The 57020-nt window shown below is 60.2% G+C and carries 53 protein-coding genes and 1 pseudogene (1 of these 54 running past the window's edge); 25 read left to right on the forward strand and 29 right to left on the reverse strand.

Going from position 1 to position 57020, the window contains the following annotated elements; genetic code table 11:
• Nucleotide 1: 1 nt before the first annotated feature.
• The 7 genes from purU to GA0061101_RS26345 form a co-directional block, all read right to left on the reverse strand.
• On the reverse strand, nucleotides 2-886 hold the full coding sequence (gene purU, locus GA0061101_RS26315; RefSeq protein ID WP_092575736.1) for a formyltetrahydrofolate deformylase: 885 nt from the start codon (nucleotides 884-886) through the stop codon (nucleotides 2-4).
• A 98-nt stretch (nucleotides 887-984) separates the two neighbouring features.
• The gene (gene glnT, locus GA0061101_RS26320) at nucleotides 985-2292 is read right to left on the reverse strand and encodes a type III glutamate--ammonia ligase (protein WP_037197547.1); all 1308 of its coding nucleotides are present in this window, start codon (nucleotides 2290-2292) and stop codon (nucleotides 985-987) included.
• A gap of 78 nt (nucleotides 2293-2370) precedes the next feature.
• A complete protein-coding gene (locus GA0061101_RS26325; RefSeq protein WP_037197545.1) occupies nucleotides 2371-3699 on the reverse strand; it encodes an FMN-binding glutamate synthase family protein in 1329 nt (442 codons plus the stop codon).
• Between the two features lie 15 nt (nucleotides 3700-3714).
• A complete protein-coding gene (locus tag GA0061101_RS26330) occupies nucleotides 3715-4401 on the reverse strand; it encodes a GltB/FmdC/FwdC-like GXGXG domain-containing protein (protein ID WP_037197544.1) in 687 nt (228 codons plus the stop codon).
• A 32-nt stretch (nucleotides 4402-4433) separates the two neighbouring features.
• Nucleotides 4434-5342, reverse strand: a complete 909-nt coding sequence (locus GA0061101_RS26335; RefSeq protein ID WP_037197576.1) for a class II glutamine amidotransferase — start codon at nucleotides 5340-5342, stop codon at nucleotides 4434-4436.
• A gap of 91 nt (nucleotides 5343-5433) precedes the next feature.
• Nucleotides 5434-6117 carry a helix-turn-helix domain-containing protein gene (locus GA0061101_RS26340; protein WP_037197542.1) on the reverse strand — a complete coding sequence of 228 codons (684 nt, stop codon included), beginning with the start codon at nucleotides 6115-6117 and terminating at the stop codon, nucleotides 5434-5436.
• 76 nt (nucleotides 6118-6193) lie between these two features.
• Nucleotides 6194-7153: a GlxA family transcriptional regulator gene (locus GA0061101_RS26345; protein ID WP_037197540.1), complete on the reverse strand. Its 960-nt coding sequence runs from the start codon at nucleotides 7151-7153 to the stop codon at nucleotides 6194-6196.
• 88 nt (nucleotides 7154-7241) lie between these two features.
• Here GA0061101_RS26345 and GA0061101_RS26350 point away from each other — a divergent pair, with 88 nt between their 5' ends.
• From GA0061101_RS26350 to GA0061101_RS26365, 4 genes are read left to right on the forward strand one after another with little or no spacing between them, the layout of a single operon-like run.
• Nucleotides 7242-8492 carry a sarcosine oxidase subunit beta family protein gene (locus GA0061101_RS26350; protein WP_037197538.1) on the forward strand — a complete coding sequence of 417 codons (1251 nt, stop codon included), beginning with the start codon at nucleotides 7242-7244 and terminating at the stop codon, nucleotides 8490-8492.
• A 12-nt stretch (nucleotides 8493-8504) separates the two neighbouring features.
• The gene (locus tag GA0061101_RS26355; protein ID WP_037197536.1) at nucleotides 8505-8783 is read left to right on the forward strand and encodes a sarcosine oxidase subunit delta; all 279 of its coding nucleotides are present in this window, start codon (nucleotides 8505-8507) and stop codon (nucleotides 8781-8783) included.
• On the forward strand, nucleotides 8780-11713 hold the full coding sequence (locus GA0061101_RS26360; protein ID WP_037197534.1) for a sarcosine oxidase subunit alpha family protein: 2934 nt from the start codon (nucleotides 8780-8782) through the stop codon (nucleotides 11711-11713). Before GA0061101_RS26355 ends, GA0061101_RS26360 begins: the two co-directional genes overlap by 4 nt.
• Complete coding sequence (locus GA0061101_RS26365) at nucleotides 11706-12251, forward strand: sarcosine oxidase subunit gamma family protein (protein WP_037197532.1); 546 nt, start codon at nucleotides 11706-11708, stop codon at nucleotides 12249-12251. The genes GA0061101_RS26360 and GA0061101_RS26365 overlap by 8 nt, the downstream gene beginning before the upstream one ends.
• A 43-nt stretch (nucleotides 12252-12294) precedes the next feature.
• Here the strand turns inward: GA0061101_RS26365 and GA0061101_RS26370 are convergent, their stop codons facing one another.
• The gene (locus GA0061101_RS26370; protein WP_037197530.1) at nucleotides 12295-12876 is read right to left on the reverse strand and encodes a nucleoside 2-deoxyribosyltransferase; all 582 of its coding nucleotides are present in this window, start codon (nucleotides 12874-12876) and stop codon (nucleotides 12295-12297) included.
• A gap of 224 nt (nucleotides 12877-13100) precedes the next feature.
• Here GA0061101_RS26370 and GA0061101_RS26375 point away from each other — a divergent pair, with 224 nt between their 5' ends.
• From GA0061101_RS26375 to pepT, 3 genes are all read left to right on the forward strand, one after another.
• Nucleotides 13101-14348 carry an adenylate/guanylate cyclase domain-containing protein gene (locus GA0061101_RS26375; protein WP_037197529.1) on the forward strand — a complete coding sequence of 416 codons (1248 nt, stop codon included), beginning with the start codon at nucleotides 13101-13103 and terminating at the stop codon, nucleotides 14346-14348.
• Between the two features lie 252 nt (nucleotides 14349-14600).
• Nucleotides 14601-15125, forward strand: a complete 525-nt coding sequence (locus tag GA0061101_RS26380; RefSeq protein ID WP_037197528.1) for a DUF992 domain-containing protein — start codon at nucleotides 14601-14603, stop codon at nucleotides 15123-15125.
• A gap of 282 nt (nucleotides 15126-15407) precedes the next feature.
• A complete protein-coding gene (gene pepT / locus GA0061101_RS26385; protein WP_037197527.1) occupies nucleotides 15408-16640 on the forward strand; it encodes a peptidase T in 1233 nt (410 codons plus the stop codon).
• Between the two features lie 95 nt (nucleotides 16641-16735).
• On the opposite strand, the gene GA0061101_RS26390 is transcribed toward pepT, so the two are convergent.
• A complete protein-coding gene (locus GA0061101_RS26390) occupies nucleotides 16736-17353 on the reverse strand; it encodes a hypothetical protein (protein WP_037197524.1) in 618 nt (205 codons plus the stop codon).
• 313 nt (nucleotides 17354-17666) lie between these two features.
• Here GA0061101_RS26390 and GA0061101_RS26395 point away from each other — a divergent pair, with 313 nt between their 5' ends.
• Together GA0061101_RS26395 and GA0061101_RS41145 are read left to right on the forward strand one after the other, a co-directional pair.
• Nucleotides 17667-18566 carry a hypothetical protein gene (locus GA0061101_RS26395; protein ID WP_037197523.1) on the forward strand — a complete coding sequence of 300 codons (900 nt, stop codon included), beginning with the start codon at nucleotides 17667-17669 and terminating at the stop codon, nucleotides 18564-18566.
• 99 nt (nucleotides 18567-18665) lie between these two features.
• Nucleotides 18666-18758 (forward strand): annotated as a pseudogene (locus tag GA0061101_RS41145) (spore coat protein U domain-containing protein); the annotation flags it as partial.
• 38 nt (nucleotides 18759-18796) lie between these two features.
• On the opposite strand, the gene GA0061101_RS26405 reads toward GA0061101_RS41145, so the two are convergent.
• From GA0061101_RS26405 to GA0061101_RS26415, 3 genes are all read right to left on the reverse strand, one after another.
• Nucleotides 18797-20596: a GGDEF domain-containing protein gene (locus tag GA0061101_RS26405; protein WP_141694122.1), complete on the reverse strand. Its 1800-nt coding sequence runs from the start codon at nucleotides 20594-20596 to the stop codon at nucleotides 18797-18799.
• A 364-nt stretch (nucleotides 20597-20960) separates the two neighbouring features.
• Nucleotides 20961-21260 carry a putative quinol monooxygenase gene (locus tag GA0061101_RS26410; RefSeq protein ID WP_037197522.1) on the reverse strand — a complete coding sequence of 100 codons (300 nt, stop codon included), beginning with the start codon at nucleotides 21258-21260 and terminating at the stop codon, nucleotides 20961-20963.
• 143 nt (nucleotides 21261-21403) lie between these two features.
• The gene (locus tag GA0061101_RS26415; RefSeq protein ID WP_037197521.1) at nucleotides 21404-21709 is read right to left on the reverse strand and encodes a hypothetical protein; all 306 of its coding nucleotides are present in this window, start codon (nucleotides 21707-21709) and stop codon (nucleotides 21404-21406) included.
• A gap of 230 nt (nucleotides 21710-21939) precedes the next feature.
• On the opposite strand from GA0061101_RS26415, the gene GA0061101_RS40785 reads away from it, so the two are divergent.
• A complete protein-coding gene (locus tag GA0061101_RS40785; protein ID WP_280518154.1) occupies nucleotides 21940-22065 on the forward strand; it encodes a hypothetical protein in 126 nt (41 codons plus the stop codon).
• 40 nt (nucleotides 22066-22105) lie between these two features.
• Here GA0061101_RS40785 and GA0061101_RS26420 read toward each other — a convergent pair whose 3' ends face one another.
• From GA0061101_RS26420 to GA0061101_RS26440, 5 genes are all read right to left on the reverse strand, one after another.
• Nucleotides 22106-24247 carry a beta-galactosidase gene (locus tag GA0061101_RS26420; protein ID WP_037197520.1) on the reverse strand — a complete coding sequence of 714 codons (2142 nt, stop codon included), beginning with the start codon at nucleotides 24245-24247 and terminating at the stop codon, nucleotides 22106-22108.
• Between the two features lie 20 nt (nucleotides 24248-24267).
• Nucleotides 24268-25413, reverse strand: coding sequence for an ABC transporter ATP-binding protein (locus GA0061101_RS26425; protein ID WP_037197519.1), 1146 nt, complete (start codon nucleotides 25411-25413; stop codon nucleotides 24268-24270).
• A gap of 64 nt (nucleotides 25414-25477) precedes the next feature.
• A complete protein-coding gene (locus tag GA0061101_RS26430; RefSeq protein WP_037197517.1) occupies nucleotides 25478-26329 on the reverse strand; it encodes a carbohydrate ABC transporter permease in 852 nt (283 codons plus the stop codon).
• Nucleotides 26329-27213, reverse strand: coding sequence for a carbohydrate ABC transporter permease (locus GA0061101_RS26435; RefSeq protein WP_037197516.1), 885 nt, complete (start codon nucleotides 27211-27213; stop codon nucleotides 26329-26331). Before GA0061101_RS26435 ends, GA0061101_RS26430 begins: the two co-directional genes overlap by 1 nt.
• Before the next feature lie 64 nt (nucleotides 27214-27277).
• Nucleotides 27278-28549, reverse strand: a complete 1272-nt coding sequence (locus GA0061101_RS26440; RefSeq protein WP_037197514.1) for an ABC transporter substrate-binding protein — start codon at nucleotides 28547-28549, stop codon at nucleotides 27278-27280.
• Nucleotides 28550-28824: 275 nt separating this feature from the next.
• On the opposite strand from GA0061101_RS26440, the gene GA0061101_RS26445 reads away from it, so the two are divergent.
• The 3 genes from GA0061101_RS26445 (at nucleotide 28825) to GA0061101_RS26455 (ending at nucleotide 31816) form a co-directional block, all read left to right on the forward strand.
• Nucleotides 28825-30030 (forward strand): ROK family transcriptional regulator, encoded by a 1206-nt coding sequence (locus GA0061101_RS26445; protein ID WP_037197513.1) that lies wholly within the window; start codon nucleotides 28825-28827, stop codon nucleotides 30028-30030.
• Nucleotides 30031-30131: 101 nt separating this feature from the next.
• Complete coding sequence (locus tag GA0061101_RS26450; RefSeq protein WP_037197512.1) at nucleotides 30132-31091, forward strand: acetylxylan esterase; 960 nt, start codon at nucleotides 30132-30134, stop codon at nucleotides 31089-31091.
• Nucleotides 31088-31816, forward strand: a complete 729-nt coding sequence (locus GA0061101_RS26455) for an esterase family protein (protein WP_037197511.1) — start codon at nucleotides 31088-31090, stop codon at nucleotides 31814-31816. The genes GA0061101_RS26450 and GA0061101_RS26455 overlap by 4 nt, the downstream gene beginning before the upstream one ends.
• A gap of 43 nt (nucleotides 31817-31859) precedes the next feature.
• Here GA0061101_RS26455 and GA0061101_RS26460 read toward each other — a convergent pair whose 3' ends face one another.
• The gene (locus GA0061101_RS26460) at nucleotides 31860-32048 is read right to left on the reverse strand and encodes a hypothetical protein (RefSeq protein WP_037197510.1); all 189 of its coding nucleotides are present in this window, start codon (nucleotides 32046-32048) and stop codon (nucleotides 31860-31862) included.
• 357 nt (nucleotides 32049-32405) lie between these two features.
• Here GA0061101_RS26460 and GA0061101_RS26465 point away from each other — a divergent pair, with 357 nt between their 5' ends.
• Nucleotides 32406-34742 (forward strand): glucose/quinate/shikimate family membrane-bound PQQ-dependent dehydrogenase, encoded by a 2337-nt coding sequence (locus GA0061101_RS26465; protein ID WP_037197509.1) that lies wholly within the window; start codon nucleotides 32406-32408, stop codon nucleotides 34740-34742.
• Nucleotides 34743-34795: 53 nt separating this feature from the next.
• Here GA0061101_RS26465 and GA0061101_RS26470 read toward each other — a convergent pair whose 3' ends face one another.
• The gene (locus tag GA0061101_RS26470) at nucleotides 34796-36091 is read right to left on the reverse strand and encodes a DUF763 domain-containing protein (protein WP_376774280.1); all 1296 of its coding nucleotides are present in this window, start codon (nucleotides 36089-36091) and stop codon (nucleotides 34796-34798) included.
• A 157-nt stretch (nucleotides 36092-36248) separates the two neighbouring features.
• The gene (locus tag GA0061101_RS26475) at nucleotides 36249-37385 is read right to left on the reverse strand and encodes an aminotransferase class I/II-fold pyridoxal phosphate-dependent enzyme (protein ID WP_037197508.1); all 1137 of its coding nucleotides are present in this window, start codon (nucleotides 37383-37385) and stop codon (nucleotides 36249-36251) included.
• 131 nt (nucleotides 37386-37516) lie between these two features.
• On the opposite strand from GA0061101_RS26475, the gene GA0061101_RS26480 reads away from it, so the two are divergent.
• Nucleotides 37517-38191, forward strand: a complete 675-nt coding sequence (locus GA0061101_RS26480; RefSeq protein ID WP_081938739.1) for a helix-turn-helix transcriptional regulator — start codon at nucleotides 37517-37519, stop codon at nucleotides 38189-38191.
• A 40-nt stretch (nucleotides 38192-38231) separates the two neighbouring features.
• Here GA0061101_RS26480 and GA0061101_RS26485 read toward each other — a convergent pair whose 3' ends face one another.
• From GA0061101_RS26485 to GA0061101_RS26505, 5 genes are all read right to left on the reverse strand, one after another.
• Nucleotides 38232-38975: an aspartate/glutamate racemase family protein gene (locus GA0061101_RS26485; protein WP_037197506.1), complete on the reverse strand. Its 744-nt coding sequence runs from the start codon at nucleotides 38973-38975 to the stop codon at nucleotides 38232-38234.
• A 4-nt stretch (nucleotides 38976-38979) separates the two neighbouring features.
• Nucleotides 38980-39801 (reverse strand): ABC transporter permease, encoded by an 822-nt coding sequence (locus GA0061101_RS26490; RefSeq protein WP_037197504.1) that lies wholly within the window; start codon nucleotides 39799-39801, stop codon nucleotides 38980-38982.
• Nucleotide 39802: 1 nt separating this feature from the next.
• Nucleotides 39803-40714 (reverse strand): ABC transporter permease, encoded by a 912-nt coding sequence (locus GA0061101_RS26495; protein WP_037197502.1) that lies wholly within the window; start codon nucleotides 40712-40714, stop codon nucleotides 39803-39805.
• A gap of 77 nt (nucleotides 40715-40791) precedes the next feature.
• Nucleotides 40792-42090 (reverse strand): ABC transporter substrate-binding protein, encoded by a 1299-nt coding sequence (locus GA0061101_RS26500; RefSeq protein WP_092575741.1) that lies wholly within the window; start codon nucleotides 42088-42090, stop codon nucleotides 40792-40794.
• 29 nt (nucleotides 42091-42119) lie between these two features.
• On the reverse strand, nucleotides 42120-43208 hold the full coding sequence (locus tag GA0061101_RS26505; protein WP_037197499.1) for an ABC transporter ATP-binding protein: 1089 nt from the start codon (nucleotides 43206-43208) through the stop codon (nucleotides 42120-42122).
• A 268-nt stretch (nucleotides 43209-43476) separates the two neighbouring features.
• Between GA0061101_RS26505 and GA0061101_RS26510 the strand changes: the two genes are divergently transcribed.
• From GA0061101_RS26510 to GA0061101_RS26520, 3 genes are all read left to right on the forward strand, one after another.
• Entirely contained in the window at nucleotides 43477-44190 is a 714-nt protein-coding gene (locus GA0061101_RS26510) for a GntR family transcriptional regulator (protein WP_037197498.1), read from the forward strand.
• A 61-nt stretch (nucleotides 44191-44251) separates the two neighbouring features.
• On the forward strand, nucleotides 44252-45454 hold the full coding sequence (locus GA0061101_RS26515; protein WP_037197497.1) for an amidohydrolase family protein: 1203 nt from the start codon (nucleotides 44252-44254) through the stop codon (nucleotides 45452-45454).
• A 40-nt stretch (nucleotides 45455-45494) separates the two neighbouring features.
• The gene (locus tag GA0061101_RS26520; protein ID WP_037197496.1) at nucleotides 45495-46721 is read left to right on the forward strand and encodes an amidohydrolase family protein; all 1227 of its coding nucleotides are present in this window, start codon (nucleotides 45495-45497) and stop codon (nucleotides 46719-46721) included.
• Between the two features lie 23 nt (nucleotides 46722-46744).
• On the opposite strand, the gene GA0061101_RS39545 is transcribed toward GA0061101_RS26520, so the two are convergent.
• Both GA0061101_RS39545 and GA0061101_RS26525 read right to left on the reverse strand, forming a co-directional pair.
• On the reverse strand, nucleotides 46745-46885 hold the full coding sequence (locus GA0061101_RS39545) for a hypothetical protein (RefSeq protein ID WP_167669602.1): 141 nt from the start codon (nucleotides 46883-46885) through the stop codon (nucleotides 46745-46747).
• Nucleotides 46886-47299: 414 nt separating this feature from the next.
• Complete coding sequence (locus GA0061101_RS26525; protein ID WP_037197495.1) at nucleotides 47300-47554, reverse strand: hypothetical protein; 255 nt, start codon at nucleotides 47552-47554, stop codon at nucleotides 47300-47302.
• 203 nt (nucleotides 47555-47757) lie between these two features.
• On the opposite strand from GA0061101_RS26525, the gene GA0061101_RS26530 reads away from it, so the two are divergent.
• The 7 genes from GA0061101_RS26530 to GA0061101_RS26560 all read left to right on the forward strand — a co-directional run bounded on the left by GA0061101_RS26530 (nucleotide 47758) and on the right by GA0061101_RS26560 (nucleotide 55032).
• Nucleotides 47758-48453 (forward strand): FadR/GntR family transcriptional regulator, encoded by a 696-nt coding sequence (locus tag GA0061101_RS26530; RefSeq protein ID WP_092575761.1) that lies wholly within the window; start codon nucleotides 47758-47760, stop codon nucleotides 48451-48453.
• Nucleotides 48450-49616, forward strand: coding sequence for a PLP-dependent transferase (locus tag GA0061101_RS26535; protein ID WP_037197493.1), 1167 nt, complete (start codon nucleotides 48450-48452; stop codon nucleotides 49614-49616). Before GA0061101_RS26530 ends, GA0061101_RS26535 begins: the two co-directional genes overlap by 4 nt.
• A 43-nt stretch (nucleotides 49617-49659) precedes the next feature.
• The gene (locus GA0061101_RS26540) at nucleotides 49660-50919 is read left to right on the forward strand and encodes an ABC transporter substrate-binding protein (RefSeq protein ID WP_037197492.1); all 1260 of its coding nucleotides are present in this window, start codon (nucleotides 49660-49662) and stop codon (nucleotides 50917-50919) included.
• 90 nt (nucleotides 50920-51009) lie between these two features.
• A complete protein-coding gene (locus GA0061101_RS26545) occupies nucleotides 51010-51945 on the forward strand; it encodes a carbohydrate ABC transporter permease (RefSeq protein ID WP_037197490.1) in 936 nt (311 codons plus the stop codon).
• Between the two features lie 3 nt (nucleotides 51946-51948).
• Nucleotides 51949-52779 (forward strand): carbohydrate ABC transporter permease, encoded by an 831-nt coding sequence (locus GA0061101_RS26550; protein WP_034510592.1) that lies wholly within the window; start codon nucleotides 51949-51951, stop codon nucleotides 52777-52779.
• A 4-nt stretch (nucleotides 52780-52783) separates the two neighbouring features.
• Nucleotides 52784-53842: an ABC transporter ATP-binding protein gene (locus tag GA0061101_RS26555; protein WP_037197488.1), complete on the forward strand. Its 1059-nt coding sequence runs from the start codon at nucleotides 52784-52786 to the stop codon at nucleotides 53840-53842.
• A 140-nt stretch (nucleotides 53843-53982) separates the two neighbouring features.
• Complete coding sequence (locus tag GA0061101_RS26560; RefSeq protein WP_092575744.1) at nucleotides 53983-55032, forward strand: DUF2278 family protein; 1050 nt, start codon at nucleotides 53983-53985, stop codon at nucleotides 55030-55032.
• A 69-nt stretch (nucleotides 55033-55101) separates the two neighbouring features.
• Here GA0061101_RS26560 and GA0061101_RS26565 read toward each other — a convergent pair whose 3' ends face one another.
• Nucleotides 55102-56244, reverse strand: a complete 1143-nt coding sequence (locus GA0061101_RS26565; protein WP_037197485.1) for a M24 family metallopeptidase — start codon at nucleotides 56242-56244, stop codon at nucleotides 55102-55104.
• A gap of 135 nt (nucleotides 56245-56379) precedes the next feature.
• A protein-coding gene (locus GA0061101_RS26570) for a GntR family transcriptional regulator (RefSeq protein WP_037197484.1) crosses the window boundary here: on the reverse strand, nucleotides 56380-57020 show its 3' portion. Its footprint extends 64 nt past the window's final position; the window shows 641 of its 705 coding nt (coding positions 65-705); its start codon lies off the right edge, out of view — the gene reads right to left on this strand; it ends in the stop codon at nucleotides 56380-56382.

Genomic DNA, 57020 nt, shown 5'->3' on the forward strand with positions numbered 1-57020 from the left:
CTCACCCCATCCGTTCGGATGCATAGCTTCCCGGGCTTGCCGGGAAGACGATGGTGCGGTTGCCGTTGAGGAAGGTGCGGTAGTGGATATGCGCATGGATGGCGCGGGCCAGCACCTGGCTCTCGACGTCGCGGCCGATCGACACGTAATCGTCGGCCGACTGCGCATGCGTGATGCGGGCCGTGTCCTGCTCGATGATCGGACCTTCGTCGAGATCAGCCGTCACGTAATGCGCCGTCGCCCCGATCAGCTTCACGCCGCGCTCATAGGCCTGCTTGTAGGGGTTCGCTCCCTTGAAGGACGGCAGGAAGGAATGATGGATGTTGATGATGCGGCCAGACATCTTCTGGCACATCGAATCCGACAGGATCTGCATGTAGCGGGCCAGCACGATCAGTTCGGTGCCGGTCTGCTCGACCACCTCCATGATCCGTGCTTCCGCCTGCGGCTTGTTGGCCTTCGTCACCGGAATATGGTGGAAGGGGATGTCGTGGTTGACCACCACCTTCTGGTAATCGAAATGGTTGGAGACGACGCCGACGATGTCGATCGGCAGCGCGCCGATCTTCCAGCGGTAGAGCAGGTCGTTGAGACAATGGCCGAAGCGCGAGACCATCAAGAGCACCTTCATGCGCTTCTTGCCATCATGGATCTCGGCCTCCATCTCGAACTTGGCAGCGACCGGCTTGAAGCCTTCGACCAGCGCCTCCAGGCCGACCCCTTGCTCGGAGATGAAGGAGACGCGCATGAAGAACTTGCCGGTGTCGAGATCGTCGAACTGGCTGGAATCGACGATGTTGCAGCCCTGGTCGGCCAGATAATTGGCTATCGCCGCAACGATCCCGCGCGTCGACTGGCACGATACAGTCAGTACATAGTTCTTCATGGTGATCTTCCTCCGCCGTCCCGGCCAAAAATCCGCGCCCGCGCCGGAGCTTGATACTCCAGCGCATGCGCTTATTCGGGCAATCGTCCGCTCCGCGCTCAGATATCGAGCGTGCTGTCGCGCTCCCACTGCGTGAAATGCGAGCAGTAGGCGTTCCATTCCTGATGCTTGAGCTTCAGATAGGCAGCGGAAAACTCGGAGCCGATCGCCTCCTTCAGGCCCTCGTCCTCATCATAGGCCCGCAGCGCATCGAGCAGATTGAGCGGCAGGCGCGGCGCATCCTTCACCAGGTGACCCTCCGCATACATGTCGATATTGTGATGCGGGCCGGGATCGGCCTTGTTGCGCAAACCGTCGAGGCCGGCCGCGATGATGATCGCCTGGAGCAGATAGGGATTGACCGCCCCATCGGGCAGGCGCAGTTCGAAACGGCCGGGACCGGGCACACGCACCATGTGAGTGCGGTTGTTGCCGGTCCAGGTCACCGTATTCGGCGACCATGTAGCGCCCGATGTCGTGCGCGGCGCGTTGATGCGCTTGTAGGAATTGACTGTCGGATTGGTGATGGCCGCCAGCGACGAGGCATGCTTCATGATGCCGCCGAGGAAGTGCCTGCCTTCGGTCGAAAGACCGAATTCCGCTTCCCTGTCGGCGAAGACGTTGGTCTTGCCGTCATTGCTCCACACGGAAACATGGCAGTGGCAGCCATTGCCTGTGAGACCCTTGAAGGGCTTCGGCATGAAGGTGGCGCGCAGTCCGTGCTTCTCGGCGACCGACTTGACCATGAACTTGAAGAAGGAGTGCTTGTCGGCGGTCTTCAAGGCATCGTCGAACTCCCAGTTCATCTCGAACTGGCCGTTGGCGTCCTCGTGGTCGTTTTGATAGGCGCCCCAGCCGAGTTCCAGCATGTAGTCGCAGATCTCGGCGATGACGTCGTAACGGCGCATGACGGCCTGCTGGTCGTAGCAGGGCTTTTCGGCGGTGTCGTATTCATCCGAAATCTTCGAGCCATCGGCGGTGATCAGGAAGAATTCGGCTTCGACACCGGTCTTGACCCGCTTGCCTTCGGCTTCAGCCTGCTTGACGAGCTTCTTCAGCACGTTGCGCGGCGCCTGGGCGACCAACTCGCCTTCCATCATGCAATCGGCCGCGACCCAGGCAACATCCTTCTTCCATGGGAGCTGGATAACGGAGGACGCGTCCGGCACGGCGAAAAGATCGGGATGGGCAGGCGTCATATCGAGCCAGGTGGCGAAGCCGGCAAAACCAGCGCCCTCTTCCTGCATGCCGGCAATCGCCTGCGCCGGCACCAGCTTGGCACGTTGGCCGGAAAAAAGATCGGTATAGCTGATCATGAAATATTTGATGCCTTTGTCTTTCGCAAAAGCAGCAAGGTCCAGTGTCATTCTCGTTCCCCTTTGGATTTCTCAGAGACACTTCGGTTTATGCGTGAAGCCGCCGGGCTCTTCGGCCCGGTCGGAAATTCAATAGCCTCCCTTGCCCGGATACCAATTCGTGCCGGCAAGTGGAATCTGCGCCATGGCGGCCGCTTCCATCGTCAACGCACACAGATCTTCCGGTTCCAGATTATGCAGATGGTTCTTGCCGCAGGCGCGCGCGATCGTCTGCGCTTCGAGCGTCATGACCTTGAGATAATTGGCAAGACGACGGCCCGCCGCGACCGGGTCGAGCCGCGCGGCGAGCTCCGGATCCTGCGTAGTAATGCCGGCCGGATCCTTGCCTTCATGCCAGTCGTCATAGGCACCGGCAGTCGTGCCGAGCTTCTGATATTCTTCCTCCCAGCGCGGATCGTTATCGCCGAGCGCAACCAGCGCTGCCGTGCCGATGGCAACCGCATCGGCGCCAAGCGCCAGTGCTTTCGCGACGTCCGCGCCGGAGCGAATACCGCCGGAGATGATCAGTTGCACCTTGCGGTGCATGCCAAGATCCTGCAGTGCCTGGACGGCCGGGCGAATGCAGGCAAGTGTGGGCATACCGACATTTTCGATGAAGACGTCCTGGGTCGCGGCCGTGCCGCCCTGCATGCCGTCAAGGACGACGACGTCGGCGCCGGCCTTCACGGCCAAAGCCGTATCGTAATAGGGACGCGCACCACCAACCTTCACATAGATCGGCTTTTCCCAGTCGGTGATCTCGCGCAGCTCCATGAGCTTGATTTCAAGATCGTCGGGACCGGTCCAGTCCGGATGACGGCAGGCCGAGCGCTGGTCGATGCCTTTCGGCAGATTGCGCATGTGAGCGACGCGGTCCGAAATCTTCTGGCCGAGCAGCATGCCGCCGCCGCCGGGCTTTGCGCCCTGGCCAACCACCACTTCGATCGCATCGGCGCGGCGCAAATCCTTCGGATTCATGCCGTAGCGCGAAGGGAGATATTGATAGACGAGGGTTTGCGAATGGCCGCGTTCCTCATCCGTCATGCCGCCATCGCCGGTCGTGGTCGACGTGCCCGCAAGCGTGGCGCCGCGGCCGAGCGCTTCCTTGGCGTTGCCGGACAAGGCGCCGAAGCTCATGCCTGCAATGGTGATCGGGGTCTTGAGAGTGATGGGCTTCTTGGCAAAGCGGCTGCCGAGAACGACTGTCGTATCGCATTTCTCGCGATAGCCTTCGAGCGGATAGCGGGAGATCGACGCACCGAGGAAGAGAAGATCGTCGAAATGCGGCACCTTGCGCTTCGTGCCGGCGCCGCGAATGTCGTAGATGCCGGTCGCCGCCGCACGGCGGATTTCGGCCAGGGTATGGTCGTCGAAGGTTGCTGATTTGCGTGGCGGCGTAAAAGGATTGTGATAGCTCATGATGTCTCTTTCGCCTCAATACGCGTCGGCATTGTCGATGTTGAAATTATAGAGTTTGCGCGCCGATCCGTAACGCTTGAACTCTTCCGGCCTGACACCGCTGACGCCTGCCTTGTCGAGAAGCTCGGCAAGCTTCTCGAGATGCTCCTGGCGCATTTCCTTTTCGATGCAGTCCGAGCCGAGGCTCTTGACCGAGCCGCGAACGAAAAGTTTTGCCTCATAGAGGCTGTCGCCCAACGCATCGCCCGCATCGCCGAGCACGACAAGGTGGCCTGATTGACCCATGAAGGCGGACATATGGCCGATATTGCCGTGCACGACGATATCGATGCCCTTCATCGAGATGCCGCAACGCGACGCCGCGTTGCCCTTGATGACCAGGAGGCCCCCCTGGCCGGTCGCCCCTGCATATTGGCTCGCATCGCCTTCGATGACAACGGTGCCCGACATCATGTTCTCAGCGACACCCGGTCCGGCGGAGCCATGCACCGTGACGTTGCCGCCATCGTTCATGCCGGCGCAATAATAGCCGACGGAACCCTTGATATCGACGGTGACGGGAGCATCGATGCCGACGGCCACCGCGTGATGGCCTCGCGGATTGACGACTTCGAAGGCAGTATCATTGGCACCAGCTGCAAGGCTGTGAAGCATGCTGTTAAATTCGCGCAGCGAGGTAACGGATAGATCGAAAACTGGCATGAAAGAACTCTCTCGATTGCGCCAAGACTGGATTAGGCGGCCTTTTCGTGATCCCAGAAATAGACGGTGGCCGGTTCGGGTTCCCAGATGCGGGCATCCTCGATGCCAGGCAGGTTTACGAGCGCACGATATTCGGAGCCGAAAGCAACATACCGATCGGTTTCGGCCATGACTGCCGGCTTGCAGGCGATGGGATCGCGAACGACGCCGAAGCCAGACTTCGTTCCCACAACGAAAGTAAAGAAACCGTCGAGATCGCTGAGCGCGCCGGTCAGCGCCTCGCCGAGATCCTTGCCCTTGGCCATCTCGGCCGTCAGATAAGCGGCGGCGACTTCGGTGTCGTTCTGCGTCTCGAAGGTCATGCCCTCACGCACGAGTTCGCGGCGCAGGTTGTTGTGGTTCGACAGCGACCCGTTGTGGACCAGACATTGATCGGAGCCGGTCGAGAACGGATGGGCGCCCAGCGTCGTAACCGCCGATTCCGTCGCCATACGGGTATGGCCGATGCCATGCGTTCCGGACATGGAGGAGACGCCGAAACGGGAGATGACGTCCTTCGGCAGGCCGGTCTCCTTGTAGATCTCGATGGCATCGCCGCTGCTCATCACCCGGACATCGGGGCGCAGCGTCGCGAGCGCCGCCCGGCCCTCGTCGAGCTTATCCTTCGCGAGCGTGATGACAGCATGAGTGCTTTTGACCTCGACCGACACCGGCGCATCCAGCGCGCGCCTCAGATCATGCTCGAGGTCGTCGAAGTCCTTTGCCGGGCTGGCCGATTGGATCGTAATCTTCGCCTTGTTGCCGTTGGCGCCGCCGTAAATCGCGATGCCGGCGCTATCCGGCCCGCGATCGGTCATCGTGACAAGCATGGACGAAAGAAGCGAGCCGAGCTCCGGCTCGAGGCTTTTGTCTTTCAGGAAGAGACCCACAATTCCGCACATGATCAGACCCTCCATTTCGCGTCTGCAAAATGGCTATCAGGTCTGTTTTCAGATTTCAACCCAAAAGAATATTTTTTTCTTTTAAGGCAAGTTATTCGGTCTTGCCGCGCTGTGGATAGCTGATAATCGACAGGTATTTGCTTGGCAGTTTCACCAGGACTTCCGGGCCGTGCGGCGCGTCGGCGTCAAAGAACAGGCTATCGCCGGGCTGCATCGGGAAGAGTTGGTCGCCATGGCGATAGATCACCTCGCCTTCGAGCATATAGAGGAATTCCATGCCCTCGTGCTGGAAGGTCGGGAAGACATCGGAATCGGCCGTCAGCGTGATGAGATAGGGCTCGACGATGACGCCGCTGGAATTGTTGTCGATATGGCCGAGCAGATTATATTGATGGCCGGCGCGCGTGCCGCGTCGTTCAAGCTCTATGCCCTGCCCCGCCTTGACGAAGACCGCATTGCGCGGCTCCTCGTAGCGGCGAAAGAAGGCCGTCAGCGGCACGCCAAGCGCACGCGACAGCGATTGCAGTGTCGTCAGCGATGGCGAGATGTTGCCGTTTTCGATCTTCGAGAGCATGCCAAGCGAAATACCGGTGGCCGCGGCCAGGTCCGTCACCGTGATGCCGAGCTTCTTACGATAGGCGCGCACCTCGTGGCCGATCGCCATTTCGAGATTGTTGACCTTCGGCTCGCGAACCGCATGCGGATCCTGCACGAACGCTGGTCGCGTGCCATGCGGATGGTCCTCGCTCGACGTCTTGTTCGGCTTGGTCTTCATTCACGATCCTTTTCCGGTCTTGCCCTGCTGCATCAACTCTATCTTCCCAGTGAAATTTTCTCAACTACGACGAAAACTACGACCGGCGCGTTTCGCTTGGGGCCATATCGTAAAGGTTGCGATAGGCTCGGGAGAAATGAGCGCCGCTGGAAAAGCCGGTGGCAACAGCGATTTCGGAAATGGACAAGGGGCTTTGCTCGAGCAGCCGCCGGGCATGCTGGAGCCTGATACGGCGATATTGATCGAGGAATGTCGAGGCGAGATGCGCGGCAAAAAGCCGATCGAGATGGCGCGGCGTCACGCCGGCGATCCGCGCCATGGCTGCGCGATCCAACGGCATCTCGATCGTCTCCTCCATCTTCTCGAGCACGCTTAGAAGACCGGGATGGTGGACACCATAGCGCTCGGCGAGTGAACCGCGTTGCGGCGCTGTTGGTTCGCCGACTTCCGTGTGGAGATACCAGTCGCTCACACGGCGGGCGAAGTCCGGTCCCATGCGCTCGGAGATCAGCACATGCATCATATCGAGCGGCGCAACACCACCGCCGCAGGTAATGCGGTTGCCGTCGACGACGAAGCGGGCCTGGCGCGGCGACAGCGTCGGAAAAGACTCGAGCAGCGCCGGCGCATGCTCCCAATGGATGGTGAAGTCGCGGTCCGCCAAAAGCCCGGCTGCGGCGAGCAAATAGGGACCGCCGGATATGCCGCCGATACGCACTCCTTCGCGCGCCAATTGCCTTAGACAGGCCAAAACCGTTGGATAATGCCAATCTCGCGGCGATCCACCCGCGCAGACAAAGACTGTCCCAAGCCCGGAGCCACGGCCCGGAAGCGGTGCGGCCGGGACGGCCACACCGGCCGACGACAACGCAGGTGCGCCATCAGGTGAGAATGTCGACAGCCGATAGATCTCGCGTCCGGCCAGAAGATTGGCGGCGCGCAGCGGCTCGCTCGCCGAGGCATAGGACATCAGCGCGAATCCTGGGATCAGGATGAAGCCGATATGCTGGACGTTTTTCGCGTCGATCGAAGACATGTCCTATTTCTATCGAAATATGTCCCGAATTGGCAAGTCACCATTTCCCGCTCTGTCATCATGAGCGCAATTCCACTTGGATCCATCCATGCGCTATTCCGCTCTCTCCATTTTCCTCAACGGTCTTCGCGGCAATGCCGGCTGGACTCCAGCCTGGCGTCAGCCCGAACCCAAGCCGCATTATGACGTCATCATCGTCGGTGGTGGCGGCCATGGGCTGGCGACGGCCTATTACCTTGCCAAGACCTTCGGCATCACCAATGTCGCCGTGCTGGAAAAGGGCTATCTCGGCTCCGGCAACATCGGCCGCAACACGACGATCATCCGGTCCAACTACCTGCTGCCCGGCAACAACCCCTTCTACGAGCTGTCGATGAAGCTCTGGGAAGGGCTGGAGCAGGATTTCAATTTCAACGCGATGGTTTCGCAGCGCGGTGTGCTCAATCTCTTTCATTCCGACGCGCAGCGGGATGCCTATACGCGGCGCGGCAACGCCATGCGCCTGCATGGCGTCGATGCCGAATTCCTCGACCGGGAGGCCGTGCGCAAGAAGCTGCCGTTCCTCGATTTCGACAATGCCCGCTTTCCGATCATGGGCGGCCTGTTGCAACCACGCGGCGGTACGGTGCGCCACGACGCCGTCGCCTGGGGTTATGCTCGCGGCGCCGATAGCCGTGGGGTCGACATCATCACCGGCTGCGAGGTGACCGGCATCCGCAGCGAGAACGGCCGCGTCACCGGCGTCGAAACCACCAAGGGCTTCATCGGCTGCGGCAAGCTGGCGCTGGCGGCGGCCGGCAACTCCACTGTCGTCGCCGACATGGCCGGCCTGCGCCTGCCCATCGAAAGCCATGTGCTTCAGGCTTTCGTCTCCGAAGGCTTGAAGCCGTTCATCGACACGGTCGTCACCTTCGGCGCCGGGCATTTCTACGTATCGCAGTCGGACAAGGGCGGCCTCGTCTTCGGCGGCGATATCGACGGTTACAATTCCTATGCGCAGCGCGGCAATCTCGCGACTGTCGAGCATGTCGCGGAGGCCGGCGTCGCCTTGATACCGTCGCTGACGCGCGTGCGCTACCTGCGCACATGGGGCGGCGTCATGGACATGAGCATGGACGGCTCGCCGATCATCGACCGCACCCATATCGACAATCTCTATCTGAACGCCGGCTGGTGCTATGGCGGCTTCAAGGCCACACCGGCCTCCGGCTACTGCTACGCCCATCTGATCGCCCGCAACGAGCCGCATGAAACGGCGCGGGAACTGCGGCTCGACCGTTTCCGGCGCGGCTATCAGCTCGATGAAAAGGGCGTTGGCGCCCAGCCCAACTTGCATTGAGGACATGACGAGATGGCAAGCCTGATTTCCTGCCCTCACTGCGGCATTCGCCCCAAAGAGGAATTTACCATCAAGGGTGATGCGAACCTCGGTCGTCCCGCGCCGGATGCCGGTTCCGACGCCTGGTACGACTACGTCTATCTGCGTGACAATCCGAAAGGACGACACAAGGAATATTGGCACCATTCCTCCGGCTGCCGCCGCTGGTTGATCGTCGAGCGCGACACGGTCACGCACAAGGTCCACGGCGTGAGCGACGCAGCGCTCGCCAAGCTCGGAGATCCGGCATGACCAGCTTCCGCCTTTCTTCCGGCGGCCGGATCGACCGCTCCAAGAGCGTCCGTTTCAGCTTCGACGGCACGGAGCTGACGGGCTACCCCGGCGATACGCTTGCCTCCGCCCTGCTCGCCAACGGCATTCAACTCGTGGGCCGCAGCTTTAAATATCATCGGCCGCGCGGCATCCTGACGGCGGGCGCGGCCGAGCCTAACGCCCTTGTGGCAACTGGCACGGGCGGGCGCACGGAAGCCAATAGCCGTGCCACGATGGTCGAGCTCCATGATGGGCTGATTGCGCGCAGCCAGAACCGCTGGCCCTCGCTCGGCTTCGATATCGGCGCCGTCAACGGGCTGCTGTCGCCCTTCCTCAGCGCCGGCTTCTACTACAAGACATTCATGTGGCCCGCTGCCTTCTGGGAGAAGGTCTACGAACCATTGATCCGCAAGGCCGCCGGCCTCGGCAAGGCTTCCTACGAAACCGACCCTGATTCCTATGAGAAATGCTGGGCGTATTGCGACCTGCTGGTCATCGGCGCAGGTCCGACGGGGCTTGCCGCCGCATTGACGGCGGGACGTGCCGGCGCACGCGTGTTGCTAGCCGACGAAGGCTTTGCCCTTGGCGGCAGCCTGCTTGCCGATCAAGAGTCACCACTGGGTGACTTTCTGACGGAGCTCGAAAGCCTGCCGAATGTCCAATGCCTGCCGCGCACGACCGTCATCGGCTGGTACGACGACAACGTCTTCGGCGCCGTCGAGCGCGTGCAGAAGCACGTCGCAGCGCCCGATGCGCACCGGCCGGTCGAACGTTTTTGGCGCATCATCGCCAAACAGGCCATTCTTGCTACCGGCGCGGAAGAGCGGCCGCTCGTCTTCGGCGGCAACGACATTCCGGGTGTCATGATGGCAGGCGCCATGCGCAGCTATCTGAACCGTCAGGCGGTCGCGCCGGGCAACCGGACCGTTGTCTTCACCACGAACCGGTCAGGCTACCAGACGGCGGCCGATCTTGAGGCCGCCGGCGTCGAGGTTGCCGCCATCGTCGACAGTCGCCCCAAAGCCAGCGAAACTTGGAAGGGTAGAGCTCCGATAGTCTCCGACGCCCGCATCATCGATGCGCATGGCGGCAAGCAGCTGCGTCGCGTGACCGTAGCCACTGCCTCGGGCACACAACATATCGAGGCCGATGCGCTTGCCATGTCGGGCGGCTGGAGCCCGATCATTCATCTCGCCTGCCATCGCGGCGGAAGACCGGTATGGTCCCACAGGCACGCAGCCTTCCTTGCCCCGGAAAGGCAGGAAGGACTGCTCATTGCGGGCTCGGCTGCCGGTCTTGCCTCGACCGAGGCTTGCCTTGGTGATGGTGCGCGCAAGGCAGCTGAGGCGCTCGAGGCGATCGGCTTTGCCAAGGCGGAGCCGGCCTTCAAGCTTGGGGAAGACGTACAGGCAGCCGCCTCGCCGCTGTGGTCCGTCAAAGGTGCCAAGGGCAAGGCCTTCGTCGATTACCAGAACGACGTACACCTTAAAGATCTCGGCCTTGCGGTGCGCGAGGGTTATGGGCATGTCGAGCTTGCCAAACGCTATACGACCAACGGCATGGCGACCGACCAGGGCAAGCTTTCCAATATCAATGCCATCGGCATCCTTGCCGAGGCCCGCGGGGTTTCACCCGCCGAGGTCGGCACCACGACATTCCGGCCCTTCTACACGCCGGTTTCCTTCGGCGCGCTCACCGGCGCGTCGCGCGGCAAGCACTTCCAGCCCGCGCGCAAATCGCCACTGCATGGCTGGGCAAAGAAGAATGGCGCCGTCTTTGTCGAGACCGGGCTCTGGTATCGCTCCTCCTGGTTCCCCCGCGAGGGTGAAAAGACCTGGCGCGAGAGCGTCGACCGCGAGGTGCTGAATATCCGGAAGAATGCCGGCATCTGCGATGTCTCGACGCTCGGCAAGATCGAGATCTTCGGCAAGGACGCGGCGGCCTTCCTCGACCGCATCTATTGCAACGGTTTTGCCAAGCTGCCCGTCGGCAAGGCGCGCTATGGCATCATGTTGCGCGAAGACGGCATGATCTATGACGATGGCACCACCAGCCGCCTCGGCGACGAGCATTTCTTCATGACGACGACGACGGCACTTGCCGCCGGCGTGCTGACCCACCTCGAATTCTGCGCTCAGACGCTCTGGCCCGAACTGGACGTCTACTTTGCCTCCTCCACCGATCAATGGGCGCAGATGGCGGTCGCAGGCCCGAAATCCCGTGCGATCCTCGCCGAGATCGTTGATGAAGACATCTCGGATGCAGCCTTCGCTTTCATGAGTGCGCGCGCAGTCACGCTGTTCGGCGGCAAGCTCGAAGGCCGGCTTTTTCGCATCTCGTTTTCGGGCGAGCTCGCCTATGAGCTCGCTGTGCCTGCGGCTTACGGCGAGTTTGTCGCCGATGCCGTCATGCAGGCCGGGCAGCAATACGATATCTGCCCCTATGGTGCCGAGGCGCTCGGCGTCATGCGCATCGAAAAGGGTCATGTCACCCATGCCGAGATCAACGGCACGGTTACGCCGGGGGATCTCGGTTTTGCCCGCATGGTTTCGCCGACGAAGGCCGATTTCATCGGCAAGGCCATGCTCGCACGCGAGGGCCTGCAGGCGGCCGATCGGCCCCGCCTCGTCGGCGTCAAGCCGCTCAATCCGGCGACAAGCTTCCGCACCGGCGCCCATATTTTGGCGGAGGGCGCGGCCGCAACGCTGGAAAACGATCAGGGCTATGTCACGTCGAGCGCCTTTTCGCCGAGCCTCGGCCATACGATCGGCCTCGCGCTGGTCAAGAACGGGCCGGAGCGGATCGGCGAAAAGGTCTTGGTCTGGAACGGCCTTCGAAACGAATTTACCGAGGGGCAGCTCTGCAGCCCGGTCTTCATCGATCCTGAAAACGAGAAGCTCCATGCTTGACCTTCCCCAAAAAAAGCCGGTTCTTGCCGGCAAGGCCGCCTTGCAAGGTCCGGACATCCGGCTCGAAGCCCTGCCTGAGGGTCATCTGCTGCATGTGATGGGAGCAACGACGACCGAAGATCTCGAGGCACATCTTTCTGCGGCAGGCATCAAGGACAGCGCTGTGCGTCCGGCCGGATATCGACAATGGTTCATTGCCGGCAACAACGTGCTTCCCAACGCCCTTGTACGGGATTTTTCCAATGCCCTTGCCGGTAGCGCCTTCGTCTCGGACCAGAGCCATGGCCGCGTCTGCATCGGCGTCTCCGGTCTGCGTGCCGCCGAATTGCTGAGCAAGGGCACGGCTGTCGACTTTCATCCGGCCACCTTCCCGCAAGGGCGGACGGCCATGACGCTCTTCGGCCATATATCGCTGCAGGTCGCACGTACCGGTGCCGACGAGTTCGAGCTGACGGTGCTGCGCAGCTTTGCGGAGTCTCTCTACGAAGAGCTTGAGGCGCTTGCACTATCGCTGGGTGCCGCGCGCGTTTCATCCTGAACCATCGGGTATCGAAAACGCACCGGCTTATACGCCAGAGACATCAGGCGCTGGCGGCCGTTTTCAGCAATCTTTCGGCGGCCAGGTTAAGGCATTCTTCAAACGCAGTTAGATCGAGAAAGAGCCGATCCGGCGCCACCTTCCGCGTAATGACCGCACCGTTGCGCGCCGCGATGCCACCATCAAGCATCAGATTGTCGGCCATATCGAAATTTTCCAGCGCGAAGCCATCAGGCCCGCGATGGCGGCCGTCGGGACCGAGGCGGACTTCCCCGCCATAGAGGCCGCTGACCCGCTCGAAATGATTCTCGGTGCAGTTGGAAAAGGCAAATGCCGGGCAGCCGCGGGCGCACATGAAGCCCAACTCGAACGCGGTGCCGATGTCAGCCGCAACGCCGCGAAACGGCGTCAGATTGGCAATGATCAGATCGGCGCTCGACATCAGGCTCTCGTTGATGGCGCTGATGGCGAGACCGCGTTGATGCCTCGTTTCGGTTTCCGGGACGGCCAGATCGCCGGGCGAGACAGGGGTGAAGCCATAGCTGCGCGCCAAGGCAATCTTGTGGTCGAGGACTTCCCGCGCATTGGGGAGGAACACCTCAGGACCTGCCAAATATGCTCTCAATGCTTTGCCTTTCCGACAAAATGTTGCACCACGGAAGCTGCGGAACCATATGAGGCATATGACCGATTCAACGCTCTTGCGCCATAGCGAAACGCGCGGCTTGCAAAATCGCGAAATGCGCGCGAGTGCCGTTCCCGACCAACGGCAAGGCGCGTATATTCGCACTTCGAAGCGGGGCGTTGAGACAGCCGATGACAGGCGACAGAATTTGTGGGGTAAAAGAAATGCAATCTTCCATTGCGGCAATTGCCGGCTCGGAAAATGACGACCGTGGCAGCTGGCCGACGAAACAAAGCAAAATCCTCGATTGGTTGATGAATGACGTTCGTGAGCAGCGCTTCATCGACAATATTCTCGTTGAGCTGTGCGAGAAGATGCGGGCAATCGGGATTCCGGTTGCGCGATCGACGATGCATTTCAGAACGATGCATCCGCAATGGCTCGGCGCGCGGATCCTCTGGCGCACCGGTATGAAAGAAGGTGATATCGCCACGTTCAGCTACGGTGTCGAGAATACGCCGCAGTTTCTGGCAAGCCCCATCAACGAGATCTTCAACGGCGCAATCGAGGTCCGGCAAAATCTCGAGGTTTCCGACAAGGATCAGTTCGTCTACCCGCTGTATAAGGAGCTATATGCGGAAAGGTTGACCGACTATATTGCCTGGCCGATCTATCACACGCTCGGCAAGCGCCATATCGTCACTTTCGCCTCGGATGCACCGGGCGGCTTCACCGATGAGCACATCACCTTCCTGAAGGATTTGCTCCCTGCGCTGACGATGGTGACCGAGATCCGGCTGAAGAACATCATGGCACGCACGCTTTTGCGCACCTATGTCGGCCCGCATGCCAGCGAGCAGATCCTAGCCGGCGCGACGACGCGCGGCAGCGGCGCCACGGTCGGAGCGGCCATTCTGATCTGCGATCTTCGCGACTTCACGACCATTTCGGACATGTGGCCGCGAGACGACGTCATCGAACTGCTCAACGGCTATTTCGATGCTATGGTCGAGCCGATCGAAAAACACGGCGGCGAGATCCTCAAATTCATGGGCGACGGGCTGCTGGCCATCTTCCCGCTGAGCGACCCCAACGCCTGCCACAATCTCCTCCTGTCAATCCGCGAGGCGCAGGAAGCGGTGACAACCCTCAACGAGGAAAACCGCAAGCAGGGCCGCGAGGTGCTCCGCTACGGCGTCGGCGTGCATGTCGGCGACGTGATGTATGGCAATATCGGCTCGCGCACCCGCCTCGATTTCACGGTCATCGGCCCGGCCGTGAACATCGCTTCGCGCCTGGAAACGCTGACCAAGGAAGTGAAGCGGCCGGTGCTTCTGTCCAAGGCATTCGTCGAGATGGCCGGCTGCCAGCGCGATATGGAAAGCCTCGGCGCCTTCCCGCTCAAGGGCCTCGGCGAACCGGTCGATGTCTTCGCCTTCACCGCAAAAGAGAAGTTGCTGCAGGATGCATGATCGACGGAGAGCCGGGGTTCTTCCCTCTCACGCGGCCGATTTGACGCGGCGCGATTCAGTCGGTTGCAAAACGTGAAAGGTCAAAGGGCTGCCGCTGCCGATACAGTTCCCTATATTGTGAAACGGATCATGACGATAGCCGCCTTATTTTTGGGATCGTTCTGCGATTACAAACGTTAAGTAAGGGTTGATTCTATCGGCTCGACCGGAGGGTGCTTGTCACCCATAAATACTCTGACAAGGAGAAAACAGATGAGAAAAATTCTGACACTGGCGTTTTCAGCCGCATCGTTGATCGTCGCCGGCGCGGCGGTAGCGCGCGCGGCAGACCTGCCGACGAGCTATCGCGAGGAGGAACCCGATCAGCGCAATGGCGTCAAGATCGGCTATCTCGATTGCGAAATCGGCGGCGGCGTCGGTTATGTGCTCGGCTCGGCCAAGGAGGTGGATTGCACCTTCCACTCGACCGTCGGAAGTAAGCGCGTGGAGCATTACAGCGGTGCGATCAGGAAGATGGGGGTCGACCTTGGTTTCACAACTCGCAGCCGGCTCGTCTGGCTCGTCTTCGCTCCGACAGCCGGCTATCATCACGGCTCTCTGAGCGGCCTTTATCAGGGTGCCACCGTTGAAGCGACCCTCGGCGCGGGCGTCGGCACGAACATCCTTGTTGGTGGTACTTCCGGCTCGATCCATCTTCAGACGGTGAGCGTGACGGGCCAGCTCGGCCTGAACGTCGCCGCTACCGGGACTTCGGTAACGCTGACCTCGACCGAGTGAGGTTTTAGGCCGCTGCGAAGCGGCACGAGTTCTATGGCCGCCCTTCCATAATGTTAGGGCGGCCTCTTTTTGTTGATGACCTTGCCGCCAAAGAAATTGCTCGTTGGCTCGTCTGTCGACAACCATCGTCAACGCTCAATCAACAAAGCCCGTTTCTTTTCAAGGGCCTCTGCCCTTATCCTCCTGTTATCTGTCGTCACCGTTCCGCCCCGAAATGGATTAACGGCGATCCGGTATATGGCTATAGCTATTCAATGCAGAAGAACAATTGGAGCCAAGCTCATGACCGATACTGTCACCGATCGCTTCCTTCGCTACGTCGTCATCGACACGCAATCGGACCCGACTTCGAGCACCCAGCCCTCGACTGAGAAGCAGAAAAACCTCGGGCGTATCCTTGTCGAGGAATTGCTGGCGATCGGCCTCGGTGACGCGCATCTGGACGAGCACGGCTATGTCTATGCGACCATTCCGTCCAATGTCGACAAGCCGGTTCCGGTGATCTGCTTCTGCTCCCACATGGATACCGCGCCCGATTTCACCGGCACCAACGTCAAGCCTCAGATCCTGCGGAATTATAGCGGCGGCGATATTCGGCTCGCGGGCGATCCGCAACAAATCATCCGTGTCGACGACCACCCTGCCTTGCGCGATCAGGTCGGCAACGACATCATAACCTCGGATGGCACGACCCTGCTTGGCGCCGACGACAAGGCCGGCCTCGCCGAGATCGTGGCGGCAGCTCAATATCTCGTCGACAACCCTGATGTGCGCCACGGCACCATCAAGCTCCTGTTCACGACCGACGAGGAGATCGGCCGCGGCGTCGACAAGGTGGATCTCAAGAAGCTCGGGGCACAGTTTGCCTATACGGTCGATGGCGAAACCGCTGGGCATATAGAGGACGAAACCTTTTCGGCGGATGGCGTCGAAGTCACCATCCAGGGTGTTGCCATCCATCCGGGCTTTGCCAAGGGAAAGATGGAGAATGCCATCAAGATTGCCGGCGCGATCATCGACAGGCTGCCGAAGGACGTAGCGCCTGAAACGACGGCGGGCCGAGAGGGCTTCATTCACCCGACAGGCGTGACCGGCTCGATGGAGAAAGCGTCACTCGGTTTCATCATCCGTGATTTCGATGATGCCGGTCTGGCCGTGAAAGAGGCGATGCTGGAACAGATCGTCAAGGACGTGATGACAGCCTTTCCCGGCTCCTCCCACACATTCACGGTCAAGCATCAATACCGCAACATGAAGACGATTCTCGATCGGCACCCGCAGATCGTCGACAATGCCGTGGAGGCGATCCGCCGGGCCGGGATGACCCCGGTGCGCGGCAGTATTCGCGGCGGCACGGACGGTTCAAGGCTCTCGTTCATGGGGTTGCCTTGCGCCAATATCTTCGCCGGCGGCCATGCCTTTCATTCCCCGCTTGAATGGGTCAGCCGGCAGGACATGGAAAAAGGCGCAAAGACGCTTGTCGAACTGGCTAAAGTCTGGGCGGAGCGTAGCTAAGCCGGTTCAGGCAGGTAAAGTCAGCTCAGAAGAGCGCCCGTTGCCTCAGAAACAAGGCCCCAGGCGCTGGCATTTGTCGCAGACGACCGTGAGATTCACCAGCCGATGCTGGCGACATCATCGATTGCCCGCCTACCTCGGCGAAGCACGGCGCCAGGCGCGTCGGCGGCCTGGCTCAGCAGGTAGCGCGCGCCAGCCAGCGGACGAAACCCGACCCTCTCCTCCACAACAGGAGGCCGCTCATCGTTCACCAGCGGCTGTTCGGCCTGGGCGTATTCCGGCTCTCCCGCGATCAATGGGTCTCGCGTTTCGCATTGCGGCAAGCAACGGTCGAAACGCTCGACGCCGCCCGACGATGCGACCTTGGTCTTCGCAATACCGGCGTGGGATGCGACCCGCTTTGCCGTAACGGCAGCTTTTTCCGTCGAGGCAAGCGGCGACGGCGACGGGATCGGTACCGACATCGTTTGTCGTGCCGGGCTCGCATCGACCACGACCTGCGGCCCGCTCATCGCGACGTGTTCCAGGGGTTTGGCGCTGCTGATCGCGATCACGCCGCTATCGTCGACGAACCGCATGGCTCGATCGGCCGGAGCGGTTTGAACGATGAGGTAGAGGGCACCGACCACCGTGCCGCATACAGCAAGCCCGGAGCCTAGTCTCCGCGTCATCTCGCTTTGGCCATTCCACCAACTTGCAGGCTGCGTACCCATCGACAGCTCCTTTGGACAGAGATTCCAGAGGCCAATTCACACGAGAACTGTGGCGCAGCTTTTGTCGAAACATGGCTAATTGCGGACCTTTTGCAAAGAAATGTTGACGGACCAGGACCTTCGTTCATCAGGAGACGCGGTTTGTCGGTGGACCGAAAGAAGATGATGATGCAAGGCTGCATCATTAAGCTTTATCTTTAAAGTTAATCGGGAATGTCGCAAGACAAGCAAATGGTCTTGTGATTTTAATAATTCGTGGCTGGGCTGAGCCACGATTCCATCTCGAATTCGAAGATAAGATATTATTGTGCGCATGGTATTTACCGCAAAAGAACTTGGTCGCGATGAGCATTTTCTGTCGGCCATATTGCAGAGCGCACACGAGCTCATGGCCATTTACAGCGAGAATCCCCGGATAGCGTCGATTATGGCTGCGCAACAGCGATGGCTCATGGCTCATTCGGGCTTTTCGCTTTCTCTCGGCTATCCGGATGAACCGACGCCTGGGCTATATGGCAGCCGGTTCGTCGACTTTGCCGTGAAGCACGGCATTGCCAGCCGCAATACTGCCGCGGCCTTCCTCAAGGAGATGCTGGCCTATAAATTCATCCAGCCGGTGCCGCAGAGCTCGGACCGCCGCATCACGCTGCTGGAGCCGACGGAGCTGACGCGCGAATATATGATGCGATGGATCCATACCCATCTCGTCGTGCTGGATACGCTCGACGGCGGGGACCGGATGGCCCAGGTCGCTATCAATCCGGAGGCCATCTGGCGCATGCATCCGATCATCGCCAAGCGGATCATGGATAGTGACATTCTCCGCAATCCCGGCGTTACGTTCAGTCTGTTCAACTGGGCGACATCGGGCGGCGTCGTGATGGACTATCTCATCTCGCGCATCACCTCGGTCGATTTTGCGGCCGACAAGATCCTCATCGGTCCCCTTTCCATGAAGGTGATGCAGAGCCAGTTCATGATTTCCAGAACGCATCTGAAGCGCCTGTTCAAACGGGCGGCGGAATTCGGCAGCGTTGGATGGGCTGGCGCGCCGGGAAAGAGCAGCTTCTGGCTGTCTCACACCTTCGTGTCGGAATATTGGAACTATCAGGCCGAGAAATATGCGATGATCGATGCGGTGAGCGCGGCGGTGCTCAATACACCCGACCGTCTCGACGAAAGATCGCATGCAACCTCGACGCTGACCGCCTGACGCAGGCCTCCAGGGTGCACGTTGCCGGCCGCAGCGGTAACCGCCGACCTGCCCGCCGGGACACGTGACGTCTACTTTGAGGTATTCATCAACACAGCTCAAGCTCTGACTGTCTATGGTCGCGTGTCGCCCCAGACAACGCCGTTACCGGGAACCTATACCGACACAGTGGTCGTCACACTCACCTACTGATACGAAATGCGATATGTCGACGGACCCTCGCGGCTCCCTCATGCAGCATCTGGGCCGCCTGCGCTGCGCCGGCTGGTTCCAACCGTCGATACGGCCGCCGCCGTCTCAGGCATATCGGAGGAATAAACCATATTGCGGCCGCTTCGCTTGGCTTGATAGAGTCGCCTGTCCGCCACGCCCGCCAGTTCCTCCCAAGCCCCTAAAGCGCATTCTGCTCGCCAGCCGACGCCAAAGCTGGCGGTGGCGCGCAACCCATGCTCTTCGCTGATGACAGCGTGGGCCAAGGCCGCGCGCAACCGCTCCGCGGTTGCCTGAGCGACTGCCTCGGTCGCGTCGCCCAATATAATGATGAATTCCTCGCCGCCATAGCGCGCAAACAGATCCCCGGGGCGCAGACATGGGCTCAATATCTGAGCCGTCCTTTGAAGCACGACGTCGCCGACGGCATGGCCGTACCGATCATTGATCGACTTGAAATGGTCGATGTCGAACATGACGATGCCGAAACCACGGAATCCGGATCGCGGAGCAGCGAGCAATTCCTCGACTGCTTCACTGAGCGCTCTGCGATTAAGCAGACCGGTCAGCGCATCCGTCTGAGAGAGACGCTTCAATTCCTCCGTCATCGATTTGCGCTCCATCTCCAGATGTCGCTTGAAACGCTGCTGCTCCCGCAGAATGTTCAGTCGCAGGAACATCTCGCGCACTTCCCGACCGGCGTGCGGCATCGCTTCGGGCTCCGATAGGTCGCCGGCAGCGATATCGTCAATCTGCCGTATGGCGGCAAGCATCGGCTGGAACAGGGATCGCCTGAGCGCATAGGCCAATCCGGCAACCACCGATATCGCCGTTACGGCCAGGAGCGCCGATATCAGCATGGCTCTCAAGGCCTTCTGCTGTGATTCCTCCAACGACGTCAGCGCGGTCTCTTCGATGAGTTCACGCAACGTCTCCGTCGATTTCATCCCCGGAACATATTTTTGAGTGAACTCCCCCGCCGTTGGCGGGTTGCCTCCATTCAGCTCAAAAGCAACCTGCTGCGCATAGGGCAAGGATCCGGCAAAGTAATTCACCGTCACTTGATCCAGCAGTTGCGCGATAGCCTGGGAATGCAGCGTTGATGGAGCATAGGTCTTCAACAGCGCATTCACTTCGAAAAGGCGGTTCAACTCATTGTCGAACTCCGCCCGGTAGTGCGAGCGGGCCTGCCCTTGCGAGGCGAGCATCATGACCACATAGGATCCCAATCTTCCGGCGCGTTCTCTGAGCGTTCCGGCCATCGAAGTCAGCATGACTTCGGCCCCGGTCTGCGGCGCCTGAGCGATAATCAAACGTCCCGCTACGTCACGGTAATCCTGCGCCCGGTCCGCCGCCCGGGACATCGTCTGTATCGCCTCGGCTATTTGTGTCCCACTCCGCTCGTCGCGCGGAATGGCCGCGACCGCATCGACGGCTTTTCGGCCTGCTTCCAATTGCGCCTTGACGGCCATGAATGCGCTGCTCATTTCCGGCGACGCATCTATCTCCGTCCGGAAGATCGTCTCGATCTTGGCGATATCAACGTCGGTGTCGCCACGGCTCGCTTTCAACGCGGCGGCAAATTGCGGCTGCTGTTCCTCGGAGGCGCCCATAAGGCTGTTCGCCGGCCCCCGCTCCTTCGATATCGTGGCAGCCGCACGCAAGGCGGCATCGAAGCGCTTGAACTCCGTCACCCCGCGCTTGTAGTGGATGTAATCCGACAAGCTAAAGGCAATCGTCGAGCCGGCCATCATCAAGCAAACCATGATAACGGCTATGGCGCCGTTCCACTGTAGCTGTTGAATTCTAAGCCGCGACAATAAGTGCACTCCACCGAGAACCGTTTGATCGAGAATAAACTGCAACTGGTAGAATCTTCGTTTAAGGCACAGAAATAAAATATTTCTCACGAGCTGATGACGAGGTTACGCAAATTGTCAGCCAGTCACGATAGCCTTATGTTTATGCACAACAAAGAGAGGTTTTCGGCGTCATTGGCGCGGCGAAGAACGGCCAAAAAAAGTAGTCGACACCGACAAGGCGATGCGGGCAATCGTACAAAGCGCGAGCGATCGCCGCTGCTTTGTACGACGTGAGTTTTGCCGGGGTCTCTCCCATAGAAGGGAGTTCGCCCGCCTATGGGCCTCCCTTATCGCCCCAGAACTGGGTCGGTGGCTCGAATGCTTATTTGCTGGCGAGCAGGTTCAGCTTGTAGATCTGCGGCGGCTCGGCAAAGAGATCTCCCGCCTGTACTTTTTCCATCAAAGCGGCCGCTACTTTGCCGTCGAGATGGGCCTGCCGGCCCGCTTCATTGTCGAACGTGTCGAAAATGGCGAACTTTCCGGGGCCTTCTTCGATCGCATACCAGCTTGCCGTACCGGGTTCCGCGAGGACCAAAGGCAATGCCGATCGCAGAAAATCGGCAACCTCGGCCTCCTTGCCGGGCTTGGCCTTCAGCGGAACATACAGTGCAAGTTTGCTCATGACCCACCACCTTTCATGTGCGGATGATGTCTCGGATAACGTCAACCAACGTCGGGCGATAGGAACTGTTCCCGATCAGGCAGACCAGAAAGCGATCATCTCTTCAAAGGAAGGTGACCGAAACCGATATCGCGGAGATAAAACTAGTTCTGCACGAATGCCGCCGGCATAAGATTTGCGCGGGCCGAGTAATGTGGTTGTCCGACGACATGCGATATCACCAGCGCGTAGACCAGAATAGAACCGATGACGATGGCAATGCCGTTCACGGGCAGGTTCTTCTTCGACGCCGCGCAGGGCGGGATATCCGGGACATTCGCGCGAGAAGGTCGTCTCCCAGATGTTTCCGCCGTCATGAAGGGAAGCATCAACTCCTTTTCTATGCGGGCCTGCGCATCGATTTGCTTGCCATATCTCGTCGTGGGCCTGAACTGGATGACTTCGCCCATTTTTCACGCGGTCCCTTTTGCCGCTTGCGGCTATTGGCCATTATTCTCCTGGTTATCGTCAGCATCGCATAGTCGATGCGCACGATGACCTTTTCAGGCCGTTGCTACGATCCTGATCATGGGTAAGTTATACTCCAACAGGACCATGGAAGCGATATCGTTGCGCAAGAAAGCCAGCTGTTTGCGCCATCCTTTCGCAATGTGTGATTAAATCGCCTTGCCGCCTGACGATGGAAAAGATCGGCATATTGCGCGTGGAAGATGGGGATTTTGACGACATCACCGTGCCGGAAGGACATATCCTGCGGCCGTATGTGCTCTACCGCATCGATCATCCTGTCAGCCTGAGCCCCTGATCGGCACCCGCTGCACAAAGCGGGCGCCGAAAGACTGGGCTTAGCGAAGCTCGATGATGGCGCAGCCATAGGCATCGAGCGACAGAGCGCCGGATACCGACTTGCCGTCATCGAGAAGATTGATCCCGGCCGGGACTTCACTCAGCTCAGCGCGCTGATCGAGGTAATTCTGCAGGAAGAGCAGCCGCCGGTCATCGTTCTGGCGCATCGTCACCTCGACTCCCTCGGGCAGATCGCCGACGAGCGGTCCGATGCCGGCTTCCGCAAAGGTCCTGTCGGCCAGGGCATCGGTCAGCTCCGGCGTCAGATAGGTGCCGAGATAGAGCACCCTGCCCTTGCCGACCCGACGCAAGCTCGCCATCGGCTGGCCTTCGGCATAACGGTTCGACCATGTCGCAACCACTTCGGCATCATCCACAATCGTCAGGTTCTCATAAAAGTGCGCAGCTTCGATCTCACGATTGCCGAAGGTGAAGCGACGAACGCGCCGATGGGATTCCGCCGGGCGATTGGGTGGGATGACCAGGCCGCCCGACCGGGACATGACGTCGAAAAGACCCTTGGCACCGGGCGCTGCCAGCCGGCCGAAATCCTCCACCTTGACGCCCGTCAGCCGTGTCAGCGACGAACCCGGTGCTGTCTCACGGATGACATGGTTGTTTTCGTCGCGCGTGCCGGTGCGCGCGCCGATGACGACCGTGCTGCCATCTCGGGCAAAGGCTTCGAGCCGCGCGGTCCAGCCGTCCTTCCACATTACCCAATGCGGCACATAGAGCAGCTTCAGCCGCGAAAGGTCGTCCTCGGGATGGATGAAGCCGCAGGCGATACCGCGGTCATAGCAATATTGATGCAACTGAATTGCATCGTCCTGCGGGCTCGGCAGGCCGATCGAATAGGTCTTGTGCGCCTCCTGATTGTCGAAATCCGAGCCGGCGATGCCGACATCCATGCGCACATGGGTTCCGAGGATCTTGTCCTTGAGAGCGGTCATCTCGGTCGCGAAGCGTTTTGCCTCGTCGTAACGGTGGCGCGGCACATCATCGTGATCGATGAGGCCCATCCAGTAGATTTCCGCGCCGAAATGCGCAGGCCGCCAGCGGAAGAACAGCAAGCCATCGGCGCCGCGCGCGACCGAGGACATGGCCATGCGCCGCATTTCGCCAGGCTCCGGCGTCAGCGTGCAGAAACCGGGCTGGCTTCCGAAGCCGGATTGCTGTTCGGGAACGATGTAATTGCCGGAGAATCCGCGGCAGATATCGAGGTGGAGCGCCTGCACCTTGGCGTGGTTGCCGATGCGCTGAAACTCATCGTAGAGCATCGGATAGATGTCATAGCCGACGAAATCGAGATCGGTGGAGAACTGGCCTCGGAAGTCGATATCGCGAAGGCCGCCGAGATTGTGGAAGATGAACCATTCCGCCTTGGTGGCGCGCAGGATTTCCACCTGATCGTGCTGGAAACGTGCCGTCGCGAAGGCGAGGAAGCGGTGATAGTCCTGCACATGTCCTGGGCTCGGGAAGGTCGGGCCGAACTCGATGGGAAGCACGACCTGACCGAAATCGTCATAGGCCGTCGCCCAGAAATCGCCGCCCCAGGCGAAATTGAGCTTGTCGATCGTCCCGTATTTATCGGCGAGAAAGGCCTGGAACTCCGAAAGTGTCGCCGGGGAGAAGGATTCCGGCATGCTGGTATTCAGCTCATTGTCGGTCTGCCAGCCGATGACATGCGGATTGTCCCGATAGTGCTCGGCCATCGCCTTGGTAATGCGCTTGCTGTACTCGCGGAACACCGGGCTTGCGGTATCGGCATGCTGGCGCGAGCCATGGCTCATCGTCCGGCCGTTGCCGTCGACGCGAAGGATTTCGGGATGGGCGACCGTCAGCCAGCGCGGCGGCGTCGCCGTCGGGGTGCACATGATGGTGTCGATGCCATGACGCGCCAGCACGGCGATTGCACGGTCGAAAAGATCGAAATCGAAGGTGCCGAGCTTTGGCTCGAAGAGATGCCATGCGAACTCACCGAGACGCGCGACATTGAAGCCGGCCTCGGCCATGCGCTTGGCATCGCGCTCCCAATAGCTCTCGTCGACATGTTCCGGATAATGCGGCGCGCCCACAAGAAACCTGTCGGTCTTGATGGTCCGCCATACGGAAAGGTCGTTCTTACTGCTGCTTGCTGACACGGTATCAGGCTCCTGAACTGTTATTTGTCGAGTATTGGCTTGCGGACTGTCATGGTCCGCTCGTCCTGGGTGGAAAACAGGTAGATCTCGCGCGGGTCGATGCTGAGGCTGACCGGCGCATCGGCATTGATGCCGGCGACATGGCCGATCTGCACGGTGATGTTGCCGGTGCCGCTTTCGGAGCTGACACATTGCAGCTCGCCGGCGTCGACATAAAGGATGGTCTCGCGACCGAGATGCTCGACAAGACCGACACGACCGGCAACCACAGCACCGGGCGACGGACCATCCGCGACCGCGATATTCTCCGGCCGGATACCGAGCGTCAGCTTTGCACCCTTCTCGACCGACGAACCGGCCGCCAATTCGACGGCTACGGGCGCCAGACCCGGGGCGGAAACCGTAGCCGAATTTCCTGTGACCTGATCGACCGTGACGGGAAAGAAGTTCATCCGCGGCGCGCCAAGGAAGCCGGCAACGAAGAGGTTGGTCGGGTTGCGATAGAGCTCCAGCGGCGAGCCCACCTGCTCGATGAGGCCGCGATTGAGAACGACGATCCGGCTTGCCATCGTCATCGCTTCGACCTGGTCATGCGTCACATAGACCATGGTCGCTCCGAGTTCGGCATGCAAGCCGCTCAACTCGACACGCATCTGCGTGCGAAGTGCCGCATCCAGATTGGACAGCGGCTCGTCGAACAGGAAGACGTCGGGCGAGCGAGTGATGGCGCGGCCGATCGCGACGCGCTGGCGCTGGCCGCCGGAAAGCTGTTTCGGTCGCTTGCCGAGCTGATCGGTTATCCTGAGGATCTTCGCGGCGCGTGCCACGGCCGCATCGATCTCCGCCTTCGGCCTTTTTGCCATGCGCAGACCGAAACCCATGTTCTCGGCGACCGTCATATGCGGGTAGAGCGCGTAGGACTGAAAGACCATGGCGATGCCGCGATCGCCGGGCTCGGCCGTGCTGACATCGCGGCCGTTGATCATGATCTGGCCGGAAGAGATCGTTTCCAGCCCGGCGATCGACTTCAGCAGCGTGGACTTGCCGCAGCCTGATGGCCCGACCATGACGATGAATTCACCCTGCTCGACCGAGAGATCGATGCCGCGCAGCGCATGATAAGCGCCGTAATTCTTGTTGACGTGACGAAGTTCGAGACTGGTCATGCTTCAGGGCTCTCAAAGAATGGATTGGCATGAGGAACGGCGGCGGGGATGGCGGACAGATCGCTCATCCCTTCACCGCGCCCATGGTGAGACCGGCGATGAAATGCCGCTGCATGAGGAAGAACATCACGACCGGAGGCACGGCAACGACGATCGTGCCCGCCGAAATCAGGTTCCAGGCCGAAACCCATTCGCCGCGCAGATTGGCAAGCCCAGCCGTCACCGGCTTCACCGTATCGCTGACCGTCAGCACCACGGCCCAGAAATAGTCGTTCCAGACGAAGGTGAAGATCAGGATGGCGAGGGCGGCCAGTGCCGGCCGCACCAGGGGTACCACCACGTGAACAAGCGTCTGGAACGGCGTCGCGCCCTCCGCCCTCGCCGCCTGGAACAACTCGTCCGGCAGAGCGGCGATGAAGTTGCGCATGAACAGCGTCGCAAAGCCCGTCTGGAAGGCGATGTGGAAAATGACCAGCGCTGCCGTGGTGTCGTAGAGGCCGATGCGTACCATCAAGTCGCGCACGGGGATCATCATGATCTGATAGGGCAGGAAATTGCCGCCGACGAACAGGGCAAAGACCAGCATGTTGCCGCGAAAGCGATAGCGCGCCAGGACGAAGCCGGCGAGCGTGCTCAGGATCAGCACGCCGATGACGGCGGGTATGGTGATTGTCAGGCTATTGAGGAAATAGCGCGCCATCGGTGTCTGGGTGAAGACGGAGGTGTAGTTATCCACCAGGCCGAATTGCGTCGGCCAGCCCCAGAGATTGCCGCCCATCACATCCTGCGTCGAGCGGAACGACGTCAGGATGATGGCAAAGAGCGGGCACAGCCAGAGGATCAGGATGGCGAGCACGGCGATGAAATAGAAGCGGCGACGCCAGATGGCATCTTCAGGGATCGGGCGCGGATACATCAGGCCCCTCTTTCTTCGATGCGAATGATGCGCGTGAGATACCAGACGATGAACACCGCCATGATCACGAACAGGACCGAGGCGATCGCCGCGCCATAGCCGAAGCGATAGGAGAAGATCGACTGTTCGAACATCTGGTAGGCCAACACTTCGGAGGAGCCGAAGGGACCGCCCTGCGTCATGACCGAGACCATGTCGAAGGATCGAAGCGCGCCGACGACGGTGACCGCAATGGCGATGAAGGTGACCTGTGTCAGCTGCGGCAGGACGATATGGCGCAACATGTTCCAGCCTCTTGCACCGTCGACCCGTCCGGCTCCGATCAACTCCTCGCTGAGGCTGTTGAGACCGGCGAGATAGAGCACCATGCAGAAGGCGATCTGCGGCCAGAGCGCTGCGATGACGATCGCAAAGGTGACGAAGTGCTCGTCGGAGAGAACCGCCGGCGCGGCCGCGCCGAAAAAGCCGAAGATCAGGGCGAGCAATCCGAGTTGCGGCGTATAGACCCAGGTAAAGACGACGCCGACGGCGACCGAGGCGAGCACCAGCGGAATGAAGAAGAGCGACTTCATCAGCCGCATGCCGCGGATCTTCTGATTGACGAGCAGTGCGATCGCCAGCCCGATGGGCGGCGCCGCCATGAACATGACCAGCCAGATCACATTGTTCTTCAGCGAGACGTAGAATTGCGGGTCGTTGAACAGCTCGACATAATTGCCGAAGCCGATCCAGACCATCGGGCTGAAGCCGTCCCAATCATGCAGGCTGATCCAGAGGCTTTCCACAGCCGACCACAGGATCACGACGGAGAAGAGAACGGCCGCGGGCAAAATCAGCAAAGTCGGGGTGAGCCACCAGCGATGGCGGCGCCAGAACGTCATCATTTTGTCCTCTTTCGGTATGGAGAGGCGGAGCAACGGCCCCGCCTCCCGGTCGCTGGGAGGAAGGCTAGATCTTGTAGATACGCTTACGCGTACCCTCGAGCCGCTGCAGAATGGCGTTGCGTCGTTCGGGCTTTGCCATGAATTCCTGGAAGCCGACGAGGCCGGCCTGGGCCATGTCGGGATCGCTGTCGCGGTCGTAATATTGCGATGTGCCCTGCACCGTCTTCAGCGCCTCGACTGCGGCATTGACCAGCGGGTCCTTGCTTGGCGGCAGGTCGTTGCGCGGCGGCACGTTGCCGCCGGGTACCAGATAAGGGCCGAGATTTTCGGGGCGATAGAAATAGGCGAGGAACTCGCGCGCGCCCTGCTTGTTCTTGGCATTGGTCGGGATATGCATCGAATTCAGCGAAAATTCCTCGAAACGGCCGACCTTCGGATCGATCGTCGGGAAGGGCGCGAATGCGAGCTGATCGAGATCCTCCTTCGGAAAGGTGGAGCGCACGAAAGCGCCGAGATTCATCATGCCCGCCTTCTTCTGCGACAGCAGAGCACCCGCCTCCTGCCAGCCGAACGAGGTGTTGTTCGGCGTGAAGAAATCCTGCTTGATCAGGGTCTCCCAATTGTCGAATACCGGCTTCAGCGCCGGGTCGAGATAGCTCATCTCGCCATTCATCAGCGCCATGTGCTTGTCGAGACCGTTGATGCGCAGGTTCATCTGGTCGAACCAACCGGCCGCCGGCCACAATTCCTTTGTGCCCATGGCGATCGGCGTTAGGTTGGCGCTCTTGCACTTGGCGCCGAAAGCCAGGAAATCATCCCAACTCGCCGGAACCGTCGCTCCAAGCTGACTAAAGACATCCTTGCGGTAGAACATGCCCCAAAGCGTTCCGCCGGTCGGCAGCCCATACTGCTTGCCGTCGACGGTAACTGAGCCCGCGGCGGGGCCGAGCACGTCCTTGTATTTCTCCTTTTCGAACAGATCGGAGATATCATCGAACAGGCCGCGCTTGACGAAGGCGCGCATGCGGTTTCCCGAAAACCAGAAGCAGATATCGGGCGCGCCGGCGACCAGATAGTTGCGGATCGCCGTTTTGTGCGCCTCGTGATCCATGTTGTTGACCACGACCTTGACGCCGGCCTGCTTGCCGAAATCGTCGGCGATCTTGCGCAGGATCGCCAATGCATCGGCGTTGTTTTCGTCCGAAATGATGTTGACGTCCTGGGCCTGCGCGATGGCGGGCATCGGAAAACCGGTGAGCGCTGCGACGGACGCCGCCCCTGCACCCTTCAAAAAGACACGCCGGCTCGCCGGCCTTCCAAGCAAATTGAAAGTCATTTGAAACTCCTCCCGTTGTGACGTCCACCCTCACCCCTGCTCAGCCAGCCGTACGAACACGCGGCGGGCGCCCCTCCTGCCCTCCCACGCACGGTCGCAACAAACCTGCCGCGGCAATGCATTTGCATCGCCCGGAACTTTCGGTTCGAGAAACCTTGTCCTATTGCTGACTTCTTCGTGCTTGCGCACGAGCCGGATGTTGATCGACGGGTGAAGTTATGCATAAGTCTGAAACGGACGCAATAATTAATTTACAAAATTAAGAAAGAGAAATCGTGAAACTGAAAGGCGACCAGAGCACGTCGCGAGCCCTGAACCGGCGGCTCATCCTGAACCTTTTGAGGCAGGAGGGGCCGAAAAGCCGCGCCGAAATAGCGACGATCACCGGTCTTAGCCCGGCCGCCGTCACCTTCGTCATTGCCGATCTGATCGAGGAAGGACACGTCACCGAAGGCAAGGCGGTGGCCGGGCTTTCGGGCCGGCGGCCCATACCCGTCGAGATCAACTACACCAACGGGTTGGCGATCGGCTTCAAGCTGATGGTCGGCTCCGTGGAATGCGTCGTGACCGATCTGGCAACCAACCCGCTTGCCTCCTGTCGACTGACCCTTATCGATAACGAGCCGGAGAATGTAGCGAAGACGCTGGCCGAAGCCGTGCCCATGCTCGTTGAAGCCGCAGGGCGCCCGCAAGCGCGACTGGCAGGAGTCGGTATTTCCGTGCCCGGTGTCATCGACAACGGTCAGGCCATCTGCGTGCGCAGCTTTCGTTTCAAATGGAACAACGTGCCCCTCGCATCGATGGTGGCGCAAAGGGTCAAGGTGCCCGTCTGGCTCGAGGACGATACGAACGCCTATGCCATCGCCCAACAGCTTTTCGGCCTCGGGCGGCAATATCGCGATATGGCCGTCCTCGCCATCGGTGTCGGCATCAGCTGCGCGCTGATCGTCGATGGAAAGCTCTACCGGGGTGCCCATGGCGCGGCCGGTAAATTCGGCCACACCTTGCATGAGGAGAACGGGCGGCTTTGCGAGTGCGGCAAGCGCGGTTGCCTGATGGCCTATTATTCGGAGCCTGCCATGCTGCGCACCTGGCGCGAGGCGACCAGGCGTGACGACAACCAAAACCTCTCCGATATGCTGGAGGCAGCCAGAGCCGGCGATGCAGAGGTCAGCAGGATCCTTGGCGAGGCAGGTGCCGGGATCGGCAAGGCGCTTGCCAACCTCGTCAACATCACCGACCCTGAGGTGATCGTTGTTGGAGGCGAGGCGGTTTCATTCGGCGATGCTCTTTTCGACCCTCTGAAATCAAGCATGGCTGCCCGCACCTTTTTTGCCTCACCGCCGCTGCTGCCCGATTGGGAAGACAATTCCTGGGCACGTGGTGCAGCCGCCCTCGTCACCCAGAAATTCTTCGACTTCGAGACATCCGGCGGGACGATGGGGAGCAGTGACGCTGACACGACCACGTCGGCGGCATAGAAAACGGTGATCGCCGCCATGCTTGCTGGCAACAGAAAGCGAGCACGCACCCCCAACGGTTCGGTCTTGCATCGCCAGCCCTTTCACGCGACAAACGCCAGATGAGCGCCCCTACAGTCCATCCCTTCGCCTTCGACCCCACCTACGGCATGCAGCTAAAGCAGTTGCTGGCCATCATGCCGCCGGAGGCGCCTGTTGGTTTCGACGATTTCTGGCGGAAGCGCTACAGCGCGGCAATTGCCGTCGATCCGCAACCGAAGCTTCGCCGCAGTAAATTGCGCCATGACAACTGGCACGTCTTCAACGTCAGCTACACATCGACAGGCTCGTTTCAAATCAACGGCTGGCTTCTCATTCCCCGCCAAGGCCAGGTGCGGCGCGGCCTTGTCGTCGGACATGGCTATGGCGGGAGAGACCAGCCCGATCTTGATCTGCCGCTGGAGGAGACAGCGGTGCTGTTCCCCTGTTTCCGCGGCCTGTCCCTCAGTGCCTGCCCGCAACTTCCACCGGATGCGGCCGAACACGTCCTCAGCGGTATCGAAAATCGCGATACCTATGTCATCGGCGGCTGCGTCGAAGATCTCTGGCTCGCCGTATCGACACTTGAGACACTCTATCCCTGGATTGCCGGTCAAATCGGCTACAGCGGCATCAGCTTCGGCGGCGGCATCGGGGCTCTGGCAATTCCCTTCGATGCGCGCATCGACAGCGGCCATCTGGTCGTCCCGACCTTCGGGCATCGGCAGCTTTGGCTGACGCTGCCAACGGTCGGCAGCGCCCAGTCCGTCCAGGCCTATCAGGAGAAGCATGGAAGCGTGTTCGAGACTTTGCGTTTCTTCGATGCAGCAATCGCTGCAAGCCGCATCAACGTGCCGATGCTCGTAGCCCCTGCCCTTTTCGATCCCGCCGTGGCGCCGCCCTGCCAGTTCGCCGTCGCAAATGCGCTACAGAAATTTAACGAAATATTCATTCTGGATGCCGGCCATTTCGACTATGCTGGCATGGACGAGCAGAATGCACGTCTGCGTGACAAGGTGGGGCGACTTTTCAAGGTGTCATGAACCGGGAATATCTGCGCTGGTACAGCCCACGGCTGGATCGAGACATGGAGCTGCTGGTCTTCGGCCATGCCGGCGCCAAAGTGCTGATGTTTCCCACGAGGGATGGACGTTTCTGGCAATATGAGCAGATCGGGATCGTTGCCAGCCTTGCGGAAAAATTGAACGCCGGACATCTGCAGCTCTACTGCATCGAAGGGCTCGCCATGGAAACCTTCTATGGTTCCCATCGGCATCCGGCCGAGCGCATCCGCCGGCATGGGGCATACGAGGACTATATACTCAACGAAGTTCTGCCGCTTATGGCGCAAAAGAACCCGCATGAATGCACCATCGTCCATGGCTGCAGCCTCGGCGCCTTCCAGGCTGCCAGCCTGGTCTTCCGCTACCCTCACCTCTTCCGCAAGCTCGTCGCTTTTTCCGGTCGTTATGACCTGACGATGCAAATCGAATCCTTCGGCGATCTGTTCGACGGCTATTATGACGACGACATCTACTTTCATACGCCGACGCATTTCCTGCCGGGGCTGAATTGTGATTGGCAGCTGGAAAAGCTGCGACAGGTCGATATCGTCTTGACGATCGGCGATGCCGATCCTTTCCTGGACAACAATCGCCATTTGAGCCGGCTTCTGGCTGACAAGCAGGTCAGCCATCGATTGCATGTTTGGGACGGACGCGCGCACCGTGCCGGCGCGTGGCGCCGGATGGCACCGCTCTACATTTGAGCACGGCCCCCCAAGGCTTGATCAGCAATTGCTGTGAATGAACCTAGATCAGACCAACGGGGATGGGTCTGATCACCTTGCGCGCGCCATAGTCACGCTCATGCGATTTGCGGTGCTGTTGCTCGTGGCTTGTGGAGAAGTCGATAAGAATGCGCTCCACCATGCCATCCGGATAGGTTCCGGTGTCGTCGGTCTCTACCTCCGACTGTGCAGTGACGATCTTCAAATTCATCTCGATTCCTCCGGCTTGGCACGGAAACCCTTGATTCCATGGTTTGTTCCACTAGTATCCGCACAATTGTTAAAAAATTAACTACGTCCGCTAATCAAATCGGGCGCTGCGGTATCGAACTTGAACGGCTCGCCGGATTGGAACATTGTTGCAATCTTGGCGTTCAATCTCCAACTGGATTGGAGGGCTTGATGTATCGATCCAAATCGCCCAGCACACGGCGCCGGTTGCAGCCGCCAATGCAATTCTCATCGACTTCGACCTCTTTCGGTTCCAGATCCTGTTAGGGATTCCGGCCGCGCCTTTGCATGCCTTCGATCAATCACTGTCAAATCGGCGGATAGACTGGAGCAGATCATGGCCATTCTCATAACATCGATCATTCTGGCGCTTATCGGGCTCGCGCTCGGCGGCGGCGGGCTTTGGCTTGTGCTGCTCGGCGGCAGCTTCTTCTACCTTCTCGCCGGCATCGCCTTTCTCGCGACGGCGATTTTGCTCTCCATGCGCAAGGTGGCCGCGCTCTGGCTCTATGCGATTTTCGTAATCGCCGCGCTTGGCTGGGCCATATGGGAGGTGGGGTTCGACTGGTGGCAGCTCGGTCCGCGCGGCGGACTGATCATCCTGATCGGACTATGGCTGCTGACACCATGGATCCGGCGCCCACTGGGGTTTCGCAGCCTTGATGGTGTCCACTATGGGGCCAATCCCTGGCCGCTCGCGATACCCCTGATCATCGCCGTTCTCATTGCAGTTTATTCCATGACGACCGACCCTCACGACCTCTCAGGCGATCTGCCGACGACGGTTGTGGCGAACGCTCCCGTGGGAGGCAATGTGCCGAATGGCGAATGGCATCAATATGGCCGCACATCTTTCGGCCAGCGCTATTCGCCGCTCGACCAGATCAATGCGCGGAATGTCGCCACCCTCAAGGAAGTGTGGCGTTACCAGACCGGCGACGTGAAACGCCCGGACGATATTGGCGAGACAACCTATCAGGTCACGCCGCTCAAGGTCGGCGACACGCTGTTCCTGTGCACGCCGCACAGCCTGGCGATTGCGATCGATGCCAAGGACGGCAAGGAAAAATGGCGTTACGATGCGAATGCCGGGATGAACCCCAATCGTCAGCATCAGACCTGCCGCGGCGTCTCCTACTATCACGACAAGACCGTCACCGCCGGAGCGCCTTGCGCCGACCGCGTCTACCTGCCGACCTCCGACGCCCGGCTGATCGCCCTTGACGCAGCCAATGGCAAGGTCTGCCCGAGCTTCGCCGATCAGGGCACGCTCCATCTCGAAACCGGCATGAAATACAATCCGGCCGGTTACTACTATTCCACATCGCCGCCCGTCATCGTCGCAGACAAGATCATCATCGGCGGCGCGGTCAACGACAACTATTCGACGCAGGAGCAATCCGGCGTCATCCGCGCCTTCGACGCCAGGACCGGCGCACTGCTCTGGAACTGGGATTCGGGCAACCCCGACCAAACGGCACCCCTGCCCGCCGGGCAGACCTATACCACCAATTCGCCGAACAGCTGGTCGATCTCCAGTGCCGATGAAGCGCTCGGCATGGTCTATATCCCGCTTGGCAACCAAACGCCCGATCAGCTGGGCATGGGACGCAGCGCCAATGTCGAGCGCTTCTCCTCATCGATGGTCGCGCTGGACATCAACACGGGCCAGCTCAAATGGGTGCAACAATTCGTCCATCACGATCTCTGGGACATGGACGTACCGGCGCAGCCCGTGCTCTTCGACCTGACAAAGGCCGATGGCTCCGTGATCCCCGCGCTCGTCGCCTCGACCAAACAGGGCGATCTATACGTCCTCGATCGTCGCACTGGCGCTGCGATCATTCCCTTTAAGGAAATCCCCGCGCCTGGCGGCACCATTCCGGAGGATCACGCCTCTCCAACGCAGCCGATCTCGGATCTGACCTTTTCGCCGCCTCCATTGCAGGAAAAGGATATGTGGGGCGTCTCGCTGTTCGATCAGCTTGCCTGCCGCATTTCCTTCCATCGACATCAGTATGAAGGTCGATACACGCCCCCGTCGCTGCGTGGCTCCATCATCTATCCCGGCAATTTCGGCACTTTCAACTGGGGCAGCGTCGCCGTCGACCCGGAACGCCAAATCATGTTCGGCATGCCGACGTACCTGGCCTTCACGTCGCGGCTCGTGCCGCGCGCCGAGATCCCGCCGAAGGGAGCGGGGGACAAGGGCAGCGAGCAGGGCTTGAACCGCAACGAAGGCTCTCCTTACGGCGTCTATATGGGGCCGTTTCTCGGGCCACTCGGCATTCCCTGCCAGGCGCCGCCCTGGGGCTACGTCGCCGGCGTCGACCTGAAGACCGGCAAGATCGCCTACAAGCACAAGAACGGCACCATCTACGACATGACGCCGCTGCCGCTGCCCATCAAGGTCGGCGTTCCCGGTATCGGCGGACCGATCGTCACCAAGGGCGGCGTTGCTTTCCTGGCTGCGGCCGTGGACGATTATCTGCGGGCCTACGACGTGACAAGCGGCAAGCAGCTCTGGCAGGCGCGCCTGCCGGCGGGCGGCCAGGCAACGCCGATGACCTACACCGCCAGCGACAATAAACAATATGTCGTCATGGTGGCCGGTGGTCATGGCTCCGTCGGCACCAAGCCGGGCGACTACGTCATCGGCTACACCCTGCCATGAGTTGACCTTGAAACGGGCGGGCCTGCTCGCCCCCTTTCACCTGAAGCTTGCAGTCAGTTCTTCGAAGAGCGGACGCGGCTCGACGTGCCATTGCCTTCGGAACTCGCAGGGGGCTCCTCCCATCCGAAGACGCTACGGCCGCCATAGGACGAAGATCTGTCGAATTCGCCGGCGATGATCTCCTTGAGATCGGGTCCGGTGACATATCGCTCCAGAACTCGGGACTGATCGTCCAGGCGCTTCAGCGCAGCCAGTTCTTCGTCGCGCCCAAGACGCCCCTTCTTCACCGCGGATTTCATCACGCTGATCGTCTCGTCATAGACCTTCAACGGAACTGGAAAAGGATGCCGATCCTTGCCGCCATGGGCGAGCGAAAAGCGTGCCGGATCGGAGAAGCGGCACGGTGCGCCATGAACGACTTCGGCGACCATCGCCAATGCCTTCACCGTCCGTGCGCCAACGCCAGGCGTCAACAGCAGCTCCTCGAAATCCACTGGACCGCGATCGGCAGCCGCCGCGAGATTTCCATGCAAACGCCGCATGTTCACATCCTCCTGGCGCACGTCGTGATGTGCGGGCATGATGAGATGCGGCAACATCGGTTGCGCATCGTGTTTTCTACTTGCTGGAGCTTGTCCTTCCAGCGCATTGAATTCACGGATAATTTTATCTGGACCCAGTGAAGTGAGGAGATCCAGTTGCCCATTGCGGGAGCGCTCGGCGCGACGATCGGCAAGATTGATGATCTCACCCTGCTCCCTTCCCTCGATTGCCGCATGGGGAGAATCGAGAAAGCTCGTTAGCCCTTCGGACAGCCAGTGATACCGGCGCGCCTGGCGCCGATCGCCGTTCATTCCCTGCTGGACAACAACCCATTTGCCGTCGTCCGCCACGATGAACCCGTGCAGATAGAGATCAAAGCCATCCTGCAAGGCCGCACTATCGACTTTTGCAATCAATCGGCTGGTGGTGGCAAGCGATGTGCCGTCGATGCCCACGCGATCGCCGATATCAACCAATTCACCCGGCGTCTTCCGTGAATGCGAGCCGCGGCCGCCGCAGACATGGATCCCAAGCTCGCCGGAAAGCGGTGTCAGGCCGCGTTTCAACGCGCCGAGGACGCTGGTCGTGATGCCGGAGGAATGCCAGTCCATGCCCATGACAGCGCCGAAGGACTGGAACCAGAAGGGATTGGCGAGCCGGCGGAACAGCTCATCGCGTCCGTAATGCTGCACGATCGCCTCGGTGATCACGGCGCCCAGGCGCGTCATCCGGTCTCCCAGCCAGCGCGGCACGCGGCCGCCATGCAAGGGAAGATCAGCCTTTCCAGTTCTGTGTGCCAAGTTCATCACCCACGATCTTCGGAAAGCTGAATGTAGTGCGAACGGCCGATTTGCGCCATCCGCACCGTCTTTTATCGAGCCCCACCGGATCCGGGACCGCCTTGCCCGACGAGCGTCAATCGTGGGCGGGATCTTCCCCTGATTATTGACAGTCAGATGGCACTCAAGAGCGATTGCGCAGCAGATAGGAGCGCATTGCCGTAATGCCTTCATCGATATTGGTGCGGCCGAAACCTATGCGGAATCGATCGTTCGGCGTCGAGTTGAGATCCGAGCGGTAAAGGCTGGCGGGCAACAGCAGCACGCCGGATCGTTCCACCAGATCATGCGCAAAATTCTCCACGCCGTCCCTCCCCTTGTAGCGCGGATAGCAGACGCAGCCGCCATCGGGCGTGTACCAATCGAACAGATGCTCGAACTCGGCAAACAGCGCCTTCAACTTTACCAGATTGGAGGCGATCAGCCGGTTGTTGCGGTCGAGGATCCTGTCGGCATTGAGCAAGGCGATTTTCGCCAGGCTTTCGCTCGGGCCGGCATTGCAGATGGAGAGATAGTGTTTCATCCGCTCCATCTTCGAAATCACCCCGTGATCGCGGCAGGCGATCCAGCCGATGCGCAGGCCCGGCAGTCCATAGGCTTTCGACATCACGCCCAGCGACAGGCCCCGCTCATAGGCGTCGGCCGCCGCCGGCAATACCGGTTTGCCTTCGACGGTCAGGCCGCGATAGACTTCGTCGCTGAAGAGCCAGATGCCATGCCGGCGGCAGAGATCCACCAGCGCATCGAACCGCTCCCTTTCAAGGACCTTGCCTGTGGGATTGTGCGGGAAATTGATCGAAATCAGCTTGGTATTCGGCCGGATTGCCGCGCTGACCGCGTCGATATCGAGCGACCAGCCGTCATGCGGATCAAGCGCCACGGCAGAGACGTCGCAGATGCTCAACGGTATCGTTTCGGACGATTGGTAATTGGGTGTCACGACGATCGCATGGTCGCCCTTTTCGAGAAGCGCATGCATGGCGATGTAGATGCCCTCCTCCGCTCCGGCGAAGCAAAGGATATCCGCTCGCTGCATCTGCAGATGCAGGCCGGCGATGATGTCGCGCAGTGCCGGATCACCGAAGGTCTCCGTATAGCCAAGCCATAGGTTCTCATGAGTTTGTCGCTGCTCCGGCGTCGCCATATCAAGCAGCTCCGCCATCGTCATACTCTGCGCGTCGGAGGCGGTCATGTGATAGCGCGCGCTGAACTCCCACCTCGAAAAATAGGTCTCGAGCTTGAAATCTGGCAGCAGCGGCATGGTGCATTTCTCCGACATCTATGGTGACCGGTACCGGTTGGCACCAACTCCCTACGGCCGCAAAACTAGAAGCGAGTTGACAAATTGTCAAATACAGAGTTTTTGTCTATTCCCTTAGCTGGAGTGCAGCGATGCCAGGAAAGACAGCCTCGAACATGCATGGATCGACTGCAAGCGAGGACATTATGGTCTTCGCGCCCATTGCCGAGGCGGTGGCGACCTTGCTCAAGCCACATGCAGAAGTCGTCATCCACGATCTGAGAACGCAGACGATCGCCTATATCGCCAACAACCTGTCGCGGCGCGAAGTCGGCGGCTCGTCGCTTGCAGAGTTGAAAGATATTGGGTCTTTGGGCGCAGATGTCATCGGTCCTTATCGGAAGACGAATTTCGACGGGCGCCAACTCAAGTCCATCACCTCAGTGCTGCGGAACACGGCCGGCGAGCCGTTCGGACTGCTATGCATCAATTTCGATATAGCACCGATCGAAGCGGCACGGGACGCGCTGAACCTCCTGGCGGCATTTCAGGGTGCCGGGGCGCAGCCATCCGCGCTTTTCCGCGCCGATTGGCAGGAGACGGTCAATGCCGCGATCGCGGATTTTCTCGGTGAACGGGGGCTGGCCGCCTCCGCACTCGCCAGGGAAGACCACGCCGCCCTCGTCGAGATGCTGGAACAGGAGGGCTACTTTTCCATCCGCAATCTCGTCCCCTATCTCGCCCGGTTGCTCGGCATTTCACGGGCAACCGTCTACAAGCATCTGCGCGAGGCTCGACAAAAGAAGCTGCAGACGACGAACGCCTGAGGCGCCTGTGGCGCTCGGTGGCCGAACGGTGATGGCGAACTCAGGCCGATGCGGAGATTGGAGCAAAATCGCTCATCGCGCCGGAAAAGGACTTCGGTAGGGGCGAGGCATAGGAGCTGCGTTTGCTGGTTGAGAGGCCGAGTGAAACGAGCGCTTCGGCCTGTTTGACCGCCGCGGCCACGCCGTCCACCACCGGGACGCCGTAGATCTCCTGCAATTCCCGCGCAAGATCCGTCATGCCGGCACAGCCGAGCACGATCGCCTCCGCACCGTCATCGGTGAGCGCGCGTTCGATTTCCGCCCGTAATTTTCCGATCGCGCCGGAAGACGCATTCTCAAGTTCCAGAACCGGGATATCGGACGCGCGCACCCTGGCGCGACCACCCATGCCATAACGCTGGACGAGGTTATCGATCAGGATCCGCGACCGCTCCAGCGTGGTCACCACGCTGAATCGTTGCGCCAGGAAAGCAGCCGTTGCGACGGCCGATTCGCAGAGCCCGACAACCGGAACATCGCAAAACATGCGTGCCGCCTCGAGGCCGGTATCATCGAAACAGCAGATGATCGCGGCATCGTAGCCTGCGGCCTGCCGTTCCTTCAGTTCGCGCAGCAGGCCGGGCACGGCAAGGGCTCCATCATAATAGCCTTCGATGGAGGCCGGTCCCATCTGCGAGGTGGCGGCGATGATTTCGGTGCCGGCAGCCGCAACCGCGCGTGCTGCTATCGCCGCCTTTTCGGTCATGGAGGCGGTCGTATTCGGATTGATAAGCAATAGGCGCATGATCTCAGCTCTTCTTGGCCTGACGGCGGCCAAGCATGGTCATAATTGCGAGCGCCAGGAGAATGATGGTGAAGGAGAAGAGCGTCGTCACCGTTCCGAGCGCATAGAGCACCGGCGTCGTGACATTCGTCGTCATCCCGTAGATTTCGAGGGGTAGGGTGTTGTAGGTGCCCGACGTCATCAAAGTACGGGCGAATTCGTCATAGGACAGAGTGAAGCCGAACAGGCCGACGCCGATCAGGCTCGGCGCGATCATCGGCAGCACGACATGGCGGAAGGTCTGCCACGACGTGGCGCCCAGGTCCCGCGCAGCTTCTTCATATGCTGGCGAGAAGCGGTTGAAGACGGCGAACATGATCAGCACGCCGAAGGGCAAGGTCCAGGTCAGATGCGCGCCGAAGGCCGAGGAATACCAGGCGGGGGCAAGACCGCCCTGCTGGAAGACCACGCCGATGCCGAGCGAGATGATGATCGACGGCACCACGAGGCTCGCGACCGTGGCATAGAACAGAAATGTCGATCCGCGGAACCGGCGGCGAAAAGCAAGGCCTGCCAACAGCGAGACGACGACGGTCACGATCATCACCATGATGCCGAGGATCAGGGATCGCTGGAACGAGGCGCCGAAATCGCCGACCGCCTGCTTCTCGAAGAGATTGGCGAACCAATGCAGCGACATCCCGTTCAACGGAAAGGTCAGGCCGCCATCTGGACCCTGGAAGGACAGGATGACGATCGCCGACAGCGGGCCGTAAAGGAACAGCACGAAAATGGTGAAGAAGATCGCCAGGACATAAAATTCCAGGCTGCGCTTTTCGTGGTTCATCTCAAAGCTCCTTGCGGATATCGACGATGCGCAGGATGGCGGCGACCATCAGCAGCACGACGACGAGCAGCACCACGGCATTGGCGGCCGCAGCCGGATATTGCAGCAGCGACATCTGGTTCTTCATCATCAGGGCGATGGACGCGCTCTGGCCGCCGGACATCACCTGCACGGTCGAAAAATCCGCCATGACGAGGGTGACGACGAAGATGCTGCCGATCGCCATGCCGGGCTTGGCAAGCGGGATCACCACGTTCCAGAGCACCTGCCATCCGCTGGCGCCGGCGTCGCGAGCGGCCTCGAACAGCGAGCGATCGATGCGCATCAGCGTGTTGAAGATCGGCGTCACCATGAACAGCGTATAGAGGTGCACCATGGCCAGCACGACGGCGAAATCCGAATAGAGCAGCCATTCGATCGGCTTCGGTATGAGGCCCAGCTCGATCAACGTCGAATTGACCAGCCCGTTGCGCCCGAGCACCGGGATCCACGAGATCATGCGGATGATGTTCGATGTCATGAACGGCACGGTGCAGACGAGAAAGAGGATCATCTGGGTCGATGTGCGGCGGATGTGGAAAGCGAGGAAATACGCGACCCAGAAGCCGATGAATAGTGTCAGACCCCAGACAATGACAGTGAATTTCAATGTGTTGAGGTAGGTTTTCCAAGTAACCCATGAACCTAGCGTGTCGGTGTAGTTCGTGGTCAGGAAGGCGGGATAGAGGCCGGCGAAATCATAGTCCCAGAAACTGACCACGCCGATCATCGCGATCGGCAACAGGAAGAAGAAGCCGAGGATCAGAAAGAGCGGCGTTGCCTGGAGATAGGAAACGAGCCCCAGGGGCACGCGAAAGCTGCGCCCTGATTTTGCTGTTGCTTGGTCCGTTTCTGATGAAGCGATCGTCGCCATAGCCCGGTTTCTCCGTTAGCGGCTTCCTCCCCCCAACGTGGGCGGGGAGAGGATTTAATGGGTAGAGGCGGTACCGATTAGGCCGCGATGAATTCGTTCCAGCGGCGGACCATGTAGCGGTCTTCGTCCATGACCGAGTTCCAGCAAGCAACCGCGCCCATGCGGGCCTCGAAGGAACCGCCGTCGCGAACGGCGCCGGCCTTCTCCATGACCTTGCCTTCCGGAGACAGGATATCGCCCTGCGCCGGCTTGCCTTCGATCCAGTAGCCCCATTCGTCGGCCGACATGAAGCCCTTGGCGGTTTCCATGCAGGCGGAATAGTAGCCTTGGCGGTTGAGGTAGCCGCCGACCCAGCCGGACGTGTACCAGTTGATGTATTCATAGGCGGCGTCGAGCTGGGCGCCCTTCAGATGCGAGGCGAGGCCGAGACCGCCGCCCCAGGCGCGATAGCCTTCCTTGAGCGGCTGGAAGGTGCAGGCGATGCCCTTCGAGCGAACGGCAGCGACAGCCGGCGACCACATCGACTGGATGACGACTTCGCCTGAGGCCATCAGGTTGACGCTTTCGTCGAAGGACTTCCAGAAGGCGCGGAACTGGCCTTCACCCTTGGTCTTGATCAGGAAATCGATCGTCTTGTCGATTTCCGCCTTCGTCATGTTGCCCTTGTTGGCATATTTGATCTTGCCGGCGGCTTCCATGATCATTGCGGCATCCATAATGCCGATCGACGGGATGTTGAGGATGGCGGTCTTGCCCTTGAAGGCCGGGTCGAGAATATCGGCCCAGCTGGTGATCGGACGGCCTGTCAGGTCGGGACGAATGCCGAGCGTGTCGGCGTTATAGATGGTCGGAACCATCGTCATCCACTGCGTCGGCTCCTTGGCGAATTTCTTGGAACCCTGGCCTTCGACGAAACCGACCGTGTGCGGCGCCGTGCCCTGAGCGATGACGCTGTCCGGCTTCAGCTTGCCGTTGATGAACAGCGGTACGATCTTGTCGTAATATTTCAGCTTCTTGACATCCATCGGCTGTAGGACGCCGACGGGGAACACCTTCTTGGCGATCCAGTATTCGATGTCGGCGATGTCGTAGCTGTTCGGCTGCGTGACGGCGCGCTGAGCGGCAGCGTCGGAATCGGTCGCGGTCATCTCCAGCGTGATGCCGAGATCAGCCTTGCACTTCTCGGCAATGGCATTGATGTTCGAAACTCCGCTGCCGAACTGGCGCAGCGTGATGTTCGACTGTGCCCAGATGGTCGGAAAGCCGGTGATGAGGCCGGAGCCTGCGATGGCGCCGGCGGCAGCAGCGCCGGTCTTCAGCAATGAACGGCGGGAAATGCCCTTTGCTGCCTTGGTAGTCTTCGTTTCAGTGGTCATGTCAGTTCCCCTTTTGTGATGCTTAGGATTCATGCGGAAATGCGACCGAGGAGGATGGCATCCTCCATGCCCCAACTCAGAGAGACGGCATCGCCGACCGATAGGAATTTGGCGGCGCTATCGTCGTTGCTTGCGATAACGGTGAAATCGTCGCTGCCGGCGCCGATGACGGTAATCTTCACCGTCGCTCCGCGGTATTCGATGTTGGAGACGACGCCATTGAAGCCGAGGCCCTTTTCGGCGGATTGCGAAAGGCGGACGCGATCGGTGCGGATACCGAAGTCGACCGGCTCTCCGACCTGGCGACCGGCGCCCCGCACGGAAAAGCTTTGTCCTTCCGGCGCGGTCATGGTGATGATGCCGTCATCGCTCGCCGTCACCCGGCCGGACAGCACATTGTGGTCGCCCATGAAGCGCGCAACGAAGGCAGTCGCAGGACGTTCGAAAACCTCTCGCGGCGAAGCCGCCTGCTCGATGCGGCCGTCGTTCATGATGACCATGATGTCGGCAAGCGCCATCGCCTCTTCCTGGCTGTGCGTGACATGGACGAAGGTGATGCCCAGCGTCTTCTGCAGCTTTTTCAGCTCGGCGCGCATGCGGATCTTCAGGAACGGATCGAGCGCCGACAAGGGCTCGTCCAGCAGCAACGCCTCGGGATCGGTGATCAGGGCGCGAGCGAGCGCCACGCGCTGTTGCTGGCCGCCCGAAAGCTGGGCCGGACGGCGGGTCGCATAGGCTTCCATCTGCATGAGCTTCAGCATTTCGAGCGCCTTGGCGCGACGCTCCTCCTTGGCGACACCTTTCATCTTCAGGCTGAAGGCGACGTTGTCGATGAGATCGAGATGCGGAAACAGCGCGTAGGACTGGAACATCATCGCCGTGCCGCGCTTGGCAGGCGGAAAATCGGTGACGACGATATTTCCCAGCCGGACATCGCCCGACGAAATGCTTTCATGCCCCGCGATCATGCGCAGGGTCGATGTCTTGCCGCAGCCGGACGGGCCGAGAAAGCAACAATAAGACCCTGCCGGTATTTTGAGGCTGATCGCATGCACTGCCGTCGTCGTGCCGTAGACCTTCGAAACGGACGCTATATCTATCTCTGCCGCTTTCGACATCATCTTCCCCTTTTGTCTGGGAAAGACAGTGCATCAATCGTGCCAGTTTTGCTGCGCCGCACTAACTGTTTGCGATCTTTGTATTTTTATAGAGATCTAAAATAAATACCCTTCACGAGGCAATCGACCGTCTGCACATGAAATAGGCTATTGTCCTCGATAAGTGCAGATAATTGTATACGATTTGACTTTATTTATGCATCAAATTCCGTTTAACTTTTGCAGCAAACCGCGATATCATTTCTCTGATAATCAGGTATGCGATTTCATGAATTCTCAAGCAGACGCGCTGCAGGCGCCCGGCGACTCCACGGAAAACGGTGCACAACAGATCCGCGATGCCCTTCGCGAGGCAATCGTCGAGCGCAGGCTCTCGCCCGGTACGAAACTATCCGAGAGCGATGTGGGCAGCCTGTTCAATGTCAGCCGCACACTGGCGCGCGCCGCCCTGCAGGCTCTTTCCTATGAGGGTCTCGTCAGCGTCGAGAAGAACAGAGGTGCCTTTGTCGCCTACCCTTCCCCCGATGAGGCCAGACAGATCTTCGCGGCTCGCCGTCTGGTGGAGCCCGGCATTCTCAAATCTGCGGCCGAACGTATCACGCCGGCTCAGCTCAAGCACCTGAGGCAGCTCCTCATAGAAGAAGGGCGGCTGATGAGCGAGCGTGGTCAATCCGCTCGTCGCGCCGAGATCAAGGCATCAGGCGATTTCCATCTGATGCTGGCTTCGATTTCCGGCAACCTCATCATGCAGCGTTTCATGGAAGAGCTGGTCGCGCGCTCCTCGCTGGTGATCGCACTCTACGGCCAGTCGAGCGCCTCGAGCTGTGGCCATGCTGAACATGGCGGCATCATCACCGCGCTCGAACGCAAGGATATCGATACGGCCTGCCATCTCATGCTTCATCATATCGCGCATATCGAAGCCGATCTCGATCTGCGCGAGCGCAAGAGCTTTGGCCTCAAGGAAGCCTTCGAGCGCTAAGGGGTCGCCCATATCGGTGCGGCACCCGAACGATTGAGTTTCAGCAGTGAAGGAGAAAGATTTGAGCGCGATCGAGACGCTTTTTACCCGAGCCAAGCTCGCCGACGGCGCAATAAAGGACATCGGCGTTACTGACGGACGCATCGTTTCGATCGAGCCGGCAGGATCGGTAGTCACAGCGGGCGAGATCGTCGAACTCGAAGGCGCGCTGGTCGTTCCCGGTTTTGTCGAGGGACATATCCATCTCGATACAAGTTTTTATGGCGACGCCTGGATACCGCACAAGCCCTGCACCAATGGCTTCGACGTCCACGAACGCGTCGCATTTCAGGCTGAGAACATGGCGCAGGCAGCGCCCATGGACGTGCGGGCGAGGAACCAGCTCGACCTCTGCATTGCCAATGGCAGCACGCATATGCGCAGCCATGTCATGGTCGACGGCTCCGTTGGGCTGAAATCGCTCGAAACCGTGCTCGCCGTGCGTGAGGAATATCGCGGACTGATCGATATCCAGCTTGTCGCCTTTCCGCAAAGCGGCATTCTGAAGAGCCCCGGCACGCCGCAATTGATGGACGAAGCGGTCGCGATGGGTGCCGATCTCGTCGGCGGCCTTGATCCGGCAAGCTTCGACCGCGATGTCGAGAAGCATCTCGACGTCGTTTTCGGTATTGCCGAAAAGCATGGCGTCGATGTCGATATTCACCTCCATGATGGCGGCACGCTCGGCCTGTTCACCATCGAGCAGATCTGCGCCCGCACGCGCGCCCTTTCCATGGGCGGACATGTCGCGGTCAGCCACGCCTACGGGCTCGGCGATCTCTCAAGCGAGGCGGCAAAGCGCGCCGCCACTCTCATTGCCGAGAGCGGCGTTTCCATCATGACCAATGCGCCGGGCAATCACGCCTTCCCGCCAGTCGCTATGCTTCGCGCAGCAGGCGTCACCGTCTTCAGCGGCAGCGACAACATTCGCGACTCCTGGTGGCCCTATGGCGATGGCGATATGCTCGGACGCGCGATGATGATCGGCTATCGCTCCGGCTTCTATACCGATGACGAGCTGAGGGCCGCCTTCGACATCGTTACCGAAAGCGGTGCCAAGGCGCTGCGCCTTGAAGACTATGGCTTGCGCGTCGGCGCGAAAGCCGATTTTGTGACTTTGAAGGCTGAGCATGTGCCCGAGGCGGTCGTCGCGGTTCCGAAAGGGCGTTGCGTTTACAAGGCCGGCAAGCTCATCGCCAGAGACGGTGCCGTCCTGCGGAACTGACAAAGCACCGGCATTCAGCTTGCGAAAATAAGGTAGCCCGATGCTCGACCTGGTGATTTCTAATGTTCGTATCGCCAACCGCGAGGGCTGCTTCGACATCGGCATCAGGGACGGCAGGATTGCCGCAATCGAACATGCCTTGGCAACCGATGCACCGCGGCAGGATATGTGCGGCTGCCTCGCCTTTGGCGGCTTCGTCGATAGCCATATCCATCTCGACAAGGCCTGCATTCTCGATCGCTGCCTGATATGCGAGGGAACGCTGGAGGAAGCGGTCCGTGAGACTGCCAAAGCAAAAGCCGGCTTCACAACCGAGGACGTCTACGCACGCGCGGCCCGTGTCGTCGAAAATGCCATCCTGAACGGTACGACAGCGATGCGGACCTTCGTGGAGGTCGATCCTCGTGCCGGCTTTCGTTCGCTGGATGCGATCAGGCAGATCAGGCGCACCTATGCCTGGGCGATAGATATTCAGATCTGTGCCTTTGCCCAGGAGGGCCTTACGAACGAGCCTGAAACGACGGACATGCTGGATCGCGCGCTCACCGACGGGGCGGATCTCATCGGCGGCTGTCCCTACACCGATCCCGATCCCCAGGCTCATATCACCAGGATTTTCGATCTGGCCGAGCGCCATGGTGTCGACGTCGATTTCCATCTCGATTTCGATCTCAATCCGTCAGGCTCCGCGATCCCGGCGGTCGTGGCGGAAACCAAGCGGCGGGGCTATGGCGGCCGTGTTTCCATCGGCCATGCCACGAAGCTTTCTGCCATGTCGACACAGGCGGCCGACGAGCTTGCCGCGCGTCTTGCCGATGCCGGGATAGCCGTGACGGTGCTACCAGCAACGGATCTCTTCCTGCTCGGCCGTGACAGGGATCATCTTATCCCGCGCGGCCTCGCTCCGGCGATGCTGCTTACGGCCAGCGGCGTCACCGTGACGGCGGCGACAAACAATGTTCTCAATCCCTTCACTCCTTACGGCGACGTCTCGCTTGGCCGCATGGCCAATCTCTTCGCCAATGTGGCGCAACTCTCGCGGGATGAAGATATCGGAAGGGCATTCGACATGGTTACGGCCAATGCCGCCCGCCTGATGCGACGCAACTATGGTCTGGAACCGGGCGCACCCGCGGATATAGTAGTAGCGGACGCTGCCGATCCACTATCGATGATCCGAGAAATCCGCCAGCCCATAGCCGGCTGGAAGAACGGCAAGCAGACGTTCGTACGGCCGCAGCCGCGCCTGTTGCCTCCTGCAAGCTAGGCCACGAATGGGGCCTCACCCGCCTATCGCTTCAACTCCCGCTCGAATTTCTCGATCTGCTGCAAGATCCATGGATCGTCGGCGGAATACTGAATCGTCTCGGCCTCCAGCCGCCGCTGGCGACGACGCCTAATCCAGTCGATGAAAGCGAGAAGCAGCCGCATGCGTATATCCAAGTCTTTCAGTATCTGCGAGGCCCGACTACCAGGCGTAAGCCGCAAGGTAGTCGGGCCTCGACAACCGCAAGGCGTTGCGGCAACTATCTATTTGCCCGCGCCTAAATGAACGGTAGCTGAACACATTTACACGGAAAGATGGTTTTCTTCTCGGCCTTCGCATCCATAGGGAAGCTTGACGAGCTACAACCCATGCTCTGAAGAAGCCAAAAGCAGCCGGCATCGGCGACATGGTTCAGGGATGAAAAGCTTTTTTATGCGAGCGTACCGCTATCGCCCAATCTGACCTAGCCGAGCAGAATGACCACCGCTAAACAACGCCACGTCGCTTCCGATTTCCCCGGAGCGGCACAAGCTTGGCCTCGCCTTTGCGAGGCCTTTTTCTTTTTGGCAGCGATGTTGCTACCGGCGCGGCTCGCCGCCCGGTGCATAGACCGTGTCCTGTTCGAAACGGAAGACGGCGCCGCAGCGGCAACGCATCATATGCTTGCGCGGGTCGGGCGACGGCCGTTCGGTGGAGAAGCCGCGGGGCATCTCATCGATCTTGAAATCGCGGCTGGGTGCCCGACGGTTGTCGGTCTCGGAAACCTCGGCAAAACCGGCGTGCCCGCATCTCGCACATTCCAGCTTCCGTGAATATCGATCTCGCGCGGCCATTCTCTTCCAACTCGGGGACTCACATTGGGCCCTTTCTATCAGCGCTATCAGCACTCTTGAAGACCGCGCGATCTCGCTGTCCCGCCTTCTTCCCATGGATCCGCTCAATCTTGATGCCGAACACAGAAAAATTCGGCTTACCGGAAAAAGAGATTGACCTGATGGCAGATGTCAGACCAATTTATCGACCCATGATCAAGACGATGCTCACACCCCTTCCCTCCATCGACCGGACGCAGCAAGTCATCGACGCGCTGTCGACCTTCATCGAGTCGTCGAAACTCCGGGCGGGCGACCGGTTGCCCACGGAGCGCGAGTTGATGGCGGCGCTTTCCGTTGGGCGCTCGACCATCCGGGAGGTGCTCACCTATTTCCAGGCTCTGGGTGTCATGGAAACCCGCAAGGGCAGCGGCACCTATCTGCTGAAGCCTGTTTCCAAGGGCACCATCCACATGCCCCTGTCGCTCGACCCGCCGCATCTGCGCGATGCTCTGCTGCAGACGCTGGAGGTTCGTCGCGGCATCGAATGCGAGGCCGGCATGGTGGCGGCCAGGAAACGCACCTCCGAGGACATCGTCATCATCGAGCAGAAGCTCAACGAGATGGAACGCGTCCACATGGCCAAGGGCACGTCTGGACCTGAGGATCTCGCCTTTCACCTGGCAGTCTACGACGCCACGCACAATCCGTTGTTCAAGCAACTGCTCGAACAGATGCGCGAAACCTTCGAGCGCTTCTGGTCTCATCCATTCGACCGGCAGGACTTCGCCCGCCGATCCTTTCCCTTTCACCGCACCCTGTTCAACGCGATCGTCGACCAGGATCCCGAAGCGGCGCGCGCCGAAACACTGAAAATTCTCGACGTCGTCGAGGAAGACATCAAGGAAATGTCCAAATGACTGACGGGCTAGAGCCGTTCGATCTTGCGTCCCTCATAACAGCCCACGACGAAGGCAATTTCGCCGAGGCCGTGGTGCCGCCGATCTTTCAGACATCGTTGTTCACCTTCTCCAGCTATGACGAGATGATCGCCTCCTATCGCGGCGAGAAGGTGCGGCCGATCTATACGCGCGGCCTCAACCCGACCGTGCGTATGTTCGAGGAAATGCTGGCTAAGCTCGAAGGCGGCGAGGATGCGCTCGGATTCGCAAGCGGCATGGCCGCAATCTCGTCCGCCGTGCTGAGCTTCGTCGAGCCGGGCGACCGGATCGTGGCGGTCAAGCATGTCTATCCCGATGCCTTCCGTCTCTTCGGCACGGTTCTGAAGCGCATGAAGGTCGAAGTGACCTATGTCGATGGCCGCGATGAGGAAGCCGTCGCCAAGGCCCTGCCCGGCGCCAAGGTCTTCTATATGGAGAGCCCGACGAGCTGGGTCATGCAAGCGCACGATGTCGGCGCTCTCGCAGCCCTTGCCAAGAAGCACGGCGTCGTCTCGATGATCGACAACAGCTGGGCCACTCCCTATTTCCAGCAGCCCTTGAAGCTCGGCGTCGATCTCGTCATCCATTCCGCCTCCAAATATCTTGGCGGCCACAGCGATGTGGTGGCGGGTGTGGTGGCCGGCTCGAAGGAGATGATCGCGCGGCTGAAAGCCGAAGCCTATCCCTATCTCGGCGGCAAGCTCTCGCCCTTCGATGCCTGGCTCCTGATCCGCGGCCTTCGCACCCTGCCGATCCGCATGAAGGCACATGAAGCCGCGGCGATGACGATTGCCAAGCGGCTGCAGGAACTCGACGTCGTCGAGCAGGTCTGCCATCCGGGCCTTGCCAATCGGTTGCCTTCCGGCCTCAACGGCACGTCTGGCCTGTTTTCCTTCATCTTCCGTGAAGGCGTGGATATCCGCACCTTCGCCGACCGTCTCAGGCTCTTCAAACTGGGCGTGAGCTGGGGCGGGCATGAGAGCCTGATCGTGCCTGGCGAAGTCGTGCTGCAGCAAAAGGCGCAGCCGAATTCCGCCCACACATTCGGCATCAATCCACGCTCCGTGCGGCTCCATATCGGCCTCGAAGGAACCGAGGCGCTGTGGAGAGAACTCGAGGAGGCGATCGCCGCCGCCTCGTGACGTCAGCAACCCAAAAGGAAAACCTAAAAAGGGGGAACCAAGCATGAAAAGACTGATAACCGCAGCACTCTTCACCGCCATGATGGCCGGCACGGCCTTTGCCGACACGACGCTGAAGCTCGTCGAAGTGATCACCAGCCCGGAGCGCACCGAGACGCTGAAGTCGATCGTCGCCCAGTTCGAAGCAGCCAATCCCGGCACCAAGGTCGATATCATCTCGCTGCCCTGGAACGAAGCCTTCCAGAAGTTCGCGACCATGGTCTCTGCCGGCGACACGCCCGACGTCATGGAAATGCCGGACACTTGGCTTTCGCTCTATGGTAACAACGGCATGCTCGAAAGCCTTGAACCTTACCTGGCGAAGTGGGACCATACTAAGGAACTGACGCCGCGCGCACTCCAGCTCGGCCGCGACGTGAAGAACACCGCCTATATGCTGCCCTACGGCTTCTATCTGCGCGCCATGTTCTACAACAAGAAGCTTCTGAAGGACGCCGGCGTCAGCGAGCCGCCGAAGACGTTGGACGATTTCGTCAAGGCTTCCGAAGCGGTTTCGAAGCTGCCGGGCAAATATGGCTACTGCATGCGCGGCGGGCCTGGCGGCCTGAACGGCTGGATGATCTTTGCCGCCTCCATGGCCGGCGACAACAAATACTTCAAGGATGACGGCACCTCGACGATGAACAGCCCGGGCTGGGCCAAGGGCATCGAATGGATGGTTGACCTCTACAAGAAAGGCTTGGCGCCGAAGGATAGCGTCAACTGGGGCTTCAACGAAGTCGTTGCCGGCTTCTATTCCGGCACCTGCGCCTTCCTCGACCAGGATCCGGACGCCCTGATTGCCGTCGCCGAGCGCATGAAAAAGGATGATTTCGGCGTTGCGCCGCTGCCGAAGGGACCGGACGGAAAATCCTTCCCGACCATCGGCTATGGCGGCTGGTCGATGTTCTCCACCAGCCAGAACAAGGATCTCTCCTGGAAGCTGATCGCAACGCTCGAGGGGCCGGAAGGCAACCTCACCTGGAACAAGAAGATCGGCGCCCTGCCGGCCTATACGGCGGCGGAGAAGGATCCCTTCTATGCGGGTGACCAGTTCAAGGGCTGGTTCCAGGAACTGGCCGACAAGGACACCGTTCCGACAGTGATGCCGACCTACCTTGAGGAATTCGCCTTCTTCAAGGATTCGCTCGCCATCAAGACCTCGCAGCAGGCGCTGCTCGGCGATATCTCCGCGAAGGATCTTGCCGATCAGTGGGCAGACTATCTGACCAAGGCGCAGCAGAAGTTCCTTGCCAAGAAATAATCCACATATCCGGCGGCGGAGCGATCCGCCGCCGCTCTTGCCCACCTGAAACAGACGGCGTCCGAACGCCGCGAACGGGAACTCTTGCAGATGACTTCGATCACCGACACGCTCGACAGGCGTCACGACCAAAGGCCGTGGCTGAAACGCCTCGCCGACGCCTCGGAGCCTTATCTCTACAGCGCCCCTGCCCTCATCCTCATCATAGCCGTGATGCTGGTGCCGCTGGCGATCGGCATTTCCTACGCATTTCGCGATATCCAATTGCTCAATCCATTTTCGGGCGGCTTCATCGGCCTGCAGCACTTCCGCGACCTCTCCAAGGATGCAGCCTTCTACGGCGCGCTGAAGAACACGCTCTGGTGGACCGGCGCATCCGTCGTGCTGCAATTCATCTTCGGGCTGATCCTCGCCCTTTTGCTCGACAAGCCCTTCCTCGGCAGGTCGATCGTGCAGGCGCTGGTGTTCCTGCCTTGGGCGGTTCCCTCGTTCCTGGCCGGCCTCAACTGGTCATGGCTCTTCAATCCCGTCATAGGCCCGATCCCGCATTGGCTTTACGCCATGGGGTTGATGAGCGAGCCGGGTAACATTCTTTCCGATCCGCACTATGCGATGTGGGGGCCGATCATCGCCAATGTCTGGTGGGGCATCCCCTTCTTTGCGATCACGCTGCTGGCCGCGCTTCAGGCAATCCCGCGCGATCTCTATGAAGCGGCCTCCATCGATGGCGCCGGCTGGTTCGAGCGCTTCCGCTCTATCACGCTTCCCTTCCTCGCGCCGACCATCGCCATCACGGTACTCCTGCGTACGGTCTGGGTTTCCAACTTCGCCGACCTGATCGTCGTCATGACGGGCGGCGGACCGGCCGACCGCACGCAGATCGTCGCGAGCTACATCTTCACGCAGGCCTTCAGGCGGCTGGACTTCGGTTATGCCTCGGCCATCGCGTTGGTGCTGCTGGTCCTGCTGCTTGCCTATTCCATGCTGATCATCCTGCTGCGGCAGACCCTGCTGAACAAGGATTGAGCCATGAGACGATCCGTTCTCCCGACTATCGCGCATCGCCTGGCGATCCTCTGCTACGTCGTCTTCGCGCTCTTCCCGCTCTTCTGGCTGCTGAAGGTCTCGGTGACGCCGAACGACCTGCTCTATACGGAAGGCGTGCGCATGTGGCCCTCGCGCACGACATGGGAACACTATGCTTTCGTGCTGCAGCACAGCGACTTCCCGACATTCTTCAAGAACAGCCTGATCGTCTCGGGCTCGACGGCGATTGCGGTGACCATCTGCGCTTCGCTGTCCGGCTATGCGCTCTCGCGCTTCAACTTCCGCGCCAAGTACTGGATCGTGGCGCTGATGCTGCTCACCCAGATGTTTCCGCTGGTCATGCTGGTGGCGCCGATCTTCAAGATCCTGACGCCGCTGCATCTGACAAATAGTCTCACCGGCCTCGTCGTCGTCTACACGGCCTTCAACGTGCCCTTCGCCACCTTCCTGATGCAGTCCTTCTTCGACGGCATTCCGAAGGATCTGGAAGAGGCTGCCATGATCGACGGCGCGACCCAGTTTATCGCCTTCCGGCAGATCATCCTGCCGCTGACGCTGCCCGGCATCGCCGCGACGCTCGGTTTCGTCTTCACGGCCGCCTGGAGTGAGCTGCTCTTCGCGCTCATGCTGATCAACGGCAATCAGGCCGCGACCTTCCCGGTCGGGCTTCTCACCTTCGTCTCGAAATTCTCGGTGGATTTCGGGCAGATGATGGCAGCGGGCGTCATGGCGCTCATTCCGGCCGCACTCTTCTTCCTGCTCATCCAACGCTATCTCGTGCAGGGCCTGACGGCCGGCGCGGTCAAGGGTTAGTCACATGGCATCGATCGATATCCAGAACGTCAAGAAGGCCTACGGCCATGTGCAGGTGCTGCACGACATCGATCTGAGGATCAAGGATGGGGAGTTCGTCGTCCTCGTCGGCCCATCGGGATGCGGCAAGTCGACCCTGCTCAGAATGATCGCCGGCTTGGAGGACATCAGCGGCGGCGAGATCCGTATCGCCGAGAAGCGCGTCAACGAGCTGCATCCGAAGGACCGTGACATCGCCATGGTCTTCCAGTCCTACGCGCTCTATCCGCATATGAATGTCGCCGGCAACATGAGCTACAGCCTGCGACTTCGGAAGATGGCGAAGGAGAGTATCGCGAAAGCGGTCGCGGCAGCTGCCGCGAAGCTCGGCCTCGACCCCCTGCTTGAGCGCCGCCCGAAGGCGCTTTCCGGCGGCCAGCGTCAGCGCGTCGCCATGGGACGCGCCATCGTGCGCCAGCCGAAAGCCTTCCTCTTCGACGAGCCGCTGTCGAACCTCGACGCCCGTCTGCGCGAACAGATGCGGGCCGAAATCAAGAAATTGCATGGCGACCTGAAAGCGACATCGATCTACGTCACCCACGATCAGATCGAGGCGATGACGCTGGCGGACCGGATTGTCGCCATGCATGGCGGGGTGGTCCAGCAGGTCGGGAGCCCCCTTGAGCTCTACGACCGCCCCGCCAACCTCTTCGTTGCCGGCTTCATCGGCTCACCCGGCATGAATTTTCTCGATGCGACCTATGAAACGGGCAGCATGAAGCTGAAGGACGGCACCGTCGTGCCGCTACCGGCGCCGCTAAACTTGCGGTCAGGCGTCAGGGCGACCCTCGGCATCCGGCCTGAGCATGTCGTCCTCTCTTCGGATCAGTCCGATATGGCCGCCAATGTCGAGCTTCTCGAGCCTACGGGTTTCGGCATCATCCTGCACCTTTCTCTGCATGGCCTGCCGTTCAAGGTGTTCACGCTGGATCGCAGTGCGTTGAGCGCCGGTACCCAGGTGAATGTCGCCTTTCCGCCGCAGCATCTGCACGTCTTCGATGAAGAGGGAAAAAGGGCGACCTAAGCGACGACTTTTTTCCTCGCCGGAGCCAAATCGCGCAAACCGATAGAACTTTGACGCGCGCGCGGCTATCTTCTAATGTCGCAGAAGTTTCATTCAAGTACGACACTATGCTCTTCCTTAAATAGACCAGGGAGGATGTCATGCCGCTTAACAATTACGCCGTGCTCAAAGGCAGACCCATCAACAATCGCCTGGCGACCGGCTCAAGCCCGCATTATCAGGTGCTCGTTTCGGAAAATGGAACGCTGTATCGCATCGCGGTCAATGTGCGTTCGCAGGACGGAAGCGAGGTCGAATTCCTCGTGCGGGACCGCTTTGAACATCCAATCACGGCACAGCTGGCCGAGCTGCCGGAAGGATTGCACCCGACGCCCAGCCAACCCGGTGGCGTCGCGCTCGATTTCATTCGCGGCAATCTCATGCAGCCCTGGGAACTGAAACCGCTTCCGATTTCGGCGGCAGGCCCCGACAACGATCTCAACGAAAAGATCGATAGTTACATTCAGCACGCCATGTCGGACGAACAGGCGATGATCTATGCCTTTGGCGAGACCTGGGGACCGGAGAATAGCAAGGCGGATCAATATTTCGGCTTCAAACCCGGCCGCGGCATTCATGACATCCATTTCAATCAGGGCAATCCGGGCGGAAAATACGCCTCTCAGAACGGTCCGTGGCAGGACGGCGGCCTGATACTGGAGTTTCCTCGCGAGCAGCAATGGGTCGCGATCTTCATGAAATTCCAGACGCAGGCGTGGCATTCGGACGACACGGACGGGTCCGTCATCGTCGCGCCGAGCCGGGATCATCCGAACCTGCCGCATGCGCCGGTCGACCGTGATGCCATCCCGACCTTCGATGTACCGGACGGGCTGGTGCGCATCATCGCCGCCTATGTCAACGACGTTAAGACGCCCGAACGCGAAACCGTCACGCTGCTGAATACCGCCGATGTGCCCGTCGATCTCACCGGCTGGCAAATCAAGGACAAGCAGAAGAACGCAATGCCGCTCGCAGGTTCGATTGCTGCCGGCGCGACGCAGGTTGTCGAAATCCACCCTCCCGTTGCACTCTCAAACAAGGGCGGGATCATCACCCTGCTCAATGCGCAGGGCATCAAGGTCCACGGTGTCTCCTATACCAAGGATCAGGCAAAGCAGCCGGGACGTACCATTCCGTTCCAGGCGTGAGCACGGCTCATACGTTCTTCAGGCATTTCCCGGCGCTAGTTCCCTTCGGAGCGCCGGGGTCGCCTGCCATCAGGAAAATGGTTCGGTCGGCCCCTTGGACGGCTGGGTGAACCAACGCGGACCATCCGCCGTCATGTGGATATGGTCCTCGAGCCGGATACCGAATTTCTGCGGAAAGACGATCATCGGCTCGTTCGAGAAGCACATGCCGGCAGCAAGCGTCGTCGCATTGCCGCGCACGATATAGGGCTCCTCATGGATTTCCAGCCCGAGGCCGTGGCCGGCGCGGTGCGGCAGTCCTGGCAGCTTATAATCCGGCCCCAGGGAATATCTGGCAAGCACGGCACGAGCAGCATCATCCAGACTTGAGCAGGTTGCGCCCAGCTTTGCGGCATCGAAAACGGCCTGCTGCGCATCGCGCTCGATCGCCCAGGCCTGTTCGAAGGCGCTGTCGCCTGTCTTCAGCTTGTAGGTTCGCGTCAGGTCGGAGTGATAGCCGTCGATGCGGCAACCGGTGTCCACGAGAATGACATCGTCTTCGCCGAGCGTCTGGTCACCATTGGCGCCATGCGGGAGTGACGTTGCCTCGCCAAAGGACACGATGCAGAAAGTCGAGCCGCCATGGGCGCCCGCCTCCCGATGCCGCCGGTCGATGAATTCCACCACCTCGGAGGCGCGGATTCCCGGCTTGAGCAAGGCATGCGCTTGCTTGTGCACATCGAGCGTCAGGTTCATCGCATAGTGAATGAGCGCGATCTCAGCAGGCGATTTGATCCGGCGAAGGCTATTGATGATCGGCCCGCCGTTCGTCAGCCTTTCAGTCCCGAGCTTGGCCGCCAGAGCGTGATAGAAGAAAAGCGGCATGCTGTCGTCAAGTGCCAGAACACCGGCATCGCCGAGCAGACGTGCGATCAGCGCGGCACTGCTTTCCTCCTCCTGCCATTCGAGAATTTCGGCAGGCAGCCGCGGCAAGGTTTCGACGCGGCTGCGCTCGAAGCCGGGGACGATGTAATAAAGCTCGGTCGGCGTGACCAACGCCCCGAGGAACCGTTCGCTCGCGTGCCAGACAAGCCCGGTGAAATAGCGCAGGCTCTCGCTCGGTCCGATCAGCATGCCGGCCAGGCCTTGTGCATCGAGTAGCCGGCGAAGCCTTGAAAGGCGCTCCTGCCTTTCCTCCTGGGTGATCCGGGGTACGGGATGCTGCCACGACATGTTTTCAACTCTCCTCAATGATCCCAGGCGAATGCGCTTTGGTGCCATACACAATGATATCGACACTAGCGACCCTGTAGGCAAAATGTCGACAGATAAAATGCAGTCATTACCGGCCGCTTGCGTGGCCGGCTTTCAGCCCAGTTTGACCGCCACTGGCCTATCCATGTCACGGGCGACATAATCCTGGATCTGTCGGACGATCTGGGCGGCGTGATCGATCGCGAGCTTATCGGCCTGCTCGACATCGCCGGCCTCGATCGCGGCGATCATCTCTTCATGCTCATCGACATATTGACGCGGCAGGCGGTCATCGAAGGTGGAATAATAGAGCCGCAGGATGCGTCGCCCTTCGTCGAGCAGGCGCGTGAAAAATGTCGTGTAGTAGGGGTTGCCGGCGAGCTCGGCGATGGCGACGTGAAACTCGCGGTTCGCCTCGATCATCGCAAAGGCATCGCGCGCAAGCACGGCGTCGGCGAAATCCTTCTGATGGGCGCGAATGGTTCGCATGATGGCTGCATCGCGTCTCTGCGCCGCGCCACGCGTCGTCACCCGATACATCAGCGTGAGCGCCTCGAAATAGGTGGGAAGGCCGGCGAAATCGATCGTGGCGACGATGGTGTTCCTGTTCGGAAGCGTCGTTACCAGTCCGTCGGCGGCAAGACGAAGCAGCGCCTCGCGCACGGGCGTCCTCGACATGCCGAAACGCTCCGAAAGCCGCACCTCGTCGAGCGGGCTTCCTGGCTCGAGAGCCATGGACAATATCTCCCGCCGCA

This window comes from Martinezella lusitana, from assembly GCF_900094565.1.
GTDB lineage: Bacteria > Pseudomonadota > Alphaproteobacteria > Rhizobiales > Rhizobiaceae > Rhizobium > Rhizobium lusitanum.

Coding starts and splice junctions, on each gene's coding strand:
- purU (WP_092575736.1), bottom strand. CDS start 886: ATGAAGAACTATGTACTGACTGTATCGTGCCAGTCGACGCGCGGGATC.
- glnT (WP_037197547.1), bottom strand. CDS start 2,292: ATGACACTGGACCTTGCTGCTTTTGCGAAAGACAAAGGCATCAAATAT.
- GA0061101_RS26325 (WP_037197545.1), bottom strand. CDS start 3,699: ATGAGCTATCACAATCCTTTTACGCCGCCACGCAAATCAGCAACCTTC.
- GA0061101_RS26330 (WP_037197544.1), bottom strand. CDS start 4,401: ATGCCAGTTTTCGATCTATCCGTTACCTCGCTGCGCGAATTTAACAGC.
- GA0061101_RS26335 (WP_037197576.1), bottom strand. CDS start 5,342: ATGTGCGGAATTGTGGGTCTCTTCCTGAAAGACAAAAGCCTCGAGCCG.
- GA0061101_RS26340 (WP_037197542.1), bottom strand. CDS start 6,117: ATGAAGACCAAGCCGAACAAGACGTCGAGCGAGGACCATCCGCATGGC.
- GA0061101_RS26345 (WP_037197540.1), bottom strand. CDS start 7,153: ATGTCTTCGATCGACGCGAAAAACGTCCAGCATATCGGCTTCATCCTG.
- GA0061101_RS26350 (WP_037197538.1), top strand. CDS start 7,242: ATGCGCTATTCCGCTCTCTCCATTTTCCTCAACGGTCTTCGCGGCAAT.
- GA0061101_RS26355 (WP_037197536.1), top strand. CDS start 8,505: ATGGCAAGCCTGATTTCCTGCCCTCACTGCGGCATTCGCCCCAAAGAG.
- GA0061101_RS26360 (WP_037197534.1), top strand. CDS start 8,780: ATGACCAGCTTCCGCCTTTCTTCCGGCGGCCGGATCGACCGCTCCAAG.
- GA0061101_RS26365 (WP_037197532.1), top strand. CDS start 11,706: ATGCTTGACCTTCCCCAAAAAAAGCCGGTTCTTGCCGGCAAGGCCGCC.
- GA0061101_RS26375 (WP_037197529.1), top strand. CDS start 13,101: ATGCAATCTTCCATTGCGGCAATTGCCGGCTCGGAAAATGACGACCGT.
- GA0061101_RS26380 (WP_037197528.1), top strand. CDS start 14,601: ATGAGAAAAATTCTGACACTGGCGTTTTCAGCCGCATCGTTGATCGTC.
- pepT (WP_037197527.1), top strand. CDS start 15,408: ATGACCGATACTGTCACCGATCGCTTCCTTCGCTACGTCGTCATCGAC.
- GA0061101_RS26390 (WP_037197524.1), bottom strand. CDS start 17,353: ATGGGTACGCAGCCTGCAAGTTGGTGGAATGGCCAAAGCGAGATGACG.
- GA0061101_RS26395 (WP_037197523.1), top strand. CDS start 17,667: ATGGTATTTACCGCAAAAGAACTTGGTCGCGATGAGCATTTTCTGTCG.
- GA0061101_RS26410 (WP_037197522.1), bottom strand. CDS start 21,260: ATGAGCAAACTTGCACTGTATGTTCCGCTGAAGGCCAAGCCCGGCAAG.
- GA0061101_RS26415 (WP_037197521.1), bottom strand. CDS start 21,709: ATGGGCGAAGTCATCCAGTTCAGGCCCACGACGAGATATGGCAAGCAA.
- GA0061101_RS40785 (WP_280518154.1), top strand. CDS start 21,940: ATGGAAAAGATCGGCATATTGCGCGTGGAAGATGGGGATTTTGACGAC.
- GA0061101_RS26425 (WP_037197519.1), bottom strand. CDS start 25,413: ATGACCAGTCTCGAACTTCGTCACGTCAACAAGAATTACGGCGCTTAT.
- GA0061101_RS26430 (WP_037197517.1), bottom strand. CDS start 26,329: ATGTATCCGCGCCCGATCCCTGAAGATGCCATCTGGCGTCGCCGCTTC.
- GA0061101_RS26435 (WP_037197516.1), bottom strand. CDS start 27,213: ATGATGACGTTCTGGCGCCGCCATCGCTGGTGGCTCACCCCGACTTTG.
- GA0061101_RS26440 (WP_037197514.1), bottom strand. CDS start 28,549: ATGACTTTCAATTTGCTTGGAAGGCCGGCGAGCCGGCGTGTCTTTTTG.
- GA0061101_RS26450 (WP_037197512.1), top strand. CDS start 30,132: ATGAGCGCCCCTACAGTCCATCCCTTCGCCTTCGACCCCACCTACGGC.
- GA0061101_RS26455 (WP_037197511.1), top strand. CDS start 31,088: ATGAACCGGGAATATCTGCGCTGGTACAGCCCACGGCTGGATCGAGAC.
- GA0061101_RS26460 (WP_037197510.1), bottom strand. CDS start 32,048: ATGAATTTGAAGATCGTCACTGCACAGTCGGAGGTAGAGACCGACGAC.
- GA0061101_RS26465 (WP_037197509.1), top strand. CDS start 32,406: ATGGCCATTCTCATAACATCGATCATTCTGGCGCTTATCGGGCTCGCG.
- GA0061101_RS26470 (WP_376774280.1), bottom strand. CDS start 36,091: ATGAACTTGGCACACAGAACTGGAAAGGCTGATCTTCCCTTGCATGGC.
- GA0061101_RS26475 (WP_037197508.1), bottom strand. CDS start 37,385: ATGCCGCTGCTGCCAGATTTCAAGCTCGAGACCTATTTTTCGAGGTGG.
- GA0061101_RS26480 (WP_081938739.1), top strand. CDS start 37,517: ATGCCAGGAAAGACAGCCTCGAACATGCATGGATCGACTGCAAGCGAG.
- GA0061101_RS26485 (WP_037197506.1), bottom strand. CDS start 38,975: ATGCGCCTATTGCTTATCAATCCGAATACGACCGCCTCCATGACCGAA.
- GA0061101_RS26490 (WP_037197504.1), bottom strand. CDS start 39,801: ATGAACCACGAAAAGCGCAGCCTGGAATTTTATGTCCTGGCGATCTTC.
- GA0061101_RS26495 (WP_037197502.1), bottom strand. CDS start 40,714: ATGGCGACGATCGCTTCATCAGAAACGGACCAAGCAACAGCAAAATCA.
- GA0061101_RS26500 (WP_092575741.1), bottom strand. CDS start 42,090: ATGACCACTGAAACGAAGACTACCAAGGCAGCAAAGGGCATTTCCCGC.
- GA0061101_RS26505 (WP_037197499.1), bottom strand. CDS start 43,208: ATGTCGAAAGCGGCAGAGATAGATATAGCGTCCGTTTCGAAGGTCTAC.
- GA0061101_RS26510 (WP_037197498.1), top strand. CDS start 43,477: ATGAATTCTCAAGCAGACGCGCTGCAGGCGCCCGGCGACTCCACGGAA.
- GA0061101_RS26520 (WP_037197496.1), top strand. CDS start 45,495: ATGCTCGACCTGGTGATTTCTAATGTTCGTATCGCCAACCGCGAGGGC.
- GA0061101_RS39545 (WP_167669602.1), bottom strand. CDS start 46,885: ATGCGGCTGCTTCTCGCTTTCATCGACTGGATTAGGCGTCGTCGCCAG.
- GA0061101_RS26525 (WP_037197495.1), bottom strand. CDS start 47,554: ATGGCCGCGCGAGATCGATATTCACGGAAGCTGGAATGTGCGAGATGC.
- GA0061101_RS26530 (WP_092575761.1), top strand. CDS start 47,758: ATGCTCACACCCCTTCCCTCCATCGACCGGACGCAGCAAGTCATCGAC.
- GA0061101_RS26535 (WP_037197493.1), top strand. CDS start 48,450: ATGACTGACGGGCTAGAGCCGTTCGATCTTGCGTCCCTCATAACAGCC.
- GA0061101_RS26540 (WP_037197492.1), top strand. CDS start 49,660: ATGAAAAGACTGATAACCGCAGCACTCTTCACCGCCATGATGGCCGGC.
- GA0061101_RS26545 (WP_037197490.1), top strand. CDS start 51,010: ATGACTTCGATCACCGACACGCTCGACAGGCGTCACGACCAAAGGCCG.
- GA0061101_RS26550 (WP_034510592.1), top strand. CDS start 51,949: ATGAGACGATCCGTTCTCCCGACTATCGCGCATCGCCTGGCGATCCTC.
- GA0061101_RS26555 (WP_037197488.1), top strand. CDS start 52,784: ATGGCATCGATCGATATCCAGAACGTCAAGAAGGCCTACGGCCATGTG.
- GA0061101_RS26560 (WP_092575744.1), top strand. CDS start 53,983: ATGCCGCTTAACAATTACGCCGTGCTCAAAGGCAGACCCATCAACAAT.
- GA0061101_RS26565 (WP_037197485.1), bottom strand. CDS start 56,244: ATGTCGTGGCAGCATCCCGTACCCCGGATCACCCAGGAGGAAAGGCAG.